Origin of the sequence: Coleofasciculus sp. E1-EBD-02 (genome assembly GCF_040218245.1) — a bacterium.
Lineage (GTDB): Bacteria > Cyanobacteriota > Cyanobacteriia > Cyanobacteriales > Coleofasciculaceae > Coleofasciculus.
In genome coordinates this window covers 1-49516 of record NZ_JAVJQN010000108.1, presented here as the reverse complement: position 1 = coordinate 49516, position 49516 = coordinate 1, and the positions used below count along the sequence as shown (strand labels likewise).

The following is a 49516-nucleotide window of genomic DNA, read 5'->3' as shown; positions in this document are numbered from 1 at the left end:
TGTTCCCTGTTCCCTGTTCCCTGTTCCCTGTTCCCTGTTCCCTGTTCCCTGTTCCCTGTTCCCTGTTCCCTGTTCCCTGTTCCCTGTTCCCTGTTCCCTGTTCCCTGTTCCCTGTTCCCTGTTCCCTGTTCCCTGTCCCCTGTTCCCTGTTCCCTGTTCCCTGTTCCCTGTTCCCTGACAAATGACAAATGACCAATGACCAATGACCAATGACAAATCATGAAAAAAGCACTAATATGCGGCGTGTCCGGTCAAGATGGCGCTTATCTGGCTAAATTACTCCTCAACGAAGGGTATAGCGTCTGTGGTACATCACGGGATGCTCAAATGTCATCCTTTCAAAATCTAGTCCGCCTGGGTATCCGTGACCAAGTGAAACTAGAATCCGCCTCCCTCACTGATTTTCGCAGTGTGCTGCAAGTCCTGATGAAAAATCAACCCGATGAGGTCTATAACTTGGCAGGACAAAGTTCGGTGGGCTTGTCGTTTGAGCAACCCGTAGAAACCCTAGAAAGTATTTCTATTGGTACGTTAAATCTTTTAGAAGCGATTCGGTTTACGGGTGAGCCAATTAAATTTTATAATGCGGGATCGAGTGAATGTTTTGGCGATATTGGCACAGAAGCGGCGGATGAAACGACCCCATTTCGCCCCAGAAGTCCTTATGCGGTGGCAAAATCGGCTGCCTTTTGGCAAGTGGCAAACTATCGCGAAGCTTACGGTTTGTTTGCGTGTTCCGGAATTCTGTTCAATCACGAATCTCCTCTGAGACCCCAACGATTTGTGACCCAAAAGATTGTTGCGGCAGTGTCTCGTATTGCCCAAGGTAGCCAAGAAAAGCTTTATCTGGGCAATGTTGACATTCAACGCGACTGGGGATGGGCACCGGAATACGTTGAGGCAATGTATAAAATATTGCAACAAGAAGAACCCGATGATTATGTAATCGCCACGGGAGAAAGTTACACCTTAGAAGAGTTTGTGGTAGCGGCTTTTGATTCGGTCGGCTTAAATTGGCAAGATTATGTGATTACGGATAGGAGTTTGTTCCGACCAACTGATTTAGCGATCAGTCGTGGTAATCCCGCCAAAGCCAGAGAAAAACTCGGATGGCAAGCTCAGTATAAAATGCCTGATATTGTGCGGATGATGGTTCAAGCCAAGCAAGATTCGGCACAATAAAAGTGCATGGTCATTTGTCTGTCATTGGTTATTTGTCTCAATATCCGTAGAACGCGGACTTAACAAGAAAACCTCCATGCTTCCATCATTGTCTAACTTCTGAGCAAATGACTTATGGGTGAGGATATTGAAGTTTTCTGCCAGGAATGTCTCTAATAGTGGAGAACTTTGGGAAGACACTTGAGTGGCAAACCAAAAGCGCGACTCAATTGGTGGTAAATCACTCACCAACTGTTCCAGATCGGATGTCTCTAAACTGCTTGGAAGGATATGTTGATGAGCTGGGGCGGAACCTTGATAGTAATGGGCTAGTGCCTTGTCATAATACATCGACCAAATAATTACATCACCCGGTTGCTCGTTGGTGTTAATGACTTGGACAACGGCTTTATAATTGGGTCGATCTTGAACGGTATAGTAGCGCACCAATCCACCGACAACGGCTATTGTATAGGCTACCGCAATGGCTATCGCCACGATTCGCCACTGACGCCATACTCTCATCAAACCTGCTGCCAGTAGGATGAAAATGTAAGGGCTGACAAATAACAAATAGCGGGTCACCCAAAGGGACATTGAGATATACGAAAACCCAAATATCAAGCCAAGCGGAATAAATGCCCAGGCTGCAACCCAAAACAGCTTTGATGAATTGTGATGTTTATTTTTGATCAGCGCCGCACCTAATAAGCCCGCTAATAGTCCTGTAAATAGCTTGTAAAACCAGGCGGCGATCGCATTCGACTGCACCGAGAAGGGCCAAACTGTAAAAAACTTCAAGGTGCGGACAACATCAATCAAATGTGGGGTTCGTCTCCCCGCAACGTGTCCTTGCTGGGCGTAGGAGGACGAAGGAGACGCCACTTCAACGACAGACAACACTCCTGGAGCCCACAAAACCACAATCAGCAGTAGCCATTTGCCAAAATCGAACAACACGGCGCGTTGATTACGGAATCTCCATCCCACCAACAGGACATCCGGTATCAGTAACGTCAGATTAAGCGGCACTGTGAATATGGCTAAGAGTCGCAAACCTGCCCACCCAGCCATTGACGCCAAACTGGGACGCTTCCCTGGCTCACTCATCAGGGCGTATGTCAACGCCACGGTACCACCTAACCCCAAACAAGTACTCATGGTATACATGCGTACTTCTTGGGCGTGATTGATGAATAGGGGTGAAAGTGCCAAGATGAGGGCAGCGATTAAGCCTTCTGCTTCTCCTGCTAAACGACGACCTAGCTGATAGATAAGGAAAACACTGGTTATCGCAAAAAGGACAGATAATCCTCGCAGCCAAGCATCATGATTGCTAACCTGTATCCAGATACTCAGCAGCATATAATAGAGGGGACGAACTAGGTTGTTCGGCGGCAATCCCCGTCCTGTTTGAATGTCGGTAACACTGGTGAGTTCGTCAATCCAGAATCCTTCTTCTGCTAGTTGGTAAAGATAAAGGGTTGCGGCGATTAATCCGATTAAGCTAATCGGAAGCCATTGCCGGAAATGAGCCGATCGCCATTTGGCGTTTATCGAGGTAGATGATCCCATATCAGTTCACCCAATTGATGGAGTTTGAGGGAAGAATTATTGATATTCTACAGGCTTGATCAAAACTAAAATAGGTTACGTTTTGGATACACGCCTTAAACCCTCACCAATCACCCATGAAGATTTTGATGCTCTCTTCTACGTTCCCCTATCCCCCAACCCAAGGAGGGACTCAGGTAAGGACGTTTAACTTACTCAAACATCTCACTGGACATGAGATTACCCTACTTACTCAACGCGCTGACGATGTAACTGATGCTGATATTGAAGCATTACGAGAATGGGTGGCTGAGTTGGTCGTTTTTCCCCGTCCCACAACTTCCAGTCTGAAGGGAGGATTGTTGGGCAAGTTACAGCGCTTCGGTCAGTTTTTACAGCAGGGGATTCCTCCCAGTGTCCTCTCGATTTATTCTCCACAATTACAGGATTGGGTTGATCAGTGTGTCAAGAAGAATAACGTTGATGTAATTACCTGCGAACATAGCGTTAACGAAATTTATGTGCGTCCGGAGTTTCGCGAACAACTGCGAACGGTTGTCAATATCCACAGTTCGGTGTATGCTTCCTGTCGCAATCAGTTGCAAACGGGTACAAGCGAGAATCTCTGGCGCGATCGCTTGAATCTGCCTCTGCTTTATCGCTATGAACAGCGCTACTGTGCTAAATTCTCTCATATTGTGGTGACGACGGATGATGATCGCCAACAGATTCAATCCTATAATCCCCCCAGTCAGTTTGCCGTGATTCCCAATGGTGTAGACTTTAGCCAATTCCCTTATCGAACTGTTGATCCAGGTGGACATCGCTTGACGTTCATTGGCGCGATGGATAATTTAGCCAATATTGATGCGGTGACGTTCTTAAGTTTAGAGGTATTTCCCACGATTCAAGAACGGTATCCCGACACAACCTTAACTCTGGTTGGCGCACGTCCCACCTCTGAGGTATTAGCGCTGGGGAATCGCCCCGGAATTACGGTAACCGGGCGGGTTCCTTCTATGGCAGACTACTTACATCAAGCCACGGTATGCGTCGTCTCAATGCGAACGGGGTATGGGATCAAGAACAAAACCCTAGAGGCGATGGCGGCGGGCGTACCTGTGGTGGGAAGCGATCGCGGTTTGGAAGGACTGGAGGTTGATAGTCCTAATGTACCATTAAGAGCATTGAGGGCAAACTCGGTTTCTGAGTATGTTGATGCCGTGACTCGCTTATTTGAAGAGTCTCAACTGAGACAACAATTGTCACAAAATGGACGCCAGTTTATTGAGAAGAATTATACATGGGAACGAGCCGCCCAGCTTTATGAACAAGTCATTTGTGCAAAGTGAACGAACAAATACCTGTAGGGGGTGTTGGGTGTGGGGTGTAGGGGTATGTATATTCAATACGCGACCGCTTACCCTTCTACCCTTTAAAATATCCGCTTCAAGGAATAGCCTGTCAATAATTTGTGATCAAAAATTAACCATAAATTATCTATATAAATAATTTATGATTAAAATCTTAAAATGTTTATATAATAAGATAAAACTGTTTGATGAAATAGATATAATTCACCAGCAAATTTTAATAAATGCCATCTCAATTCATCATTAATCCCGATAAAACCGAATTTATGACCATTTTGGGAGGAATCTAAAGATTTATGAAAATTCTCATCCTCTCTGCCACATTTCCCTATCCACCCACCAGCGGCGGAACTGAGGTTAGAACATTTAACTTGCTTAAGGCTCTGAGTGAGCGTCATCAGATTACTCTGGTGACTCAACGCACTGATGATATTTCCGAGACTGAGGTGGAAAAGTTGCAGGAGTGGGTCGAAGAACTCGTTGTTTTCCCTCAACCCAACAACTCAGAGAACAACAGTGGATTGCGGTCAAAAATGCAGCGCTTGAGTACATTCCTGCAACAAGGAACGCCTCAAAGTGTCTTAAAACAGTACTCCCCGGAGATGCAGGAGTGGGTAAATCAGGCAATAGAGTCAGGAAACTTTGACGTGATCACCTGCGAACATAGCATGAATGAAATTTATGTTCGCCCTCAATGGCGAGAGAAGTTGCGAACCGTCGTCAATATTCATAGTTCCCTCTATCGCAAGCAGCGCCATCAGTTAGACGGCAAACCAGCGGATAAGCAGCTACGAGAGCAATTAAATTTACCCCTACTGCGCCGTTATGAAGAGCGATATTGTGGCAAGTTTACCAATATTGTCGTTGCGACTCCTAAAGATCGGCGTCAGATTGAGGATTATGAACCCGAGGGTAAGATTACCTTAGTTCCCAATGGCGTTGATTTTAAGCAGTTTCCTAAGCGTGTCTCTGATCCGGGAGGACAGCGATTGGTTTTTGTCGGCGTCATGGATAGCCCGACAAACGTTGATGCGGTGCGTTTCTTTAGCTTAGACGTGTTCCCAGAGATTTTACGACGGTATCCAGAGGCAACCCTAGAAATTGTTGGCGCACGCCCTGTACCTGAGGTGTTAGAGTTGCAGGAACGTCCGAGAATTACGGTAGCAGGGCGGGTGAGTTCAATCGTAGACTATTTGCATAAGGCTACGGTTTGTGTGATTCCCCTGCGGACTAGCTACGGGATTAAAAACAAAACCCTAGAAGCCATGGCAGCAGGAGTCCCTGTGGTAGCAAGCGATCGCGGTTTGGAAGGATTGCCTGTGGATGGTGGAGATGTCCCCCTGCGGGCATTACGGGCGAATGATACGGCTGAATACGTGTATGCCGTGAGTCGGTTATTCGAGAAACGTCAGCTTCGCAAACAACTCTCAGAAAATGGGCGATCGCTGGTTGAGCAGAAATATACCTGGAAACGGGCGGGGGAACTATATGAAAAGGTATTAATGGGGAAGTGATATCATGTTCGGTCAAACACCTCTAATAAAAACGCCTGAAACCCCTGTTATTACAGCATTGCAATTATGGGCAATCCTTAGGACATGATATGACATTGGTCATTGGTCATTTGTCATTCGTCCTTCGTCTTTCTTTGTCTGTGGTTGTTTCATTGTGACAGAGTGCGATTCAATGCCTCAAAGATTTGTCTTCTTCAGTGGGGCGGTTGAAACCGCAACTACACAAACAAAACCCGCCTGGCCTTCGGCAAGCTTCGCTAACGCGGGTTTCAAAACGCTTAATCTGTTGTTAGTCCGCGCAGGCGGACTTGGTTTGTCTAGGCGCGAATTCCATTCGCCTGAAGGGACGGAAGGGGGGGTGATATGATGGGCTTTTGTGTTTCTCTAATATTTTCCCCATACCCCATACCCCACACCCCATACCCCACACCCCATACCCCACACTCCACACCCCACACCCCACACCCCATACCCCACACCCCACACCCCATACCCCATACCCCATACCCCACACCCCACACCCCACACCCCACACCCCACACCCCTTCAGGTCTCCCTAGACTTGCATCGCTTCTTGTAACGGAACCTCAGGGGTTGATTTATCCTCATGCAAGCGATCTAAAATCTCAATCACTTCTCGCTCAAAGGATACTTGGGCGCGGTTGGTTCTCCCCCCCACATAAAAGCGATCGCCTTTTTGTAATGCCCAAATTTGCGAGTGGGAGACATAGCTCATAATTACACCCACCATGAGCAAACCAAAGCCGGTATACACAATCGGAATGCCAGGATCAGCTTTAATTTGTAAGCCCGTACTGCCAATTAATTCCTTCAGACGCAACGTTACCCCATTCACCTGGGTACTCATCCCAGAACGCACGGTGGAGACTAATTTACCTTTGGCATCGTACACCAAAACCGTCCCCTGTAAATCTTTTGCCAACAGTGAAGCCCCTTCACTTAAATCCGGTTTTGTCGGTACCCACGTTCCCCAGATGCGCCCATTCCCCTGGATATCCAGTTTCGCCATGGGTAATTGGAAAATCGGACTATTATTTAACTGTACCCGCACCGCCGCGATTCCCCAGTCGGTTTGGTAGAAGGTGACACCTTGATGGCGCAGGGGTTTATTCACATAAATGGTTTCGCGGTCAATTTCTTGTTCCTGATTATCCACAACCGACAAATCGGAATAAAACTGATCAATTCCGCCTTCGGGGGTGTAGTCAATCCAGAAGCGATTAACGTGAATCCCCCAATCTTGAGGAACCTGAGATTTTGCCCAGGGACCGGCATCAATAATGTTTCGGACATGAAAGGTTTTGCCACTAGGAACCATTTCCTGTGCCATAAATCCCGTCATCGCCCCCCAAATTGACCCAGCCAGAATAATCAACATACTGGCGTGAACCACAATTGGACCAATCCGCCCCACGATTCCTTTGCGGGCGTAGAGGCTATCTCCTTCTTGAAATACCCGATAGCGCTTGGCTTGTAGCAGTTGGGATAAGGAATTCAAAGAACCTGTTTCTAGTTCAGCGCTGAGTGCCAGTTTCTGAAACTGACGTGGTTCTTTGTAATAATTCCAGCGACGGGCGGCTTTCAGGGCGGGAAATTGACGAGTAAACGTGCAAGCGGTGAGGCTACTGCCAAACAGAACTAGGATTGACAAAAACCACCATGTCCGGTAAACATGGTCTAATCCTAAGAATAGGAGAACTTTCCAGGTTAAGAAGCCAAATAAGGCGGGATCTTCGGGATAATTAGCTTGATAAAAGGCGAGAGATTGACCCTGTTCGATAATGGTGCCACTGATACTGAAAATAGCGATCGCTAAAAGGAGTGCGATCGCCAGTCGTAAATCGGCTAAGAATGATAGGATATAACGCCGGAACCAACGTCCGACAGGATTAGGCACAGATTGATTATCTAACGTCATTAATTAAAAAATTCCCCCAGGAATCCGAGACAGCAGCGAAAAGACGCCGAATCCGACTAATAAAGCCCCACTAACGGGAGTAATCCAACTTGACCATTGGCGTACTTCTAATAATTTCTTGATCGAAGCGGTAAATGTACCTGCCACAATCAACGGAGTAACATAACCTGCCGTATAGGATAATAGCAGAACGCCTCCTAAAACCCAGTCTTGTGTACTTGCCACCCAAGCCAGTAATGTTGCCAAAACGGGTGTACTGCAAGGAGAGGCGACTAACCCAAAGGTTAAACCAATTAGATAAGAACGTATCCCCTTGGGTAAATCGGGGGAAATCCACTCCATTCCGTCAAAGGATGGTAATTGTAGGGGTAAGGCTTCGAGTAGGTTTAGCCCCATGATAATTGCAATCAGGCTAACAATGATGGGTAACCCGATACCCACTTGCCCATACACTCGTCCCACCGATGCGGCTAAAATCCCCAATCCGGCTAGGGTGGTTGCCAATCCCAGTGCAAACCAAGTCGATTGAGTCGCCGCTTGCAGGCGTCCTTTGGCTTCATAGCCGCCAATGTAGCCAATCGTGATCGGCAGCATAGATAGCATACAAGGAGTGAGGCTAGTCAGCAACCCAGCCGCAAAGATAATCCCAATGCTTAATGCACTCAGATGGGTAAGCTGGTTCCCAACCAGATTATCGGCAAATTGTTCCAGTTGGTACAGTTGAGTTTGTAAGGTGTCAATCATGCGCTGGGTAATTCACCAAATACCTGTTCTGTGAGCATTTTAACGTATGGGATTGTTTGTATTGACACTCCTCAGCCTGAAGGCGTGAGGATTCTTCTTTCATCGAGCGCTCTTAACTATGAAACAGGGGTCCTATTTCATACCAGAGGAGCATCTCTCCAGAAGCGTTTTGCTCCATTGCAGAAGCTAGTTTCGATATGCCCTATCGTACTATTGAAAACAAGAAAGAATGTGTTTTGGGCGTGCTTGTTGCTTAGACTTTCCAGTAGTAACGCACTGATTTTTAAAGGATTGCGGTGGGTTACGCTTGGCTAACGGCATCCTACTCACTCGCTTCACAGGTATAACAAATGACATAAGACAAATGACAATCACCACCGTTAACTTTAATTATCCCCACCTACTTCGTGAGAAACTTTACGATAACGCATTTTGAGAATGAGTCCCAGCGTGATTTGTTTCATCACCCAATACAATACTGTCAACACGATAAAGGTGACAAACATGACCAACAAGGGACGTTTAGCCGTCAAGTCATCCACAATGGTTTGGGCTAAATCCTCCGGTTGTGTGACTAAATCCCAACTATTAAATCGGAGGAATCGTCCTAAATAGATACCAACCGCGCACAGAGCATGAGTAATCAGTTCAGCCGGAATCGTAAATTTACCCATGCCTTGCTTTTGTAAATAGTATCCTAAATTAATTAACGAGATAACGTAAGCTTCAAATCCCAATAAAATAACACTGAGATGTTGCGGAATTAGCACTAACGTAATCACCCAAACGGAATAGTCACGGCGCACCGCATCAATCAGGTGGATGATATCCGTCAATAGATAAGGTGCATTGGGTAAGAACGCCATGAAAACAATGAAACCCACCCACCACAAAAGGTTACGGTTTCCAGATGAGCGACGAAAGAGCCAAACGCTTAAAGCTAAGGGGATAAAGGCGAGAAATAAGTTCCAAGCCATCCAACCGCTATGGCGATGCCACGCTTTCCAGGCATCCCTTAATAGAAATCTGAAAGACATGTTTTTACGGGTATAAGTCTGCTAGAGCAATCGGTTATTTACCAGTATAACTAATGGCTTCAAGACACCGTGAGCTGTTATTAGTGATTCCTTATCAGCGAAATCTTGTCAATTTTCAGTAAGCTAAATTGTAGCCAAGTTGTAGGGTGCGTTAGTGAAGCGTAACGCACCACTTCTCAAGGGTTTGGTGGGTGACGAGAATTTGAGTGTTGGGCGGATGACAGCATTTATAGCGAAGACAGCGCTTACTACAAACGCTTAATTCAGTGACATTTTACTTAAGATAGGAAGAATAAGTTTATAGAAAGCGTGGGGAGATAGTCATGCAGGAACAATTGCAACGGGCGATCGCACCGTATCGGGACGCCGTTGATTATGTGGAAATTCGGGTGGAGCAAAGTGAGCAAACGGCGATATCGTTTCGGGGAGAACAACTGGATGCGGTAGACCGTAGCTTGAGTTTAGCGGGGGGAATTCGCGCTTGTCATCAGGGGGGATGGAGTTTTGTCACGTTTAATGGGTTGGCGGAGTTGGAAGATCGCATTGAAGCGGCGATTTCCCAAGCGCGGTTAGTGGGGAAAGACACCACAAGTTTAGCACCACTGGAACCAATTCAAGATTATGTGGCGGTGGAACTGGGTCGCGATCCTCGTGGTTTATCTCTGTTAGAAAAGCGTCAGTTAATCGCCGAGTATAATCGCCTATTACTAGAGTATGATCCGCGAATTCAAACCACAATGGTGGGATATCGCGATCGCTTCGGGATTAATTATTTTGTCAATTCTACAGGTTCCTGCATTGTCCAAGAACGGCTGGATATATCCGCCCGGTTTGGTGCGATCGCGCGAGGGGATGAAGGGATCGTGCGTCAAGGCTTTGAGTCGGTTCACTCCCGTTCCGATTACGATGCGTTGGTGGGGATTGAAGAACGGGTGTTGGGGGCGGCGAAACGGGCGGTGACTCAGCTTGAAGCGAAGTCGGTGAAGGGCGGACAGCACACGGTTGTCTTAGATCCCTATTTGGCAGGTGTGTTTATGCACGAAGCCTTTGGACATTTATCGGAAGCCGATTTTGTCTATGAAAATCCCCGGATGCAAGAATTACTTACCCTAGGGAAACCGATGGCGATTCCCCAACTGAATGTGATTGATGATGCCACTCTACCGGGTTTACCAGGTACTCTACACTACGATGATGAAGGAGTACCCGCCCAGCGCAAGTATTTAATTAAAGATGGCATTCTCAGCCAACGGTTGCATTCACGGGAAACCGCAGGCAAGATGCAAGAAGCGCTAACGGGTAACGCCAGGGCGATTAATGCCACTTATCCGCCCATTGTACGGATGACGAATACAGCGATTGAACCCGGAGATTGTTCTTTCGAGGATATGATTGGCGATATTGACGAAGGGGTGTATGCGGTGCGGATGTTGGGCGGACAAACAAATGGTGAAATGTTCACCTTTGCCGCAGGGGAAGGGTATATGATTCGCAATGGTAAGATTGCAGAACCTGTCAGCGATGTCACTCTCACCGGGAACGTGTTTCAAACCCTGAAAGATATTGACGCGATCGGCAATGATACACTCTACGTCAGTGGCGGGTGTGGTAAAGGTGGACAAATGCCCTTAGCCGTCAGCGTTGGTGGTCCCCATGTTCGGATTAAGGATGTCGTGGTTGGGGGGCGTTAGGAGAGGAGAGCTGGGGGAGATGGGGAAGCTGGGGAAGATGGGGGAGCAGAAGGTAGGAGTTTCGGGAGATTCTGGTAGGGGCGGGTTTAGCCACAATTGTAGGGGCGGGTTTAGCCACTAACTTAGCTTGTCACCGATAACTGATCAACGAAACCCGCCCAAGCTTGAACAGACCCTAACTAATTGCAAGCAATCTAGTTAGGGATTCTCCCCTGCTGTTACCACGAAGAGCCGCTGTTCTCGGTGAATACCAGGAACTTCTGCCTTGGCATTCCTCCTCGCCATTTCTGAATCGGAGTTAAGACTAAAAAAGCCTTATGAACGCACTAAGATTTTCACCCAGTAGATGCGTTATTGTAACAAATAGTCTCTACTGGAACCCTATAATCTTAAGTTTTCTAGGTTCTACCTGTAGGTCGTGCCGAACAAATAAATGCCGCCGTACCCGTTAGTATTATAGCAAAATTATTAATGTTTCGCTAACCCCATCTAAATCTTGTGATTTTAGATGGGGACTGCGCTCAACCGTTGTTCAAAAAAGGGATTCTGGGGGGTTGTTAAATTTTCCTGACATTCAGAGAATTTTATTGTCTCCTGTGTCAGGATTAATTGATATATGCCTCTTAGCTGAGTTTTAAGTAGCTGGCTTCGGCTTCTAGCTGACGAACCAAAGCGTCATTGCCATTGGCTCTAGCGACTTCTATACGATGCTGCAAGTTCTTTTGCAAGCTTTGGCGATGGGTAGTTGCGGCTTCTTTGGCTTGTTTTTGTAGTTGTTTGTTCATGGTGAACAGTCCTTTGGCTTTACTTCTGGTATTGACTCTACTTTAAAAATACCACGAATAAAATCAAAAAAGATCACCTGAACGTAGTATTTGATACAGAAATTAGTGAAGTTTTGATGTGGATAACCGTAAACAGAGGGTAGAAGGCAGAAGCTGAGGGGGTGATAAGGGACTTGAAGGTACTACTGGGTGTAGGGTGTAGGGAAAAATTGACGCTTCGACTCCGCTCAGCGTCAACCTAACCGCTCAATTTGGGCAACCCACTCTCCCCACCGTTGCGGAAGTTCATCAAGACAGGCTAATTCAAGCATAAAGCCTCGGTAACGACGGAGTGCGATCGCGTGAGCTTCGGGATAATCCGCGCAGCAATCAGAAATCACGGTAACCAAGAATCCCAACTGAGAAGCGGAAGCGGCGGTTAACAGAACACAAACCGATGTCACCAATCCCGCCGTCAGGATGTATTTCTTCCCTTTGGAGCGCAGATAATCCAGCAACGGAGGATGATGAAACCCATCTTGCGTTTGCTTTTCCATAACCATTTCTCCAGATTGCGCCGTCGCCACAGTTAACACATCGGCTCCCGGCGTTCCCCTGACACAAACCGCACGTCCCCGCAACCGATATCGCGGTAACCAATCTGAACCATCTGGGTGAAAAACTTCCCGCAGATGCACCACCTCGAGTCCCTCTTGACGACAGAAGTGGAGCAGACGAGCAATATTGGATTGGAAATCTGGAAACGCTTGTTCGAGTTCCGGATTCCAGAAATCCTGTTGCACATCGATTAACAGTAGAGCAAATTGCTGCCAGTCTAGATTAACCATTTTTGATTTCTTCCGCTTTATCTATCATGGCGTGTGTGTAGGGGCGGGTTTCACTATTATCGTTTTTTGCCTCACCCAGATGCGACTAAACCCGTCCTGACTGCATACAAGAATTAACTCTCTATGGTCATCGCGGGATTAATCCACTAACCTGCTACAAGGGATGGAATGAGCTTTACCAATGCTAAATCGCTCTAGCAAGGACGAGATCAGCAACCGAGCAGCGAACGGTGGACCAATCACCAGATAACGTTTCGCCAGCCGACGTGGTTCCAAAGTGACCCGGTAGAATGTCTCTAATGCTAGTCTCTGCACCCACAACGGCGCTCGCTGAAACTCACCACAAACATAGCTAAAGCTAATGCCAATACCAATCCACCAAGCATTTGGACAAGCGTGACGAATCTGCTTAATCAACTTCTCTTGTTTTGGGAAACCGAGAGCCACATACACGATGTCCGGTTGAGCCGAGCGAATCAACTGAACCATGGCTTCAATCTGCTGAGAATCTTGTTCAAAACCAAAGGGGGGATAGTAGGTTCCTGCAACAATTAATCCTGGGTAACGTTGCTTGAGTATTTCAGCCGCTTTTTGGGCAGTGTCTGGGTTTCCACCCAGCAAGAAAACAGAGCGCCCCGACTGAGCTGCTTGTTCAGTCAAACTATAAATCAAGTTGCATCCACAGACGCGCTCAGGTAATGGTGTACCCCGAAGCCAACTTGCTAACACCAGAGAAATCCCATCTGCTGTGAACAGATTACTATTCTCAATCAGCTTTTTTACGTCTGGGTTCGTTGTAATTTGGCGTAATATATCCAGATTGACGGTGACACACCAGCCGCCATGTCCTGAGTTAATTTCAGCCATAATCAGTTTGGCACAGTCGATCTCACTGGCGGCGAGTAAGGGGACACCGAAGATGTTTACTGTACCTAACTGTGTTAAGGATTTTCCGGTGATTGATGTTTGATTTTGCATATCTATTGGCTCTTCTAAAGCTTAGTTGAACTTTACAAATTTACCCGTTTTGACTACTCAAGAATAGGATAGAGAGTTGATCGTAAATAAATGAGCTAACTTTTCGGCGTTTTGCTGAATATTGTGCTGCTGAGCCACTCGTTGACGTCCCATTTCTCCCATCTGCTCTAGCTGGGAAACGGGTGTCTGTAAGACTATCCGCATAGCAGTAACTAAGGCTTCAACCGATCCGGCGGGAATTAACCATCCTGATAGGTTCGGTTCTACCAATTCAGGGATACCTGCAACGTAAGTACTGATAACAGGACGCCCCAAAGCTAGGCTCTCCATAATGACCACAGGCAATCCTTCTGCAAAACTAGGCAAGACCATTGCCCGATCTGCTAAAATTTGTTGCTGCACTTGCGCCTCCGTCGCCCAGCCTGTAATTTCAACCGTTTCCTCCAGCCTTGAGTTAGCGATCGCCGTTTCAATCTGTTCTCTGAAAGAACCATCACCGACCAAGACGAGTTTAAACATGAATCCCTCAGCGAACAATCGACCAGCCGCTTCTATTAACATTAATTGACCCTTCTGTTCGCTGAGACGCTCGATTGTCTGCACTCCGACAATAGGAACAGGTAGAATAGCTATTCCCTTTGGCTTTAGGACTCGCCTGATTTCAGATAGCGCCTTGCGATCGTCCTTAATATGTTCAAGAACGTGAGATGCAAAGACAATATCAAATTCTGCATTTTTGAATGGAAGACTTGTCAAGTCAACTTTATAATCAACCTTATTCATCGAAAGATCTGCCGTAATATACTCGCCCACTAACGGTTTAAAGTATTCTTGAAAGAAATACTCAGGAGCAAAGTGCAGCATTCGCATTTTGCCAAAGTTTATATCTTTTTTAAGTTGATCAATAACTAATTTCTGTAGTCGATGTCTTTCAAAAGAGTCACAACTGGGACAGCGAGAATGTTTTATAATTTCACTCTCAGCCAATACAAAATTAGCAAACGACCCTTGGTATCCACAAATTGGACAGGTGTATTTTTCTTTGCTTAAGTGGCTAAATTGAAAACCTGTTGATTTAATCCAACGCTTAAGTTGTACTAAGTATTTCATAAACCAATATCTCTCTGGGTAAAAATGGAATATGTTACCTGGTTGTTCTGGTCGTTGCAGAAAATAGTTAAAAATATGCGGTTTTACAAGTTTTCTGGTTCCAGCTAGAGCTTTCTACAATGTGAATTGATAGAATTAGGTATGCCTATCACAAATTCCACACATATATCTTGCTTGATCAAGAACTATCATAATTTAGGTCAAAACATTAGTTATTTAGGAAATATTAATTTCTTTGTCTAGGGAAAATTAAACTATATACTTTGCTGGTATAATATATATTTATATTGCTTTTTTTGTAGATTTTGTTTTTTTGTTTAAAAGAAATATAGAGTGCTTGTGCTGAACGAAGTTATCAACAAAAATGCAGTTAACCCTTGCATCTACCTATATCTAAAGTCTCTTTCTAGGTAGTACTATGAAATCCCTTGATTTTCTGAGCTTACCTTTGCTCACCGGTGAGATACATGAGATCGCTGACTGGTTAACCTCTCTAATCCAGCGAGATGCCCAACTCCCGGTAGTGGTTTCTCATATCAACGCCAACAACCATTACCTCCTATGCCACTCCCCAGAACTTCGTCGCCAGTTGCCAGACAATGCCAAGCTCTTGTTTGATGGTATCGGGATGAAGCTAGCTGCATATTTACTGGGTCTAGGCTGGCTACCTGACTTAAATGGTACTGACCTTTTCCCATTAGTCATGACCCGCCTAGTGAACGATGGAGTTCCCCTGTACTTGTTAGGTGCGGATGACTCTGTGATTACCCATACAGTTCAACGCCTACGTAACCAGTGGACTCAAGCCTCTATTGTGGGATACCGTTCAGGGTATTTTACCCAAGCAGAGGAAGACAAGATTGTGCAAACGATTAATGCCAGTGGTGCCAAAGTATTACTGGTGGGACGCGGTTTCCCGTTGCAGGAAGAGTTTTCTATACGCCAAAGAACTCGGTTAAACGTTTCACTTATTTGGAATGTGGGTGGCTTATTTGACTTTATCTCGGGTTGCAAACCCCGCGCTCCCCTGTGGATACGCCAGATGCGCTTGGAATGGCTGTTTCGTCTGGTACGAGAGCCAAAACGCTTGTGGTGTCGGACGTTTGCCGTTGGTCCCTGGTTTGCCAGTCAGATCCTAGCCCAAGACTACAAGCTAGCAAAGAGGACGCTGCAACATGGCTAGAACCGTACCATTGCTGATTACTGTTGATGTCGAGATAGCCCCGGATCACAATCTGGATCAGCAAGGGCAAATCCTAGACAAGCTGCGTGCTGACTTAGGTGATATTCCGGTGACTTGGTTTTGTACAGCGGTTGCGGCTGAACAATTTAGCGCCCCCCTTCAACGTCTAGTTCCAGCCGGACATGAGATTGGTTGTCATGGGCTTGATCACAGTCCGGCTGATGACTACCGTTACATGAATTCTGCAAAGGCGAATCGGGCGATTCAGGAAGCTAGCCAGCGAATCACCATGGCTGTGGGACAAAAGCCACGATGCTTTCGGGGACCTCGGATGACAACCTCATGTCATACTCAATCGGCGCTGATTACTCAAGGATACCAAGGGGATTTTTCGGTTTGCGCTCAGCGTCTGGATTTGTTGACTTGTGGGGGAGCTGATCTGCTTTGGCTATTTGCGCCGCGTGGTGCTTATCATCCGGCTCCAGACAACCCGTTTCGTCGTGGGAAATTACCTCTTTGGGTGGTTAATCTAAGTAGCCTTGGCGTTCCTTTTTTATCTGGGATTCTCTACCTAGCGGGCTTGGGTTTTATGCAAGCATTTTTTCTAGCACTTCTAGCTGAAGCACGTCGCACGGGTAAACCGATTGTTTATCTGTTTCATAGTTACGAGTTTACGCATCTAATTCATTCAAATCAGCAACCCCTGCATCAACGTGCCTACATCAGCAATCGAGAAAGCCGATATGAAATGAATCTAGCACTGCTCAACTATATGTGTGCCTTGCCTGAAGTACAGCCGATGACAGCAAGTATGTTTTTGGAGAAGCAACAATGAATAGTCAAACCGTAAAAGCTGAACTATACACGGGTTTAACCAATACACTCGCCCATCTTTTCCGCACACCTGCTTACATTATCTTATTTGTATCAGATGTCTGTTGGATGCGCTGTCAGCACTGTTGGTTCAACGAGGAATGGAAATCTCAAGAACTGACGAGCGCGGCTTTAACCTTTGATGAATACGAAAAGCTAGCAGATTCAATTAACTCTATCAGTTTTCTCAGCCTGACCGGAGGCGAAGCGTTTCACCGGGACGATATTGTGGAGTTAGCGACGATGTTTCGCTGTAAAACTAAGTTAGCACGCTATCAAATTCCTACCTCTGGTTATAAGACAGAGCGAATTGTTTCGGCAAGTGAACGTTTACTTCAAGCTAACCCAAACACACCATTTCGGGTGGATGTTTCCTTAGATGGTGTCGGCGACGTTCACAACCAGATTCGTCGTATCAAAGATGGCTACGAATACGCTTGCAACACCATTATTGAGTTAAATAAGCTGAAGCAGCACTACAGCCATTTTGATGTCGGTGTAATCACGACTATTTCTCATACGAATCAGGACACCGTTGCCGAAATTGCCGCCGCCGTAGAGAAAGTGCATCCTGATGGCGAGTGGATGGTTAATATTACTCGTGGAACACCGAGAGATCCACAGGCGAGTAATGTGCAGCTTTCGGCGTATAATCAAGCCCACCAAATTATTGATCAGCGTATTGCAGCAGGACGTTACCGAGGACATGGTGGTCACTTGAGCGCTAAGTGGCTGAGTGCTAAAAATGCTATCCGTCGCCAGATTATTTCTGATATTATGGAGGGTAAACGTGAGGGAGGTCGCTGTGCGGCTGGTTCACTGGGAGGTGTCATTTATAGCGATGGTTCGGTCAAGGTTTGCGAGATGCTTGATAAACCTTTAGGTAATCTTCGGGATTTTAATTATGATCTAGCGGCGTTATGGAATGGTGAAGCCGCACGGCTTGTGCGTCGGTTTATTCAGGAAACAAATTGTCAATGTACACAGGAGTGTTTTCTGTCGGTAAGTATGTTAATTCAGCCCGATACTTGGTCGGGAATAATTCGTGAGCGGATGAGACTGGGTTAGAGTTAAGGAAAAGTTGGGAGAGTTGTTGCCCAAGTATGAAACGGGTACTTCAACTTGTATCAATGTATGAATAGTCCGATAATCAGGGTGTGCATTTACTGCTTTCATTACGACTCAAGTATCAAATCAGGCGAACGCAGGCGCAAATATTCATTTCATTATTGGTCGGGAATCTATTGATTATGAAATTAGTTTCTGTGATTATTCCAGTCTATAGCGTAGAAAACTACATTTTGGCGACAATTAAATCCGTACTCAACCAAACCTATAAACATTTTGAGGTTCTGATTGTTGATGATGGCTCCCCCGACCGAAGTATAGAGATTTGTCAAAAATATAAAGATTCAAGGCTGAAAATAATCAGGCAGACAAATCTAGGGGTATCTGCCGCTAGGAATCTCGGCATTAGAGATTCCAAAGGTGAGTTTTTAGCTTTTCTGGATGGAGATGATCTATGGCTACCCGAAAAGCTGGAAAAACATATTGAGCATTTAGAAAATTCACCTCATGTTGGGATTAGCTTTAGTCGCTTTACTTTTATCAATGAAGCAGGAAAGTCTTTGGGTATTTCTAGACTATCTAAGCTTAAGGGTATTACACCAGCACGAATTCTCTGTGGCAATCCAGTTGGTAATCCTTCCTGTACAGTGATTAGGCGAGAGGTTTATGAAACCCTTAAATGCTCTAGTCCTATTCCAGAATCCAATATTAATTGCTTTTTTGATCAAAACTTTTGTCACTTTGAAGACGTTGAATTATGGCTTCGCATCGCGATTAAAACAAAGTGGCAAATTGAAGGTATTCCTGAAACACTGACCTTATATCGAGTTAATCCCAAGGGAGCTTCAGCAAACGTGTATCAGCAGTTACAAGGCTTGTCTATGGTTCTGGATAAAACATCCTCTTATGCTCCTGATTTGATAGCAAAATATGGAAAGGTGACCCAAGCTTACACATGGAGAAAATTGGCAAAGTGGGCAGTACATCAACGATCGGTTTTAACAGCTATAGAAATGATGCACAAAGCTATATCTACCTACTGGAAGATTATTCTTGAAGAACCACTTCGTACAGTTTCAACTCTATTCGCTATCGGTTTACTCTATTTTCTCCCACAGTCACTCTACGACCAAATTGAAGCTTTGGCGCTAAGGATGACAGGTTCTATCCAAAGAATGACTAATAATCTAGGTACAAGTAACATCTTGAGGATTTGAGTCAATGAAAGAATACTTAAAACACCTTCTTATCCATACACCGTTTGAAATACCTGCCCAAAACATACAATTTATACTCGACTATAGGCGAGGGCGTAAACATCCTGAACTTGATGAAATTCATTCTGGAAAATTAAATTTTGCTCAATTTTATCGTGCTTTACACTACCCACTTCAAGCCTTCAATTTTATTGCTTGCTGGGACTAATTATCATTAGCTTGCTTTTAAGCTTATCAATGGGGATAAGCTGGTGATGTTACGGACTTAATCAGTAATTTAAGGTAATGATTAACCAGGAACGAATAATGATGGAAAAACGCGAGAGTATGCACAAACAACTGGATCACTATTATAGCTGGATTCTCAGAGATAAACGCCAATCTGTTATGACCCGGTGTTGGTGCGTCACGGTTTGGACAGCGATGGTGGTATTGGTGACATTATCTCAGGTTAACCTGAGTTCCTGGCGCTTCATAATTATCATGAATTTGCCTGTTTTTATGTTCTGGATAATTGATGGATTTCAAAATAGTTTCACGACTCTCAATGAGCAACACGCTATGAGCATTGAACAAGCGCTTGTTTCCGATAGACTAGAAGGGTTTGAGTTGGGTGAACATCTACTGATATCTAGTCATAACCATACGCCATTTTTCTTTAAGGTCAGAACTTTTCTGGAATCCATTTTCCTACAGGAAACTTTGTTTGTGTTTTACTTGATGCTATTTTTAGACTCTGTAGTACTGGTAATGCTTCACTTGGTATGAAGATACCTCAACAAACCTTGTGAACACCAAATTGGGTTATAGCAATCGCCATAGCGGTTAGGACGCATCATTTGTTCCAGACGCGCCATGGCGCGTCTGGAACAACAGTTCGTTTGTCCTAATCGATGTGTCTACTGCTATATCTTCATTATTTTGGCTCTAACAGAGGGCGTTAATTGTTCCCTACACCCCATACCCCCGTACCGCTAAAATTTCTTGCCATTCCTGATCGGATAACGGCTGTACAACAAACTCCACACCAAAACAATCGGCGGCGGCTTGGGTTAGTGCTTCGATCACTGTTTGCCTTAAATCATCCCCTCGCTGAGTCAGAGGTAAATTTACAGGAGATGATTCGCCAAACACCTGAGCAAATAACTGAGCATCTGGCTCTAAACGCATCGAACCATGTTGTAATATAGCGTCGCCGCGTCGTAACTGAGCGCTGCCAATCAGTTTATACCCTTCAGTTGTGACCAAATCGGCACCCGTAGCCATGGCAAAACAATTGGGATTGTGGCGATAATCTCGTCCCGCCTTACCATAGTGCAAATCGACGCCGAGCGATCGCCACCCCTGAATCAAAAATTCACAAATCTGCTGATATGCCTCAAGGCGCTTATTACTGAGTCCTGAGGTTACCACCATATACGTTAAATCACCTTGGTGCAACACAGCGCGTCCTCCCGTGGGACGCCTGACTAAGGGAATTGGTTTTCCCTTCCAAGTCAGGGTTTGCCAAGCCGGAGACCAACGACGTTGATGATATCCTAGGGAAATTGTCGCAGATTCCCAGGTGTAAAACCGCAGCACTGGAGAATTCCTAGTACAGGATGGCGGCAAAATCTCCCCTGCACCTCCGTCTCCCTGCACCTCTAGGGCGGGTTTAGTCAAGTTATCAGACATCGACAGAACGTTATCGGTAAAACCCGCCCCTACAAACTTTTCCAGAAGCCATTGGTCAATTGCCATCTGAAGCTGTCCAGGAAGACACAGAGGAGGGATTAAACGCCAAGGTGATTGGTTCGTCAGGATTGGTTTCATTGCTTCATCGAATCTTTAAAAAGGCTGTCATACACTAGACAAAACTTTACATTTAAATTTTGCCATTTTTCTTTCTTTTTAAGCTATTTGAGCAAAACCGTAATACGTTTTCATACGATACATTCTTAGGGTTAATTCATTTATTTTAGTGATAAACCTGTTTATTATTATTTCACTTCTGAAGTAAATACTCCACTGTAATACAAAAGAAATGATGTATGACAATTTTCCTCTATTGATAAAGGAAAAAAGTTTTGATAAAACTCTGAGTTATTTACCCACAACAACCCATTTACAGTGCTATTAATTGAATAGAAATGAATCAGGAGAAGTAGAAAGACTGAACAGGGTGTGATGAAACAGTCTTATATCCGTTAATTCGTCTAATTCGTCAAAACATGGTGTCGTAATGACCGTTAAATCAACCCAGCCGAATGTTTCTTTTAGCTTGTTTACCGCATCTAAACAAGTCCAATTCATTAAAACATTAAAACGGATTCGGTTTAGCGGTCATCTGATACTAACGAGTCCCGACAACCAAAAATGGTTGTTTTTTCTATGCGACGGTCATCTGATGTATGCCACGGGTGGCACTCATCCAGTGAGACGGTACCTGAGAAACATAGCCGCCCACAGTCCTCAGTTAACGTTAGATCGACTAACCATACAGCGTGATTTAAGCCAATTCAATCAAGCGAATTGTCAAATTTCTTGGCAATATTACCTGTTGAGTTTATGGGTAAAGCAACAGAAGATCACGCATGAACAGACGAAGAACCTGATTCAATCAGTGATTACGGAAGTTTTGTTTGATATCGCCCACGCCCAGCAAACCACTTACCAAATTAAACAAGATAATACGTTATCCACCCAACTTCCGGTCATTGATGTAGAAAAGGCGATCGCACAGACTGATAAGTTATGGCAGGCTTGGCATCACGATGTAGTGGCGGACTATTCTCCCAACCTGGCTCCGGTGATTAGACAACCCAAAGCCTTGGAAGCCCGCACGTCAGAGGCGGTTTACCACCTGCTGAGCAAACTTTTAGACGGGAAACATACGTTGCGGGATGTGGCAGTGCAGATGAAGCGGGATGTCTTGCAAGTGACTCGTTCTCTGTTGCCTTATATTCGCTGGGGATTAGTGGAGTTGATTTCTATCCCTGATTTACCGAGTCCCGTCAAGCAAGAGAGTTCAGAAAATCCATCCACTACCACACAATCCACCCAGCCACTGATTGCTTGTGTGGATGACAGTCCCTTAGTGTGCCACACCATGGAAAAACTACTCAGCGCCAGTGGTTATCGATCGCTAGTGATTGACGATGGCTTACGTGCGATCGCGCTTTTAATTGCTCGTAAACCCGATTTAATCTTTCTCGATTTGGTGATGCCGAATACTAATGGCTATGAGATTTGCGCCAAATTACGCAAATTGCAAGCATTCCAAACTACGCCGATTGTGATTTTGACCGGAAAAGATGGCATTGTTGATCGCGTTCGAGCCAAATTAGTGGGCGCATCCGATTTCTTGAATAAACCCATTGATGCGGGAATTGTACTTAATGTTATTAGCCAGCATCTTAAGCAGAATGTTGTTACTCATTAGTCAGTGGTTTTAGGTGAAACCACTGACTAACAACGAAAACTCAATCAAAACCATCCATTCTTATTTTACGCGAGGTAAATATCATGGGAACTGTCCTAGTTGTTGAAGATTCTGCCACCGATATGCAAATTATCATTAATTGTCTACAGCAAGGAGGTATCAATGTATTGACGGCTGACAGTGGTGAAGCCGCCATAGAAAAACTGAATAACCACAAACCTGATGTTATTGTTCTCGACGTTGTACTTCCGGGTCTCAGCGGGTTTGAAGTCTGTCGCGATTTAAAAGCTGCTGCTGATACCCGCAAAATTCCGATTGTGATTTGCTCGACCAAAAACGGCGAAATGGATAAGTTTTGGGGCATGAAACAAGGCGCTGATGCTTATCTCGCTAAACCCGTTGATCAAGATGAGTTGCTGCGTACCGTCAAACAATTGACGCTGCGATAGGCTTAATGTCCATTCGGTCTAGATTAGTCATTACTGGATTGATTTCAAATCAACCTTGAGATGTATCGAAACCCAATCCCAAATCTAATGATTAATCTAGACTGACCCAATCCCATTCATTTTTTCATGAGGTCAATACCATGGGGACTGCTTTAGTTGTTGAAGATTGCTTAACTGATTTGCAAATCATCACGCGCTACTTACAGGAAGAAGGAATTAAGGTGCTAACGGCTGACAGTGGTGAAGAAGCACTTGCCAAACTTAGCAGCCAAAAACCTGATGTAATTGTGCTGGATGTTGTTTTACCCGGTCGGAGTGGATTCGAGGTTTGCCGGGATATTAAAGATGCGGCTAGTACCAAAAGCATCCCTGTGGTTATTTGCTCAACCAAAAGTGGCGAAATGGATAAATTTTGGGGGATGAAACAAGGTGCGGATGCCTACATTGGTAAACCGATTGATCAGGCAGAACTTTTACGCACAGTGAAACAGTTGATTAGAACCTGATCAACGAGAGAAAGTAGGAGTATCTCATTTTAGCAACAGGGGTGCATCCGCAAAACCTACGCCAAGCGTAACTATCTTTCTCGTCTGGAGAAGTACGTAAGCCAGATACTCACACTACCTAAGTTGTAGAGAATGTCAATGTCCAACGTTTTACTCAGCACAAATCCTTCCTTACCCACTACCCCAACCCAAGCACAATTGTCGGGTTCTTCTACCCAGGCAAATGAACAGTTTTTACGGTTTCATTTGTTACCCGATACCACGGCTTTATTACCCATTCATCAACTCACTGAAGTATTAACCATTCCTAGAGGTCAAATTGTCCCAATTTTTCAAATGCCAGCTTGGGTAATGGGGGCTTACAATTGGCGGGGTGAAGTCTTATGGATGGTTGATTTAGGTCACTTAGTGGGACTGACACCCTGGTATCAACAAGCCGCTAGTGGTTCAGCGTATACGGCAATTGTGCTGCAAGCCAAAACCAAATCGTCAACCTCCACCCAAGCCAACAGCGAAATGTTAGGACTGGTGGTAAACCGAGTCGAAGATATTGAATGGTGTAATGCCGATTGGATTCAATCTCCTCCCTCCGCTAGTGTGACTCCAGAACTGGTGCCATTCTTGCGCGGCTACTGGTTGAAAAATAATGGTGAAATGCTCGTGATTATTGATGGAAACGCGATTATTGCATCGATGCCCAAGCAATCTGTTTAAGGGGTAAGGTAACAAATGTGTAATGTCGAGGAATTTTCGCTTATCCCATTTTGTAGAGATGTACAATTTTAGTCTGTAGGGGCGGGTTTCACTATTCCCTTAGCTTTTTCACCCCGATGCGACTAAACCCACCCTGATCAAGTGTTTAGTTTTCCCTGTTTTCGATCTAACTCATCAAGTTCAAATCAGGGTGTTCTACCTTTCCACGATTAATTCATTGTTGTTTCAGTTTACTGAACTTACACGACCGATTATTGAATAGGACTGCCTAGCATTTAGTGGCAGTTAGATTTTCCGCCAAAAGGCTTATCAGATTTCATATCCTATCGTAGAAGCCCTGCCAATGGAAATAGGCACGGTGGCAAACCGTAGGACATGGACTCTTGTAAGTCCAGTTTTGAGCAATTTGCCAACTCCTCCGTATTTTGTATTAAAGAGGTTCGATTCATGACTAGACTTTCTCCCAAACCGAATTCCCATCACGATACCAATGGTCGCGGTTCCTACTCGCAGAATCTCCCCGCTGAGGCTAAAAACTATTCGAGTGACTATCCGCCATCGATGCCCTATCGAACGCCTGGGACAGCTGATCAACCTCTACCCAAATTGTCTTCACTTGAGGCAATGGGAAAAGCGCCAGAACCGCGATCAAACCGTCGCGGGTTGCTGTCTAGTCTGCGAAGTAAAGCGATTGGTTTAGCCCTAGCGATTGGAACATTACCCGTGTTAGCCGTGGGTGCGACTGCCTACTTCACAGCCAGTGGCGGGATGTATGACCAAGTGGTGAGTAACGAACAAACGAACACGATTGACTTGGAAGATAAATTAGAGCTGTTCATTGCAGAACGCTACAGTGACGTTCAAGTCATGGCAGAACTTCCGGTGTTGAATAATGCTGAACTTGCTAAGGTTACACCCCGGGAAGAAAAGGAACGTCTGCTCAATGCCTATGAGAAACTGTACGACAGTTACGACAGTATTGGTGTGTTTGACCTTCAGGGTAACGTTCTTGCCCAATCAGACTCTGGAGAAATTCTCGAAAATCACTCTGACCGAGACTATTTTCAAGAAGTATTGAGAACGGATCAGATCTACATCACGGAACCACGGCTCTCTGAAACGACTAACAGGTACGCTGTGTATATAACCGCACCGATTAAGGATTCAGTCACAGGTAAAACCATTGGCATTATCCGCACCCGTGAGCCGATGGAACGAGTGAATGGAATTTTCGGTGTAACCAAAGACCGACAACAAGAATTTCACCTGATTGATTCGTCAGGCAGGGTGGTGGCTGCAGAAGATCCTGATGATGTGGGTCAAACATTCGAGGAAAAGTTTCCCACGATGTATAGTAAAGTTCAACAAAACGAGGAAGACATCCTGACCATTGTCAGCGCCCGAACTGGACGGGAAGACGTTATTACTTACTCTCCCACAGAAGAACTGGCTGAGGACTATAACCTAAACTGGTCTCTAATTATTGTCCGTCCCACGGATGTGGCGTTTGCACCGCAACGGAACATGCTCTGGACATTGGGATTAGGGACAGGGGGTGCTGCCTTAATGGTTGGTGCGATCGCGACGTTCGTGGCTGGGAACGCTACTCGACCGATTGTGGATGCAGCCGGTGCGGTGTCAAAAATTGGTCAAGGTGACTTGGATACTCGCTTGCAGGTTAAAGGGGATGACGAACTGGCGACTCTGGGTGCAAACATTAACGATATGGCGGGTCAGTTAGAGGTATTTATTGAAGAACAAGAACTCGCTGCCGAACAAGCCCGTTTACTGGCAGATATTACAGGTTCTCGCACCTTGAAATCCCAGGAAATCCGGGATCTGTTTCAGAAAGCGGTTGAGGAAACCCGTAAAATCCTTAAGGCTGAACGAGTGATGATCTTCCAATTTAACCCCGATGGTAGCAGCTATGTGGCGGCTGAATCGGTCGCCATGGGTTGGCCCCGTAGCCTGAATGACAAGATGGAAGAACTCACTCTGTCTGAGGAACGACGCCAGACGTATAAAGAAGCCCGTGTTGTCGCTACCAATCATGTCTTTGAAGCGGATCTTGTCCCTGAACAACAGAAGTTAATGGCACGTTTGGGTGTCAAAGCCAACTTAGAAGTGCCGATTCTCCATGAAGGTCAACCTTTTGCTTTGATCATGGCGCACCAATGTTCGGTTCCTCGTGAATGGCAAACCGCAGAAGTCAACTTCTTCAAACAGTTAGGGGGTCAGATTGGACTGGTAATTGACCGAGTAATGCTTCTAGAAACTACCGACAAACTGGCGCAAGAACAACGGGAGTTGAAAGAAGGCTTACAAAAACGCGCTTTAGAACTCCTGAAGGAAGTAGACCCGATTAGTAAAGGTGACTTAACCATTCGGGCGCGAGTAACGGCTGATGAAATTGGTACAGTTGCTGACTCGTACAACGCTACCGTCGGAAACTTACGCAAGATTGTCGAACAGGTGCAAGACGCGGCAACCCAGGTGGCGACAACCACAAGCACCAACGAAGTTGCTGTTCAATCCCTATCCCACGAAGCCTTGCGCCAAGCCGAGCAAATTTCCAACGCCCTTAGCCGCGCCCAAGAAATGGCAGAAACGGTACGCATGGTTGCCTCCCACGCGGAACAAGCAGAATTTGCGGTGCGTGAAGCCTCTCAGACAGTGGCAGAAGGGGACGACAACATGAACCGGACGGTTGAAGGGATTCTAGCCATTCGCGAAACTGTAGCAGAAACAGCGAAAAAAGTCAAACACTTAGGGGAATCGTCACAAAAGATTTCCACGGTTGTTAACCTGATTAGCACCTTTGCCGCTCAAACCAACCTGCTAGCGCTAAACGCTTCCATTGAGGCAGCCCGCGCTGGAGAAGAAGGACGAGGGTTCGCGGTGGTTGCGGACGAAGTACGTGCCTTGGCGCGGCAATCGGCAGAAGCGACAGCAGAAATTGAAAAACTGGTGGCGGCGATTCAAGGGGAAACGAATGAAGTGGTTGCAGCCATGGAAGCAGGTACAGAACAGGTGGTTACGGGGACAAAATTAGTGGATGAAACTCGTGCTTCTCTGAACAAAATTGCCACAGCTTCTAACCAGATTAACCAATTGGTTGAAGCGATTGCCGAAGCCACGGTTGTCCAATCTAAAGCCTCTGAAGATGTGACCCAAACGATGACGGATGTGGCTCAAATTGCTGCCCGAACCTCAGAAGAAGCTGGGTTTGTTTCGTCTTCCTTTGAACAACTGCGGAAAGTTGCACAAGCCCTACAAGCTGACGTGGGTCAGTTTAAGTTGAAGTAACTATCAGTCATTGGTCATTGGTCATTGGTCATTGGTCATTTGTTCATTCATGTTATTAACAGTTTGGACTCATCGTGTAGGGGCGACATTGGTGTCAACTTAAGCGTTAAAAGCTGGGGGAACTGGGGTTGTAGAGACGTTCCGGTGGAACGTCTGGAAACTGGGGAAGCCGAGGTGTTGCCTATTGCCTAGCACGTAGCGCTATAAATTGGGCGCAAGCCTTGCGCCCCTACAGGAGAAACATGACGAATGACAAAGGACAAATGACGAATGACAAATGACGAATGACGAATGACATAAGACAAAGGACGAATGACAAATGGCACTCAACCCCGATATTCGCGATCAAGCCTATCAATTCTTTATTGAAGAAGCACCGGAACTCTTACAAAATATTGAAGCAGGGCTGCTTAACCTGCGCCAGGATCGTAGCACGGCAAATGTACATGGAATTATGCGAGCGGCTCATTCCTTAAAAGGAGGTTCAGCGAGTGTAGAATTGGAGGCAATTAAGACTATTTCTCATCGCCTGGAAAATATTTTCAAGGCACTCTACAACGAAACGGTTGAAATTGATACAGACTTAGAGAGTCAATTGCTACAAGCTTATGACTGTTTGCGTCTGCCGTTGATGGAGCAAATTGCCACCAATCAGTTTGATCAAGAGCAAGCCTTAGCGATTGCTGAACCGATTTTTGCTCAAATTGAAACCCGGTTAGGCGATGCGTTAACTCAAGCAGATAATTTTATCCCCAGTTCATCAGAATTAGGGGTGGATATGGCATTATCCATCTTTGAAGTGGATGTGGAACAAGGATTGGAATTACTGTCTCAGGTGGTGGCAGATCCAGAACATCATCCAGTAGCCGGAGAATTACGGGCGCAAGCGGATGTATTTGCAGGGTTTGCCGAACTTTTAAATCTACCCGGATTTGGCGCGATCGCGAACACGGCAATTACGGCGCTAAATGCCCACCCAGACAAGGCGTTAGAGATTACTCAACTTGCCCTTGCTGATTTTGATGCAGGTAGACTGGCGGTGTTAAATGGCGATCGCAGCCAAGGCGGTACACCATCGCCTGAGTTGATGGCGTTAGCAGGTATGGCTGATGAGATCCCTCCTGTAAGGGATAAAGAAGCAGGGGAAGCAGGGGAAGCTGGGGAAGCAGGGGAAGCAGGGGAAGCAGAATTTAAATTTAAAGCTTATCCGGGTAGTATTGAGACCCCTCCCCCAGCCCTCAGAGGGGAGGGGAGTCAGACTTTGAATACTGATGCTGAACCGCTTTTAGCCGATTTAGAAGAGGGGGTTCCCTCGTTGGAGGATGTTTTTGGGGAGGTAGAAGCCGACACCAGCCAGGAAGCAGAGGCAGAAACAGAAACAGAAACAGAACCAGAGGAGGAATTAACAGCAGCGTCGGCATCGAGTCTAAGTATACCTGCACCAGAAACTCTGGAAGACGCGATCGCATCCATTGGACAAGTGTATGAGGAATTGCCGGAAGTAGAAGATTTGCCTGCACCTGCGGCGAGTGATGACGCAACTCCCGCCGTTACCTCTCATAGTCTGGTTCCCTCAAAACGGGGTTCGAGTGAACTCTCTGCTACTCATCCATCTGCCCAACCCACATCCGAGAACCAAGAACATCAATCGGTATCGCCGAAACGTTCTAAATCTAAACAAGAAGCAGCGACGCCTCACCTATCAGTGCGGGTTGACTCGGAACGCTTAGAACGCATGAATAACCTGGTGGGTGAGTTAGCGATTAACCGGAATGGGTTATCCCTACAACACCAGCAACTCCAACGATCTGTGCGAGAGTTATTAGAACGATTTAGCCGCGTGCAAAGCATGGTGAATCATTTGCGGGAACTCTCAGACAAGATGCTGATTTCACCGGAACGCTATAACCCCCAGATCAACATCGCCCTGCTGAATCAACTGACGGAATTTGTCAGCCGCACCGAAGAGTTTGATTCCCTGGAATTGGATAACTATAGTATCCTCAATTCTCGACTGCAACAACTGATTGAAGATATGGTGCAGGTGGAAGAATCGGTGGATGATGTCGCCCTATTTGCCAAGCAATCGGATCAAACCTTGGAACAGCAACGGCAAATGCTGACCAGTTTACGGGATGAGTTGATGTGGGCACGGATGTTGCCCTTGGGTGAGGTTCTCAACCGTTATCCGCGTGTGATCCGAGATTTGTCTACTCGGTATGAAAAATCGGTTAATTTGAAACTGAATGGGACGAATGTTCTGGTAGATAAAGCGGCGTTAGAAAAACTCTATGATCCGCTAATGCATTTACTTCGCAATGCTTTTGACCATGGGATTGAATTGCCAGAGGTGAGGCGTCAGCAGGGGAAACCTGAAGTCGGGCAAATTGAAATTCGCGCCTATCACCAAGGTAGTCAAACCATTATAGAGGTCAAAGATGATGGTCAAGGATTGAATATTAAACGGATTGGTCAACAGGCGGTTGATATGGGATTGGTGTCACCGCAACAACTAACGACATTAACGCCGAATCGATTATTTGAATTCCTGTTTGAACCGGGATTTTCTACAGCGGAACAGGTGAGTGAACTGTCGGGGCGAGGGGTAGGATTGGATGTAGTGCGATCGCAGATGCGTTCCTTAAAAGGGACGATTTCGGTTCATTCATCCCCTGGCGTGGGGACAACGTTTACCTTACGTCTGCCTTTAACCCTAACCATTGGTAAATTACTCGTCTGTTTCGTTGGTTCCACTGCGTTAGCTTTACCCTCAGACAGTGTAGAAGAAATTGTCATTCCCAAAGGCAATCAGGTGAGAACCACCGGAGAACAGCGATTTTTACGCTGGCGCGGTCAAATTGTCCCCACCTATCGGTTAACGGATTTATTGGACTATGCTTGTCCCTTACCCGAAACCTGTCCCAGTCAGGCGTTAGTTTCGGTTCCATCACCGACAGATTGGTCGTTACCGATGCTGGTTTTGCGTCAAGATCAATATGTTCTCGCCCTAGAAATTGATCGCCTGGTGACAGAACAGGAATTAGTAATTAAACCCTTTGGCAGTGCGATCGCGCCTCCTAGTTTTACTTACGGTTGTACTATCTTAGGGGACGGCAGTTTAATCCCCGTGATTGACGGCGCTGTGTTAATGGATCAGCTTTTGGGTCAAAGTAGTCAGTCGATCGCGATCACATCCAGCAACCGCACTCTTGTGAGCATGAGCGAGTCTCGTACTGCTCACACGAATGACAAAGCGCAAACCGCGAAAGCCCCCACTGTATTAGTAGTAGATGACGCCGTAGCATTACGGCGAACCCTCGCCCTCACCTTAGAACGATCCGGCTGTCGGGTATTGCAAGCCAGAGATGGACGAGAAGCGCTGGAACAATTACGTCAAACTTCAGCGATTGATTTAGTCGTTTGTGACATTGAAATGCCCAACATGAACGGGTTTGAATTTCTGGGTCAACGTCGTCAAGATCCCCAAATCTCAAAGGTTCCGGTGGTGATGTTAACCTCCCGCAGTAACGATAAACATCGCTGGTTAGCACGGCATTTAGGCGCAAATGCGTATTTCACCAAACCCTATCTGGAACAAGAATTTTTGGGTGCGATCGAACAAATTTTGACTCAGGATAAGTCAAAACAGCCACAATTGCAACCCTCTTAATCTTGATGGGGTAAACGGGGAAGCTGAGGGAGCCAAATCTCTGTGTAATCAGTGTAACTAACCTCTCACTTCCCCACCCCAATTTCGCCAATGAATCTGTGAAATCAGTGTTTTGACAAAGGACAAATGACAAATGACAACATTAGTTACTCAATTTCAACCCAACGATACTGATTTATCTCAATCTAGACAGGTTATTCCATCTATAAAATTCATTGTTTTCAGCATGGGGAATCTGCATCTAGCCTTACGCATTGAGTCAGTTTATAAAGTCGTGGATCACACGCCAATCTACAGTAGTGGACTGAATCATGTCGGCGTGGCTCATTTAGGCGATCGCGAAGTTACAGTTGTAGACTTGTATTGGCGATTTTTCAAGCAAAGCCCGATTCAGGAATCCAGCACGGGCGGGTATTTAATTGTGGTTAGAAACACCACAGGGGACTTATATGGAATTCCGGTAACGGACACACCAATGTTAATGGAAATACCCTTATCAGCCATTCGCCTACTGCCTGAATCTTATCGTCGAGCCGATACTCTAGAAGTTGCCAGTCATGTCGCCGTCATTCCCCAGGATAAAGAAGCGATTACTGTATTTTTACTGGATGTGGATTTACTGATGCCAATCTTCCAGGAAATTGGCACATTAACGAATAAAGTATGAAACAATTTTGAACCTGCATTCGTGTACAAAGCCAAGCTATTCCGGTTCCCTTCCCTTGATAAGGGGAGGGTTAGGGAAGGGTCGGTCTCAAGGTATTGGAGGAAACATTATCTTCCTGAAAAAAGTAGGCGGCGGCTACATCTTCATCCATCGAATGCTGATTGAACACTTTGCTGGGAAACTAATACTCTTATCCAGTCAGCTTTAGCTGACTTTCGCTTTTAGCCTTGGGTTTAAACCCAAGGCTGTTTAACGTTTAATCTGCTTTAGCCGCTTGAGAATTATCGGCTTTAATTTTGCCGCTAAGGGCGGGTTTTGTTGTTCAGTTATTGGTAACAAGTAGCTTGAGTGGCTAAACCCGCCCCTACAATTGTGACTAATGTGGCTAAACCTGCCTCTACCATCAGGGTTTTGTGAATAGGTGATTCGTGATAAACTTACCCTATAGCGAATCCAGCTTGACTACCCCTTTGTAATCCAGTCCGCTTAGGCTGGCTACCCTTCGGGAAGGTTTCGCCTAGGTGGGTGTAGCGGCGACTTCCTCCTCGCCAGATCAATTTATTAATTAAAAATATGGTGCAGAATTCCAATCTTTCCCTTGTGCAAATTCAAGACATTTATCCTTGCTTAAATTCTCACATCACGCTTTATATGTTGGAGAATTTTGGGGCAACAGTTAAACTGTTGAGTACCCATCCGCCTCAAGACCTAATTGTGCAAATCTGGACGAATGCTTTAACGAAATTCAATAGTGAAGGGGATTGGCATGGCATCAATTTAACCTATACTCCCGAAGAATCCCAGCAATTCTCTGTCTTCCAAGGCTCATTTATGCCAACGGCTCCAGGAGATTTTCAATTTACCTATCGATTTCGCCGGAAAAATGACGAAAATACATGGCAATGGGCAGGACAATTTCAGGAAAATGGTTACCTTAAAGTAGAACTGCCGTCTCCAGACAGGCAATGGACACAAGGACCTAATTTTATCGAAGTTTTCCCTAATATCTATGTCGGCAATTTTATCGCCGCGTCCCAAGCGGCATCTCTAGGTATCGATGCTGTGCTGAATTTAGGGGAGGAATTGACATTAGCTTTTCCTGAATCCTCTCCTATTGCCTATAGAAAAATGGGGACTTTAGATGGCGCATCGAATCCGATTGCTGATCAAATTTTGCTAGCAGCCGTTCACTGGATTGATGAACAAGTGAACCAAGGTAAAAAGAAAATATTAATCAACTGTCGCGCTGGGATTGGTCGCAGTGGTTCCGTAGGGGTTGCCTATTGTTTCTCGAAAAATCCCCAGTGGACTTATCAACAAACTTTAGACTACATTTGGAGTAAAAAACCCAATATTTATCCCCACTCTCAATTGCAAGACAGCTTAGAACGCCTCTTTCCTCGGTCAACGTCGAGGTAAGCTAGAAATTAATTCATATATTCGCGAATCTTCAACCAATTTTGGTCATGAAGACGTTGCCAAGCCTTGCGAAGATGTTTCGGTTGGAAGCGTTTGCGTTTCCGTTCACTCCATTGATACACCTGTTCAATCATCACATCAACATCCGTAGCGGCTTCAGGATTCTCTTGAGTAACCCAGTGAATCGTCGCTAGCATTTCTAATCCATAAGGCGTTTCAAAACCTTGAATTAAATTACTCACTCGCTGGAGACAGTCATTCGCCTCCGGGTCTTGTGCTAAAAAAGTATGAGCGGCTTCTTTCCCCCTAGGCAATACCTGAATTTGAGCATTATTACTGCGATCGCCATAACCCCGAATAAAATGCCCTTCAATCCGTTGCAAAACATGATTCAGATTATTGGCGTAGGGACCATAGTGATGTTTAACATACCGCAGTTTCAAGGGTTCGCCCGCTACTTGTAAGAAATAGGCAAGTTTCTGGATTTCCAGTTTCGTGAGTTGATAACCCGGAATACTATAGAGTTCCAGTAAGCGAATAAATAAAGCACGGGCGCGAGTCATTTTAGGTATCGATGTAGCCACTGGCATTGTATTGGCTATTGGTGCGCCTTGCGGCTCAAAGATAACCACCTGCACGTCTGGCAATTCAGCTAAGGCTGATTCAATCAGTGGCTTAACATTGTGCCAATCTAATCCGCCATTCCCACATCCAAGAGGTGGAATTGCAATAGAATGAATATTTAACCGCTTAATCTCAGCCACTAACGCTTTCAGTCCAGCTTGAATATCCTCTAGTTTTGATTGTCCTTTCCAATGACGTTTAGTGGGAAAATTAATAATATATCGGGGAAACAATTGATCGGTGGGTACAGTAAACATTCGTCCTGGCTTTACTTCCTGGGCATTGCAAGCCTTTTTGTAAGCACGGAAGTTGTCGGGAAATGCTTGTTTAAATTGCAAGGCTATCCCTTTACCCATAACACCGACGCAGTTGACGGTGTTGACGAGGGCTTCCGTGTTCTCTTCGAGTAGGTTGCCTTGCTTAAACTTAATCACAGTTCTTAATTGACGATTTAAATCCGAGTTGTACGATTATTTTAACGTTAATAGTACCAATCACGGTAAACATTAACGGGAGGCTGATAGTTAAACTTTTGTAATAGTTGCCGTACCTGTACTTGGATTGTAGAATTGAACACGCCAATCTCTTCGATTAGCTTCCACGGACAGAATCGATGCACCAAAAACTCAGCTTGTCGTCTGCGCTTTCTATCTCCATCGTCTGGCGTATCTGCCCAGTAGTTCTCTTTCATAATCTGCCAATCAATCCGATTTAAATAAGCCAGATCATCATAAAAATCGGAGTATGCCATAATCCCATGACCATCGGTAAATACAAACCCTGATAGATTTGTCGCGATCGCCTCGACAGAGGAAACCAAATAAAGGACACCACGTTGTCCTTGAGTATAACCCGGCACATTCCCTCTGTGAATCGTATAGAGCATCGGGGAACGGGGGGCAAAGTAAAATGGCACATAATCATGCAAAACGCCACCAGCGCCACAGGGAACCGTAGTAGTTGCACGGCGATCTTGGATAGTTTGATAAGCAATATTGATGTAATTGATGCTATCTTGGCGCAGCCGATTATAAGCGAATAATCCAGCCCGTTCCAATATAGACGTTAAATTTTTGATGTCGGTAATATGATAAATAGGGATTGGCACTGGTGTTGTTAAGTCGAGTTTACGTCTACTCAGTCAATTTTCCAGTCTTTCTGCTGCTGAATGCCCAATCCCAACAAACCTTTAATACCAATCCTACCTCGATGATGGTAAAGTGCGATCGCACAATTTTCTGGTATACTTTTTACAATGGGAAAATATGTCCGCCTATAGCCTATCTATGAAGCCTTTCAGACCAGCTCACGATTCAGTTAATCCATCCATTTCAGTTACGGCAAATTCCTGCTCAATTGCCTTGAGTTCGCCCTGAATCCCTGGGTCATTTGCCATCATTACCAGTTGCTGTTCAACCGTTTTCTCCTGGCTGTCACGATGGTTAAGGGTGCGAAATAGTCTCAAATTGTGAATAATTCTTTCCATTAACCACAGTTGCTCTTCATCCGATAAGCAACTGACCATTTTTTCAATCTGGTGTAGGCTGGGAGAGTTCATGATCTAAGATTCTACGGATTGAGTGGCTCTAAGGTCTAGCTTATCATTTGGATCTGCGGAAAAGGTTCAGGCGATCGCATAATCTGCCTGTTGATTTTATTTCCTCTGAATTTGACAATTTAACCCAAATATGAGTTAACTCGTAGGGGCGGGTTTGACTGTTATCTTGTGGCGATAAACTTCTCAATTCAATAAACCCGCCCCGCACCCAACCGTTAACTGGTAGAATCCAGGTGGTGTGAGTTTTAGGTGAGTTGGTCGAGTTCCGTTAATTCTCTTCGACGTAACTTGTTGAAGGCTAAGGTTCCTTGACTACGAACGATGGCGCGATCACACGTTTGTCCGTTAGACCTAAATCAGGACACGATTCTATCGTGTCCCTACCCAATCAATTCTTCCGTAGGGGTACGGCATTGCCGTATCCTGGGTTTAAGGTGACGCTTCGCACCCACGCCCAGGCAATCCTAACAAACCTTTAATACCAATCCTGCCCAGATTACGGTAAAGTCATTAAGAAGTCGGCATATCAAAACTGTTCATGAGCGGATATTCCAACGCATCTACTCCCGAATCCAACGGTGCTACCGACGTTCGCGCCACCGAGAAGGCGAAGCAGGTGGCGGCGGAAAATATGGATCATCGGACGGTAGACCGCCAACAGCTAACGCCGATGATGCAGCATTTTGCGGAACTCAAAGACCAGTATCCGAATGCGGTACTGCTGTATCGAGTTGGCGACTTCTATGAAACGTTCTTCCAAGATGCGCGGCGAGTGGCTGAAGAATTGGAATTAGTCCTCACCAGTAAGGAGGCGGGGAAGGGTGTGGGACGAGTTCCGATGACAGGTGTCCCTCATCACTCGATTGAACGCCATGCGACTCAGTTAGTGGAAAAAGGCTATGCGATTGTAATTTGTGATCAAGTAGAAGATGCATCTATCGCCGCTAAAGAAGGGCGTCAGGTGAAACGGGAAGTGACTCGCATTCTTACCCCCGGTACGTTAACCGAAGCCGGGATGCTAAATGCTAAACGCAATAACTTCCTGGCGGCGGTGGTGATGGCGGGGAATCATTGGGGATTAGCCTATGCGGATATTTCCACGGGGGAATTTTTCACCACCCAAGCCACGGATTTAGAGTTACTGGTACAGGAACTGTTGCGCTTGCACCCCTCAGAAGTGCTGATTCCCACCAACGCCCCGGATTTGGGGAGTATGTTGCGTCCAGGGGAAAAATCGCAGTCGTTACCCGATTGGTTACCCAACTCCTTTTGTTACAGTCTGCGTTCCCAAACCCCCTTCAGTTCCTCAGAAGCTAGACAACGACTCCTAGAACGATTTAAAGTGCGATCGCTAGAAGGGATGGGTTGTGAACATTTGCCTCTGGGAGTTAGGGCGGCGGGGGGATTGCTGGAATATTTGGAAGACACGCAAAAGGAAAATTATGTCGCCCTGCAACATTTACGCACGTATACGTTAGCTGATTATCTGATTCTCGATCACCAAAGCCGCCGCAATTTAGAAATTACCACCACGGTGCGGGATAATACGTTTCATGGTTCCCTTCTCTGGGCATTGGATCAAACCAGTACCTCCATGGGCGGACGGGCATTACGCCGTTGGTTATTGCAACCTCTGTTAGATATTAAAGGAATTCGGGCGCGACAGGATACGATTCAGGAGTTGACGGAAAATACCGGATTGCGGGAAGATTTACGTCAGTTATTACGGGGAATTTATGATTTAGAGCGATTAACGGGGCGGGCAAGTTCCGGAACGGCGAATGCACGGGATTTGGTGGCGTTAGCGGATTCGCTGTTAAAATTACCCGACTTGGCAGAACTGGCGGCGTATGGGGGTTCTCCCTATCTGAAAGCATTGCAAACCTTTCCTCCTGAATTAGAACAGTTGGGACAAAGCATTCGCGCCCATCTGGTGGAATCGCCACCGTTACAGATAAAGGAAGGCAATTTAATTCGTCCTGGGGTGAATGACCAACTGGATGAAATGCGTCGTATGGCGGAAGAGGATCAGCAATGGATTGCTAACTTAGAAGTCACCGAACGCGATCGCACAGGAATTGCCAATTTAAAAGTAGGATACAACAAAACCTTCGGCTATTACATCAGTATTGCTCGCTCTAAAGCCGACCACGTTCCCGATGAGTACATCCGCAAACAAACCCTAACCAACGAAGAACGCTACATTACTCCTGACTTAAAAGAACGCGAAACCCGGATTCTCACCGCACGGGATGATTTAAATCGCTTGGAATACGAGATTTTTGTCGGATTACGCACCCAAGTGGGGAATTATGCCCAATTAATTCGCAATCTGTCTCGTGCGGTGGCGGCGATTGATGTTTTGTCGGGTTTAGCGGAAGTAGCGGTACGCCAGGGGTATTCTCGTCCCACAATGGTAGAGGGGCGAGAAATTACGATTATTGATGGACGCCATCCTGTAGTAGAAAAGTCTCTGCCAATCGGGTTTTTTGTCCCTAATTCGGCGTATTTGGGATGGGAGGAGTCAACGTCATCATCTGGGGAAAAGACAAAGACAGAGAATCATCAACGTCCCGATTTAATTATCCTCACTGGACCCAATGCCAGTGGCAAAAGTTGCTATTTACGCCAAGTGGGATTAATTCAGATTATGGCGCAGACAGGGAGTTTTGTGCCAGCGACATCGGCGACATTGGGAATCTGCGATCGCATTTTTACTCGGGTTGGCGCGGTTGATGATTTAGCCACGGGTCAATCCACGTTTATGGTGGAGATGAATGAAACAGCAAATATCTTAAATCATGCTACGAATAAGTCCCTGGTTTTATTAGATGAAATTGGCAGAGGTACAGCAACCTTTGATGGGTTATCTATTGCTTGGGCGGTGGCGGAATATCTATCTCTGGAAATTCAGGCACGGACTATTTTTGCTACGCATTATCATGAATTGAACGAATTGGCATCTATTTTAGAGAATGTTGCCAATTATCAGGTTACGGTGAAAGAATTGCCCGATGAAATTATCTTTTTACACCAAGTTCAACCCGGCGGGGCGGATAAATCCTATGGGATTGAAGCAGGGCGTCTGGCTGGTTTACCGCCGGCGGTGATTCAACGGGCAAAGCAGGTGATGGGACAAATTGAAAAGCATAGTAAAATTGCCATGGGATTGCGGAAAGGTATTGGTAAAAAAGCCAAAGATACTGAAACGATTACGCCAGACACATCGGTACAGCAGTTAGATATTTTTGCTGAGTGATAGCCCGATTCTAGAGTCACACCCTTTTGAGGAGGCGATTGAAATCGCTGCTACACAAACAAAGTCCGCCTGCGCGGACTAGGTTATAATGCCAAATCTTTGTCACCGTTTCCCTACGGAGTAGATTAATATCCCTCCAATGAAACAGCAAGTTTTGAACAAATGAAACGAATCGTACAGTAAGGGTTCTGATGAAGCTTAATCCGTATAAATTGTTAAACATTTTTTGACATCTTCCTATATGCTGATTTTTATAAAAACTCCAGTTATTTTAGTTTTCCTTTATACTCTAGGCTTATAAAAAAACTCCTACTTTCGATAGAAGTTTATGCCCTTCCCCAGGCAGATGAGACGGTCAATAGAAGCGGTTAAATTGTTAGGTGGACAACGTGATTCAGAGGCAACTCGGTTCTTGGGCTAACAGTACTCGTATACCTTAAGCTATTACGGATCGGGAAATAGTCTTGCCAAATAATTCAAATAAGTAAATATAGTTTTGGTAGCAAAACTATCGTCCATAGATGATTTTAAAAGAGGTTTTCATGAAAAAGCAACATCAGAGTAAGCTAAAAAATACCGGACTATTAGGAGCGATATTCGGCGGTGTTTTAATTAGCTTACCAGCAACAATTTTAGAAGCATCAGCCGCACCTTTTTCTACCTTAGCTCAAGTCAATCCTTGTCCGGGAATCTACTACGAAGAACCCTATAATAGCACGCGCATGGTTCCGCAAGGGTGTCCGCCGAATGCGGCAGAACGGATGGGTCGAGGCGGTCAAATGCCTAGTAGACAGATGACTCCTGTACCCCCTCCAGCCGGAGTGTCTCAACCTCCTCTACCAGCAGAACGTAGTGATGCAGTTGCCCGAATCCAACCCACAAACGGTACTGTTGATGTGCGGCTGAAAAATAACACTGATGCTGTTGTTTCTTATCAAGCCGTCGGACATACTGATCGTCGATATATGTCAGGTGGAGAAGAAATTGTTCTGCAAAACTTGCCCACGCCGATTACGATAACCGCCGTTCGTCAGGATGATGGCTTAATTCAGATGATGCCCATGTCTACTGATGAAACTGGGCAATTGGAGGTTACGTTTGAACAAGAAACAACCTTAGACAGTAACCAAGGGGTATTGAGAATTCAAGAAGATGGTCAAGTCTTTGTGAATTAGAGACGTTGACGTTATGGCAATTTTCGTAGAGACGTTCTGGTAGAACGTCTCTATTGTTTGGCAATTTACTCTAAAAGCTTACCAAGAAAAGTTAAGGTGGATAGGACGCGATCGCACCAAGTTTCCTATTAACCTGAATATCGCCAAGCTATGCGTTTATAGCACTAAAGTGCTAACTACGAACCTGAATATTGCCAAGCTATGCGTTTATGGCACTAAAGTGCTAACTACGAACCTGAATATTGCCAAGCTATGCGTTTATGGCACTAAAGTGCTAACTACGAACCTGAATATTGCCAAGCTATGCGTTTATAGCACTAAAGTGCTAACTACGAACCCGAATATCGCCAAGCTATGCGTTTATAGCACTAAAGTGCTAACTACGAGCCTGTGTTATAATGGCGTCGAGTATTGAGTTTATTTAAAATCTTTACACTATAAATTTTTGTGTCAATATTTGAAGCAAAAAACGCTCAAAACTTAAACTAACTTAACTAAAAAATGCCTTTAGCAAGCACTTTAAGAAAAGGAGTCAAGCGGTGAAGCGCGTGAATCAAGCGTGGATCAGGGCTTGCCGGATTGTAGCCGCAACCTGTCCCATGTTATCGTTAATGGTTATTACCCCGAATGTAGCGTGGTCGAGCATGGTGCAACTCGATACCAGTCCCCAGGAGACAACCATTACTACTGTCGCCCAGAATACATCTCCAACTGGGAGTTTAGACTATACCCGACAATTTAACCAAGAACTTCAACAAATTGGACAGATATCCCCGCAAGCCTTTAAGCAGCGATATGCGAGTCAAGCTGAGTATTTGCCTCAAATTAGTTGGGATGTGACGACGGCGAAGTTTTGGGATGAATTTAATTTATCACCAGAGGATATTTCTCGGCGGTATCGGGATTATACGTTCCCAATTCAACCTCGCGATGACTTTCGCCTGAATGGGGAAGAACTGGCGGTGTTTCAACGTAATGGCTTTGTCGTCAGTGAACGGATGAGCGCTCCTAGCTTTGCTGCTGTATTTTATAACATTTATAGTCGGGATTTGCCTGTTTTTGTCTCTAGTGATGCGTTACTTCATGCATGGCATCGGTCTTATGATGCTATGTTAGAGGAATTAGAAGCCGAGTATTTGGCGCGATCGCTGGATGAAATCTTAGCGGGTATGGCGCAGAGGCTGCCTCAAGTACGGCAGGAGTATGGTAATGGTGTATTAGAGGAGAGTCTCCTTGATGCCGATTATTTTATCGCCGTTGCGCGATCGCTACTTTCCGGGAATCGAGTCAGAACCTATTTTAATCAGAATAGTCGTGTCGCTGAAACCCTTGATGCCATTGAATCTGGGCAGCTTCAGGAGTTTAACCTATTTGGACGCGATCGCAGCGTTGATTTTTCCCAGTTTAAACCCCGTGGACATTATGAGAAATCCGAGGCGCTGAAACGGTATTTTCGGGCAATGATTTGGTGTGGCAGAATTGATCTGAGAATTGCGGGAAATCCAGAGGAATCTTCGCCACGGGAACTCGGTATTGCGATTATCCTGAATCATCTCCTCAACCAATCCGGGAAATTCTCCCAATGGCAACAGTTTGACCAAATGTTGCAAACCTTTGTCGGTCAAACGGATTCGATGACGTTTGCTGAATTGAATGATTTCTTGGCACAAAATAAAATTAAATCTCCCACAGATATTCAGACATTATCCACCCTGGAACAACTGCAAACTGATATTTTAGCCACGCCATTAGGGTTGCAAAGCATTCGAGGAGATTCCTATCAATCCTCCCCAGATTCCCAGCAAATCCAACTTCCCCGCAGTTTTACGCTTCTCGGTCAAAAATTTGTCTTAGATAGCTGGGTGCTGAGTAAAGTGGTTTACGATGACATTCTCTGGAATGGCAAGAAAGTGCCACGGCGCATTCCCAGTAGCTTAGATGTGGCGTTTGCCGCGTTAGGAAATAATCAGATTGTCCCCGAATTAGTGGATCGGATGACGAATAGACAGGGGCGTCAATTTCGAGATGGACTCAATTATCAACATCACTTAGCTGCTGTCAAAACCGTTGTGGATCAGCAAAATCCCCCCATCTGGGAACAAAACATCTACCTAAATTGGTTAGCCACCTTACGGGAACTTTCGACACCAACCACCGAGGCGAAATACCCAGAAGCGATGCGGACAAAAGCCTGGGCAATGAAAACCTTAAATACCCAATTAGCCTCTTGGACGCAGTTACGCCACGACACGATTTTATATGCCAAACAATCCTACACCGGTGGAACTCGTTGCTTTTACCCCGCCGGATTTGTTGAACCCAGACCGGAATTTTGGGAACGGTTTGAGAGGATGGTACAGTTAGCCGCCAAACAGATTAATCGAACCAGTTTTCCCGAATCATCTCGCCAGATTCAGGAACGACAAGTCGAATTTTTAGAGAACTTTGCGGAAAAATTAGCCATCTTGAAAGACATTGCCACTAAGGAATTGGCACAGCAGGAACTTAGCCAAGCTGAGACTCAATTCCTGAGAGATATTGTGGAAATCGATGGCGGTTCAGGGGGTCCTTACTACAGGGGTTGGTATCCGTCTTTGTTCTACGAAGAACCGAAGGATTCTAATAGTTGGGATGCGATTGTTGCCGATGTACATACCGATGTTCCCGATCCCGTTTTTGGTGATCCAGGGGCGGTACTGCACCAAGGGGTAGGGAATGTAGATTTGCTGATGATTGCGGTGGATAATGGTGAAGATAAAATGGTGTATGCTGGACCTGTTTTAAGCCATTATGAATTTGAAATGCCGGGAGTTGTTCGCAAATCGGATAGTGAATGGCAGAATGATATTAAGGAGGGGAATGTTCCTCCGCGTCCCGAGTGGACGGAGGGTTATCTGGTGTCGGGGACACCGGAAATACAACCTCATTTTTATAGGGATAATTAGGACTACATTAGCCGTGTAGGGGCGACCCGCCTGCATTAATCAAAAACACCAATCTATTCAATTGGATCGGGTCGCCCTTTACTCACGTTAGTCGGGTCGCCCTTTCCTCAATTTGGTGGGTTACGGCGGATAGTTCATTTAACGGTTATGTGCCATCATTGAGTTCCCGCCTAACCCACCCTACAAATACTTCCCCATCCTGTAACTTGCCTACATCTTTGGTATGCGATCGCGGTAGAAAATTAGGTGGGTGTTGTTGTCCGTTTTGAGGTGAATCAAATTTAGGTTGGGATTAGGAATCGTGAAGTTTAAGGCGCACATCATTTATTTAATTTCCTGATTGAATCGTGAAGTCAACATTAGCCGTGTAGGGGCGACCCGCCTGCATTAATCAACAACACCAATCTATTCAATTGGATCGGGTCGCCCTTTCCTCAAGTTAGTCGGGTTGTCCTCCAATTTGGTGGGTTACGGCGGATAGTTCATTTAACAGTTACGTGCCATCATTTAGTTCCCGCCTAACCCACCCTACAAATACTTCCCCATCCTGTAACTTCCCTACATCTTTGGTATGCGATCGCGGTGGAAAATCGGGTGGGTGTTTTTGTCCGTTTTGAGGTGAATCAAATTTAGGTTGGGATTCGGGCGGGTTTTGTTGTTTGGTTTGAGGTGGGTTTCCTGATTTTGTCCCTAAACCCGCCCCTACATATTATTAGGCATTTTCACGTTTAACCCTCTCCCCATCTTCCCCATCTCCCTCATCTTTACCATCTTCCCCCTGGGTGTTTGCAGTCAAAGCATCCGGGAAAGCGATCGCTTTCGTTGGGAACTGTATAGGAGAATCTATTGTGCTTTCCGATATCATGGTATCCCTAACCCCCAGCATTTACCCCCAGGTAACCCTACCCAACACCACTCCCATGGCTAGTGAACCCCTCGACTACCCCTTTCTCTTACTCACCCATCTAGTCTGTGCCGATCGCCAAATTCATCGGGAAGAGTCGAAACTCTTGCATGAGTTGGCAGATCAAACTCAGGTGGGACAACAGACAATCCACGAAATGGAGAAAATTCTCGCCCAAGAGAAAGCTCTCCTCCCTGTCGAGAACATCGCCCAGCAAATCCCCCCCGAACAGCAACAGGAAGCGATGCAGCAACTCCTGGCGATCGCTTATGTCGATGGACTTTTTTCCCCCTTAGAACGGCAAATGATTGCACAGGTGGCGCAGATTTGGCGCTGGGATGCGACAGAGGTGGAACAGATGATCACTCAAGCCCAAACCCTGCAAGCCACTCGCCAAAAAGATAGGCAGTCTCAAACCGAGAAACTCTCACTCAGCGCGATTTTACTCATGGGTGCAGAGTCTATCTTATCCCGAACTTTAATCGCTAAACTTGCCACTTTCGCCCCCGAAACTCTGGGACGCCGCATTGTTCAATTGCAACGGCAAATCCTTTTAGCCAGACCCGATTACGAAGAAGCGGTACAACAAAATAGCATTATCGCCAGGGAAGATTATCGCTTCACTGAAACCGCACTCACGGATACTGAGTCTACGTTAATCGGCTTAAATCAAACCCTAAAACTCACCCTAGAAAACCTCCAGAAAACCATTCATCAGCAGCCGACGAACCCAACCACACAAGAACTGATCAATCAATTCAACCAAACCCAACAAACCCTAGCCGCCGAGATTGGAGAAGAACTGGACATTGTACGCGAATCCCTCTGGGCAAAACAACGCGCCTTACACCATTTTAGTCTGGCGGTTATGGGAAAAACCAAAGTTGGTAAAAGTACCCTCCATGCGATTATTATTGGGGAAGGCTGGGAAGCGATTGGTCGTGGGGGACAGCGGACGACTCGCTTTAATCGAGTGTATGATTGGAAAAACATTCGCATTATTGATACCCCCGGAATTGGCGCACCGGGGGGGAAAAGTGAAGAGGAAATTGTCGAAAGTGTGATTGAAGAATCGGATCTGATTTGCTATGTCGTCACCAATGACAGCATCCAAGAAACCGAGTTTCAATTTTTGCAGCAGTTAAAAGCCAAGGCAAAACCCTTAATTATTCTACTCAACCTGAAATATAACCTGCGTGATCCGCGTCGCTTAGACTATTTCTTAAAAAACCCCGATAAACTCTTTACCCTAGAAGGAAATAGTGGGATTGGCGGACATATCGATCGCATCCGTCGCTATGCCCAAAACCATTATGCCAACGACTATTTTGATATTATTCCCGTCATGCTGCTGGCGGCGCAAATGGCAAGCGAACCCGAACACCAAGCTAATCAGGAGAAACTACTCAAAGCCAGTCGCATTCAGGACTTTTTAGACTCCATCCGCGAATCCCTAGTTAAGCATGGCGCGATTCGGCGATCGCAAACGCTTCTGGGTTCCACTGTAGGGACAATTGAACGCCCCTACCATTGGATGAGTCAGAAACGTCAAAGCTATCAACAATTGAGTGCCACTCTCACCCGTCAACGGGAAACCTTGCAGGCAAAAATTCAAACAGCGGGTAAGGATCATCTGGAATTACTCCAGTATCAAATTGCCAGCATTTTTCAAGATATTTTCAATAGCTTACCCGATTTTGCTGAATCCAATTGGAACTTCAGTCAGGAAAGCTTAAGACAAAATTGGGAGTATAAACTGCAAGCGCTGCAAATTGATGATCGCCTGCAACATGCCTATCAAACGACGGTGCAAAACTTTAATCGTGATGTAGAAATTGCCTTATCTGAACTGGGAACCGATTTACAATTAATGGCTTATAATGGTGGGGATGATTTACGATTTTTCCCAAGTCCTGCTGATCTGTACAGTGATAATGCGGCAGAAATTGGCGGGAGTTTCTTGAGACTTTCCCAAACCTTGGTGACTCATTTTAGTCCCTCGGTGAACAAGACGGTGATGATGGGGGCAGTGGTGCTGAATAGCATTTTAGGCATTTTTACAACCCGCGAACAAAAACGCAACTTTGCCGTTCAACGGTTGTCTAAGTTATTAACGCCACAAATCCGAGCTAGTCAACGCAAAATTGAGGAACAAGCGGCTAATATTTTTCGCGAGTATTACCGCCATGCAGCCGGGAGTATTATGCGGTATATCGAGGGGCTGATTCAAGAGTTTGAGCTAATTTCAAAACAGTTTAATCAGCCTCAGCAACAACTCAACAAGACAATTAATTGGCTTAATCTGGCGTATAGTAAGCGGATTGTTGATTGGTGTCAAGGAAACTATGAACCCTTGACTGAAGCAGGAATTAATAAAACCGTTACCCAAGTGAAACGGGAGTTTGGCAAACAGATTGATATTCAAACCAAATTTCAAGTCCGTTCTCATCTAGACAGCCAGGAAATTAATCGAATTCTGCAAGAAGATGTGTCAATGCATCGGCTTCAGTAGATGAGGGAGCAATGTAGAGACGTAGCATGCTACGTCTGGGAGCAGGGGGAGCAGGGGGAGCAGGGGAAGCTGGGGGAGCAGGGGGAGCAGAGGGAGCAGGGGGAGATGAGGGAGATGAGGAAGTTAACTCAAAACTCTACCTTACCTGTTCCCTGTTCCCTGTTCCCTGTTCCCTCTTCTTAGACAAATGACATAAGACATAAGACATAAGACAAATGACGAATCAATTTAAATCAGCGGTTGTCGCGTCTAAGTTAACGACAGCTTGTATAAAATTTGACAAATACCTGGCGAAACTAAATCGCACGCCTCTCACTGAAATTCGTCAAAAACTACGACAGGAACTTAATACCTATCGCCATCAGGGAATGTTGAGTGTTGTCGTAGTTGGACAATATGGCGCGGGAAAATCTACGCTGATTTCGGCGTTGACAGGGCGACGAGATATTGCCATTCATTCCGATATTACAACGGATCAGATTACTCGTTATAATTGGCAGGGAATTGAACTCATCGATACCCCTGGACTGTTTACAGAACGACAGGATCATGATGAAATAACCTATAGTGCGATCGCGAAGGCGGATTTGTTGATTTTCTGTCTCACCTCGATGCTGTTTGACGCGATAACGGTGGAAAATTTTAAGCAGTTAGCCTACCGCCAAGGCTATCGCTGGAAAATGATGCTGGTGATTAATAAAATGTCCGAGGAAGCGGGTGAGGAACGGGAAAAAATCGCGAACTACCGCCGCAGTTTAGCTGAAGCTTTACATCCCTATAACCTGGATGAGTTTCCCTTATGTTTTATCGATGCCAAAGACTACTGTGAAGGAATCGATTCTGGGGATAAATTTCTCAGAGAGGTGAGTCGTTTTTCCACATTCATTGATACCTTGGATACCTTTGTCGAACAACGAGGGTATTTAACCCGCTTTGATACCCCGATTCGCATCGCTTTAAACTGTGTAGATGACGCGCAGTTGCATATCAGTCGTACTACCCCCCAAGACACCATATTCTTAGAACTACTTACCCGCCTAACTCGCAGTCTACACCAAGAACGCGATCGCCTGCGGACTAAAATTCAGGGCATAATTCTGCGCCTATCTGCTGCGATTACTCAAGAAGGCGATATACTGCAAGTAGCCTTGGGTAGTCAACTGAACTTTGAACAATTGACTCAGCGGACTGAACTGAATATCCAAAACCATTATGAACAAGTCGGCGAAAAAATAACCAATACCCTAAACCAGGCGATGATATCCCTACACCAAAATATCTCGACAATACTAAAAGGAAATCTGGTGCAAATTTTACTGGAATCGTGGGAACAGGCTAAACAGGATAATCACAATTCTGGTAACTCTAAAAAGGCACAACGCATCCATCATCAATTGCATTGGCTGAAAACCTTTAGGGATACCGTTAAGGCAATGTCAGAAAACTATCCCAAAAATTTAGCCGACTTTCAAGTTAAACCTTGGCAGTCGGTAGAAGCGATAACTACAATTATCCATATTTCCCACTTCTTAAGTTCGGCAACGATCATTTTCTCAGAGAAACCTGAACCGGATACTGGGAAATACCCAGCAGATAGAGAAAAGCAAATGAACGATATTATCCGTTATATTACCAGTCAATTTCAGGCAATTGCTAAACATCTAGAGCATCAAATTAATGCTCAAGTCTGGACTGTAGAACAACAAACCTATCGAAAACTTGAGCAAAAGATTGGCGTCAGACGTCAGCAGGAACTAGACGCGATCGCGGGTTCTAACAAAGACGTAAAAGAATTAGCTGAAATTCGTCGTGACTTTGAGCGAATTTTGCAGTATATTAGCAAAGCGACCGCCAATTCATCGGTTTTTCCGGGAACAGGTGATGAGAAAGGTAAAAGGGGAGAAGGATAGAAGGCTTATCATGGAGTTGAAAACATTTTCTATTTATGCCAAAAACCCAGAAAAGGGTCAACAGGTCAAGAGCCAAGTTGAGAAACAAGGATTTAAATATTCGGAGACTTTTCCGGATTTTATGATTACCGTAGGAGGAGACGGAACTTATCTAGAAGCGGAACGAATAAAACCCGGAATTCCCAAGTTACTGGTTAAAGACAGTCTGGTTTGCTTCAAGTGTCATGATGAACCCCTGGATGAGATGTTGGCAATGATTCAGGCGGGGAAAAGTCAGTTTAAGGAGATTATTAAACTCGAAGCGATTCATGACAAGGGTCGATTATTAGCCGTGAATGATATTATCCTGAGAAACAAAAACCCTATTCGTGCTATCCGATTTAAGGTAAGTTTGAATCAAGACGAAGTTGATCCCAATCTGATTGGGGATGGTGTAGTTGTCGCTACTCCTTTTGGCGCCACCGGCTATTATCGTTCTGTAACTCGCAGCACATTTAGTCAGGGGATAGGTGTGGCGTTTAATAATCCGACTCAGGAAAAACAACCCTTGCTGTTAGATGAAACTGATGAACTGAGTCTAGAAATCACGCGGGAAGTGGGACAGTTAGTAGCGGACAATAATCCTACGATAGTGAACGTTAATCCCGGAGATAAAATTATGATTCGTAAAGCCTCAGAGGTGGGACTATTGGTGTCTCATAATGATTAATAACGTTGAATTAATTTTTATACAATAATTTACCTCATTTTTACGTAAAGAAATTGGGGCAATTATCGCGGTTGGTTGTAGGGGCGAGTCGCTGCTCATCGTAGGCGGTGTTAGAATTAACCTGTCTCGACTCGCCCTTGTCTAAATGTAGGCGGTGTCGCGGTGTCAGATAATTATTGATACCGGATGCAGGGCGACCCGATAAGATTAATTAGTTACGAAAAATCTTGACAACCGTAGGGGCGGGTTTAGGGAATCAATTTAGCTATTTAGAACTAACTGAATAACGAAACCCGCCCTGCCTCACCAATAATACCAAATCCGCGTTTATAACCTGCTTTTGCCACGGTGATTAAAGCTGATTTTGGGTTACCAAAGAAGAAACGGTTTTGACCTGTATTCTTAGAAAAGCGAGATGGCTGACCGATTTGTCAGGCAACATCCGGTGATAAATGTTAATGTCGCATGGTTAACATGCAAAATTGTCATTTGTGTGCGGATTATGTATCCTAAGTAACGAGATGAATTGGGTAGTCCCCATAGATTATAGGGATGAAGGATGAGATATGAGAGCGTCAACGACCCACGCTTCATCCCTTTGGGGATAGAAGCGGGGCGTGAAAACGCCCATAGTTGACCAGCCTAAGTCTTAAATGACTACGTTATTGAGGGCATCACACCTATGAATGCGTTGAGCCAGTTTATAGCTCTGTG

39 protein-coding genes and 2 pseudogenes are annotated in these 49516 nt (G+C 45.4%); 28 read left to right on the top strand and 13 right to left on the bottom strand.

What is annotated here, in order from left to right; all coding sequences use genetic code 11:
• A pseudogene (locus tag RIC07_RS17510) lies at positions 1 to 192 on the top strand (hypothetical protein); the annotation flags it as partial.
• 24 nt (positions 193 to 216) lie between these two features.
• Positions 217 to 1182 (top strand): GDP-mannose 4,6-dehydratase, encoded by a 966-nt coding sequence (locus RIC07_RS17505; RefSeq protein ID WP_446395647.1) that lies wholly within the window; start codon positions 217 to 219, stop codon positions 1180 to 1182.
• A 21-nt stretch (positions 1183 to 1203) separates the two neighbouring features.
• Here RIC07_RS17505 and RIC07_RS17500 read toward each other — a convergent pair whose 3' ends face one another.
• Positions 1204 to 2736, bottom strand: coding sequence for a glycosyltransferase family 39 protein (locus tag RIC07_RS17500; protein ID WP_446395645.1), 1533 nt, complete (start codon positions 2734 to 2736; stop codon positions 1204 to 1206).
• A 116-nt stretch (positions 2737 to 2852) separates the two neighbouring features.
• Here RIC07_RS17500 and RIC07_RS17495 point away from each other — a divergent pair, with 116 nt between their 5' ends.
• Positions 2853 to 4067: a glycosyltransferase family 4 protein gene (locus RIC07_RS17495; protein ID WP_446395644.1), complete on the top strand. Its 1215-nt coding sequence runs from the start codon at positions 2853 to 2855 to the stop codon at positions 4065 to 4067.
• Positions 4068 to 4384: 317 nt separating this feature from the next.
• The gene (locus tag RIC07_RS17490; protein ID WP_446395643.1) at positions 4385 to 5602 is read left to right on the top strand and encodes a glycosyltransferase family 4 protein; all 1218 of its coding nucleotides are present in this window, start codon (positions 4385 to 4387) and stop codon (positions 5600 to 5602) included.
• A gap of 317 nt (positions 5603 to 5919) precedes the next feature.
• Here the strand turns inward: RIC07_RS17490 and RIC07_RS17485 are convergent, their stop codons facing one another.
• The 4 genes from RIC07_RS17485 to RIC07_RS17470 form a co-directional block, all read right to left on the bottom strand.
• Positions 5920 to 6144: a hypothetical protein gene (locus tag RIC07_RS17485; RefSeq protein WP_446395642.1), complete on the bottom strand. Its 225-nt coding sequence runs from the start codon at positions 6142 to 6144 to the stop codon at positions 5920 to 5922.
• Positions 6145 to 6158: 14 nt separating this feature from the next.
• Positions 6159 to 7541, bottom strand: a complete 1383-nt coding sequence (locus tag RIC07_RS17480; RefSeq protein WP_446395641.1) for a cytochrome c biogenesis protein — start codon at positions 7539 to 7541, stop codon at positions 6159 to 6161.
• A gap of 3 nt (positions 7542 to 7544) precedes the next feature.
• Positions 7545 to 8285, bottom strand: a complete 741-nt coding sequence (locus RIC07_RS17475) for a cytochrome c biogenesis protein CcdA (protein WP_446351605.1) — start codon at positions 8283 to 8285, stop codon at positions 7545 to 7547.
• A 386-nt stretch (positions 8286 to 8671) separates the two neighbouring features.
• Positions 8672 to 9322 (bottom strand): DUF1361 domain-containing protein, encoded by a 651-nt coding sequence (locus tag RIC07_RS17470; protein ID WP_446395640.1) that lies wholly within the window; start codon positions 9320 to 9322, stop codon positions 8672 to 8674.
• Between the two features lie 323 nt (positions 9323 to 9645).
• Between RIC07_RS17470 and RIC07_RS17465 the strand changes: the two genes are divergently transcribed.
• The gene (locus RIC07_RS17465) at positions 9646 to 11013 is read left to right on the top strand and encodes a TldD/PmbA family protein (RefSeq protein ID WP_446395639.1); all 1368 of its coding nucleotides are present in this window, start codon (positions 9646 to 9648) and stop codon (positions 11011 to 11013) included.
• A 623-nt stretch (positions 11014 to 11636) separates the two neighbouring features.
• Here RIC07_RS17465 and pirA read toward each other — a convergent pair.
• The 4 genes and pseudogenes from pirA to RIC07_RS17445 form a co-directional block, all read right to left on the bottom strand.
• Positions 11637 to 11798 carry an arginine synthesis PII-interacting regulator PirA gene (gene pirA / locus RIC07_RS17460; RefSeq protein WP_446395638.1) on the bottom strand — a complete coding sequence of 54 codons (162 nt, stop codon included), beginning with the start codon at positions 11796 to 11798 and terminating at the stop codon, positions 11637 to 11639.
• A gap of 233 nt (positions 11799 to 12031) precedes the next feature.
• Positions 12032 to 12625 (bottom strand): cysteine hydrolase family protein, encoded by a 594-nt coding sequence (locus RIC07_RS17455; RefSeq protein ID WP_446395637.1) that lies wholly within the window; start codon positions 12623 to 12625, stop codon positions 12032 to 12034.
• Between the two features lie 138 nt (positions 12626 to 12763).
• Entirely contained in the window at positions 12764 to 13603 is an 840-nt protein-coding gene (locus RIC07_RS17450) for a WecB/TagA/CpsF family glycosyltransferase (protein WP_446395636.1), read from the bottom strand.
• A 57-nt stretch (positions 13604 to 13660) separates the two neighbouring features.
• Positions 13661 to 14398, bottom strand: a pseudogene (locus RIC07_RS17445) (glycosyltransferase); the annotation flags it as partial.
• Between the two features lie 733 nt (positions 14399 to 15131).
• On the opposite strand from RIC07_RS17445, the gene RIC07_RS17440 reads away from it, so the two are divergent.
• From RIC07_RS17440 to RIC07_RS17415, 6 genes are all read left to right on the top strand, one after another.
• On the top strand, positions 15132 to 15896 hold the full coding sequence (locus RIC07_RS17440; protein WP_446395635.1) for a WecB/TagA/CpsF family glycosyltransferase: 765 nt from the start codon (positions 15132 to 15134) through the stop codon (positions 15894 to 15896).
• The gene (locus tag RIC07_RS17435; protein ID WP_446395634.1) at positions 15889 to 16731 is read left to right on the top strand and encodes a polysaccharide deacetylase family protein; all 843 of its coding nucleotides are present in this window, start codon (positions 15889 to 15891) and stop codon (positions 16729 to 16731) included. Before RIC07_RS17440 ends, RIC07_RS17435 begins: the two co-directional genes overlap by 8 nt.
• Positions 16728 to 17837: a radical SAM protein gene (locus RIC07_RS17430; RefSeq protein ID WP_446395633.1), complete on the top strand. Its 1110-nt coding sequence runs from the start codon at positions 16728 to 16730 to the stop codon at positions 17835 to 17837. The genes RIC07_RS17435 and RIC07_RS17430 overlap by 4 nt, the downstream gene beginning before the upstream one ends.
• 182 nt (positions 17838 to 18019) lie before the next feature.
• The gene (locus RIC07_RS17425; protein ID WP_446395632.1) at positions 18020 to 19054 is read left to right on the top strand and encodes a glycosyltransferase family 2 protein; all 1035 of its coding nucleotides are present in this window, start codon (positions 18020 to 18022) and stop codon (positions 19052 to 19054) included.
• A 4-nt stretch (positions 19055 to 19058) separates the two neighbouring features.
• On the top strand, positions 19059 to 19262 hold the full coding sequence (locus tag RIC07_RS17420) for a hypothetical protein (protein ID WP_446395631.1): 204 nt from the start codon (positions 19059 to 19061) through the stop codon (positions 19260 to 19262).
• A gap of 98 nt (positions 19263 to 19360) precedes the next feature.
• Entirely contained in the window at positions 19361 to 19822 is a 462-nt protein-coding gene (locus RIC07_RS17415) for a hypothetical protein (protein ID WP_446395630.1), read from the top strand.
• A 183-nt stretch (positions 19823 to 20005) separates the two neighbouring features.
• Here RIC07_RS17415 and RIC07_RS17410 read toward each other — a convergent pair whose 3' ends face one another.
• The gene (locus tag RIC07_RS17410; protein WP_446395629.1) at positions 20006 to 20866 is read right to left on the bottom strand and encodes a lipoyl protein ligase domain-containing protein; all 861 of its coding nucleotides are present in this window, start codon (positions 20864 to 20866) and stop codon (positions 20006 to 20008) included.
• A gap of 409 nt (positions 20867 to 21275) precedes the next feature.
• Between RIC07_RS17410 and RIC07_RS17405 the strand changes: the two genes are divergently transcribed.
• The 8 genes from RIC07_RS17405 (at position 21276) to RIC07_RS17370 (ending at position 33206) form a co-directional block, all read left to right on the top strand.
• Entirely contained in the window at positions 21276 to 22475 is a 1200-nt protein-coding gene (locus RIC07_RS17405) for a response regulator (RefSeq protein ID WP_446395628.1), read from the top strand.
• Between the two features lie 83 nt (positions 22476 to 22558).
• Entirely contained in the window at positions 22559 to 22924 is a 366-nt protein-coding gene (locus tag RIC07_RS17400) for a response regulator transcription factor (protein WP_446395627.1), read from the top strand.
• A gap of 140 nt (positions 22925 to 23064) precedes the next feature.
• The gene (locus RIC07_RS17395; RefSeq protein WP_446395626.1) at positions 23065 to 23430 is read left to right on the top strand and encodes a response regulator transcription factor; all 366 of its coding nucleotides are present in this window, start codon (positions 23065 to 23067) and stop codon (positions 23428 to 23430) included.
• 138 nt (positions 23431 to 23568) lie between these two features.
• On the top strand, positions 23569 to 24144 hold the full coding sequence (locus tag RIC07_RS17390) for a chemotaxis protein CheW (protein WP_446395625.1): 576 nt from the start codon (positions 23569 to 23571) through the stop codon (positions 24142 to 24144).
• 447 nt (positions 24145 to 24591) lie between these two features.
• Complete coding sequence (locus RIC07_RS17385; RefSeq protein ID WP_446395624.1) at positions 24592 to 27450, top strand: methyl-accepting chemotaxis protein; 2859 nt, start codon at positions 24592 to 24594, stop codon at positions 27448 to 27450.
• Positions 27451 to 27769: 319 nt separating this feature from the next.
• Positions 27770 to 31120, top strand: a complete 3351-nt coding sequence (locus tag RIC07_RS17380; RefSeq protein WP_446395623.1) for a response regulator — start codon at positions 27770 to 27772, stop codon at positions 31118 to 31120.
• A 133-nt stretch (positions 31121 to 31253) separates the two neighbouring features.
• On the top strand, positions 31254 to 31787 hold the full coding sequence (locus tag RIC07_RS17375) for a chemotaxis protein CheW (RefSeq protein ID WP_446395622.1): 534 nt from the start codon (positions 31254 to 31256) through the stop codon (positions 31785 to 31787).
• Between the two features lie 573 nt (positions 31788 to 32360).
• A complete protein-coding gene (locus tag RIC07_RS17370) occupies positions 32361 to 33206 on the top strand; it encodes a dual specificity protein phosphatase family protein (RefSeq protein ID WP_446395621.1) in 846 nt (281 codons plus the stop codon).
• An 8-nt stretch (positions 33207 to 33214) separates the two neighbouring features.
• On the opposite strand, the gene darG is transcribed toward RIC07_RS17370, so the two are convergent.
• Positions 33215 to 34264, bottom strand: coding sequence for a type II toxin-antitoxin system antitoxin DNA ADP-ribosyl glycohydrolase DarG (gene darG, locus RIC07_RS17365; protein WP_446395620.1), 1050 nt, complete (start codon positions 34262 to 34264; stop codon positions 33215 to 33217).
• A gap of 47 nt (positions 34265 to 34311) precedes the next feature.
• Positions 34312 to 34938, bottom strand: a complete 627-nt coding sequence (gene darT / locus RIC07_RS17360) for a type II toxin-antitoxin system toxin DNA ADP-ribosyl transferase DarT (protein ID WP_446395619.1) — start codon at positions 34936 to 34938, stop codon at positions 34312 to 34314.
• On the opposite strand from darT, the gene RIC07_RS17355 reads away from it, so the two are divergent.
• A complete protein-coding gene (locus RIC07_RS17355) occupies positions 34932 to 35120 on the top strand; it encodes a hypothetical protein (RefSeq protein ID WP_446395618.1) in 189 nt (62 codons plus the stop codon). The two genes, darT and RIC07_RS17355, sit on opposite strands and share 7 nt — an antisense overlap.
• 16 nt (positions 35121 to 35136) lie before the next feature.
• Here the strand turns inward: RIC07_RS17355 and RIC07_RS17350 are convergent, their stop codons facing one another.
• The gene (locus tag RIC07_RS17350) at positions 35137 to 35388 is read right to left on the bottom strand and encodes a hypothetical protein (protein WP_446395617.1); all 252 of its coding nucleotides are present in this window, start codon (positions 35386 to 35388) and stop codon (positions 35137 to 35139) included.
• Between the two features lie 631 nt (positions 35389 to 36019).
• Here RIC07_RS17350 and mutS point away from each other — a divergent pair.
• The 8 genes from mutS (at position 36020) to RIC07_RS17310 (ending at position 48802) form a co-directional block, all read left to right on the top strand.
• Positions 36020 to 38647: a DNA mismatch repair protein MutS gene (gene mutS / locus RIC07_RS17345; RefSeq protein WP_446395646.1), complete on the top strand. Its 2628-nt coding sequence runs from the start codon at positions 36020 to 36022 to the stop codon at positions 38645 to 38647.
• 542 nt (positions 38648 to 39189) lie between these two features.
• Positions 39190 to 39822 carry a hypothetical protein gene (locus tag RIC07_RS17340; RefSeq protein WP_446395616.1) on the top strand — a complete coding sequence of 211 codons (633 nt, stop codon included), beginning with the start codon at positions 39190 to 39192 and terminating at the stop codon, positions 39820 to 39822.
• Between the two features lie 169 nt (positions 39823 to 39991).
• A complete protein-coding gene (locus RIC07_RS17335; RefSeq protein ID WP_446395615.1) occupies positions 39992 to 40237 on the top strand; it encodes a hypothetical protein in 246 nt (81 codons plus the stop codon).
• Between the two features lie 124 nt (positions 40238 to 40361).
• Positions 40362 to 42767, top strand: a complete 2406-nt coding sequence (locus tag RIC07_RS17330) for a DUF3160 domain-containing protein (RefSeq protein WP_446395614.1) — start codon at positions 40362 to 40364, stop codon at positions 42765 to 42767.
• A gap of 848 nt (positions 42768 to 43615) precedes the next feature.
• Positions 43616 to 46183: a GTPase gene (locus RIC07_RS17325; protein ID WP_446395613.1), complete on the top strand. Its 2568-nt coding sequence runs from the start codon at positions 43616 to 43618 to the stop codon at positions 46181 to 46183.
• A 26-nt stretch (positions 46184 to 46209) separates the two neighbouring features.
• Complete coding sequence (locus tag RIC07_RS17320) at positions 46210 to 46374, top strand: hypothetical protein (protein WP_446395612.1); 165 nt, start codon at positions 46210 to 46212, stop codon at positions 46372 to 46374.
• Between the two features lie 24 nt (positions 46375 to 46398).
• Positions 46399 to 48093 carry a GTPase gene (locus RIC07_RS17315; RefSeq protein WP_446395611.1) on the top strand — a complete coding sequence of 565 codons (1695 nt, stop codon included), beginning with the start codon at positions 46399 to 46401 and terminating at the stop codon, positions 48091 to 48093.
• Positions 48094 to 48103: 10 nt separating this feature from the next.
• The gene (locus RIC07_RS17310) at positions 48104 to 48802 is read left to right on the top strand and encodes a hypothetical protein (RefSeq protein WP_446395610.1); all 699 of its coding nucleotides are present in this window, start codon (positions 48104 to 48106) and stop codon (positions 48800 to 48802) included.
• The last annotated feature ends 714 nt before the right edge of the window (positions 48803 to 49516 follow it).

Coding starts and splice junctions, on each gene's coding strand:
- RIC07_RS17500 (WP_446395645.1), bottom strand. CDS start 2,736: ATGGGATCATCTACCTCGATAAACGCCAAATGGCGATCGGCTCATTTC.
- RIC07_RS17495 (WP_446395644.1), top strand. CDS start 2,853: ATGAAGATTTTGATGCTCTCTTCTACGTTCCCCTATCCCCCAACCCAA.
- RIC07_RS17490 (WP_446395643.1), top strand. CDS start 4,385: ATGAAAATTCTCATCCTCTCTGCCACATTTCCCTATCCACCCACCAGC.
- RIC07_RS17480 (WP_446395641.1), bottom strand. CDS start 7,541: ATGACGTTAGATAATCAATCTGTGCCTAATCCTGTCGGACGTTGGTTC.
- RIC07_RS17475 (WP_446351605.1), bottom strand. CDS start 8,285: ATGATTGACACCTTACAAACTCAACTGTACCAACTGGAACAATTTGCC.
- RIC07_RS17470 (WP_446395640.1), bottom strand. CDS start 9,322: ATGTCTTTCAGATTTCTATTAAGGGATGCCTGGAAAGCGTGGCATCGC.
- RIC07_RS17465 (WP_446395639.1), top strand. CDS start 9,646: ATGCAGGAACAATTGCAACGGGCGATCGCACCGTATCGGGACGCCGTT.
- pirA (WP_446395638.1), bottom strand. CDS start 11,798: ATGAACAAACAACTACAAAAACAAGCCAAAGAAGCCGCAACTACCCAT.
- RIC07_RS17455 (WP_446395637.1), bottom strand. CDS start 12,625: ATGGTTAATCTAGACTGGCAGCAATTTGCTCTACTGTTAATCGATGTG.
- RIC07_RS17450 (WP_446395636.1), bottom strand. CDS start 13,603: ATGCAAAATCAAACATCAATCACCGGAAAATCCTTAACACAGTTAGGT.
- RIC07_RS17440 (WP_446395635.1), top strand. CDS start 15,132: ATGAAATCCCTTGATTTTCTGAGCTTACCTTTGCTCACCGGTGAGATA.
- RIC07_RS17435 (WP_446395634.1), top strand. CDS start 15,889: ATGGCTAGAACCGTACCATTGCTGATTACTGTTGATGTCGAGATAGCC.
- RIC07_RS17430 (WP_446395633.1), top strand. CDS start 16,728: ATGAATAGTCAAACCGTAAAAGCTGAACTATACACGGGTTTAACCAAT.
- RIC07_RS17425 (WP_446395632.1), top strand. CDS start 18,020: ATGAAATTAGTTTCTGTGATTATTCCAGTCTATAGCGTAGAAAACTAC.
- RIC07_RS17420 (WP_446395631.1), top strand. CDS start 19,059: ATGAAAGAATACTTAAAACACCTTCTTATCCATACACCGTTTGAAATA.
- RIC07_RS17415 (WP_446395630.1), top strand. CDS start 19,361: ATGATGGAAAAACGCGAGAGTATGCACAAACAACTGGATCACTATTAT.
- RIC07_RS17410 (WP_446395629.1), bottom strand. CDS start 20,866: ATGAAACCAATCCTGACGAACCAATCACCTTGGCGTTTAATCCCTCCT.
- RIC07_RS17405 (WP_446395628.1), top strand. CDS start 21,276: ATGACCGTTAAATCAACCCAGCCGAATGTTTCTTTTAGCTTGTTTACC.
- RIC07_RS17400 (WP_446395627.1), top strand. CDS start 22,559: ATGGGAACTGTCCTAGTTGTTGAAGATTCTGCCACCGATATGCAAATT.
- RIC07_RS17395 (WP_446395626.1), top strand. CDS start 23,065: ATGGGGACTGCTTTAGTTGTTGAAGATTGCTTAACTGATTTGCAAATC.
- RIC07_RS17390 (WP_446395625.1), top strand. CDS start 23,569: ATGTCCAACGTTTTACTCAGCACAAATCCTTCCTTACCCACTACCCCA.
- RIC07_RS17385 (WP_446395624.1), top strand. CDS start 24,592: ATGACTAGACTTTCTCCCAAACCGAATTCCCATCACGATACCAATGGT.
- RIC07_RS17380 (WP_446395623.1), top strand. CDS start 27,770: ATGGCACTCAACCCCGATATTCGCGATCAAGCCTATCAATTCTTTATT.
- RIC07_RS17375 (WP_446395622.1), top strand. CDS start 31,254: ATGACAACATTAGTTACTCAATTTCAACCCAACGATACTGATTTATCT.
- RIC07_RS17370 (WP_446395621.1), top strand. CDS start 32,361: ATGGTGCAGAATTCCAATCTTTCCCTTGTGCAAATTCAAGACATTTAT.
- RIC07_RS17350 (WP_446395617.1), bottom strand. CDS start 35,388: ATGAACTCTCCCAGCCTACACCAGATTGAAAAAATGGTCAGTTGCTTA.
- mutS (WP_446395646.1), top strand. CDS start 36,020: ATGGATCATCGGACGGTAGACCGCCAACAGCTAACGCCGATGATGCAG.
- RIC07_RS17340 (WP_446395616.1), top strand. CDS start 39,190: ATGAAAAAGCAACATCAGAGTAAGCTAAAAAATACCGGACTATTAGGA.
- RIC07_RS17320 (WP_446395612.1), top strand. CDS start 46,210: ATGCTACGTCTGGGAGCAGGGGGAGCAGGGGGAGCAGGGGAAGCTGGG.
- RIC07_RS17315 (WP_446395611.1), top strand. CDS start 46,399: ATGACGAATCAATTTAAATCAGCGGTTGTCGCGTCTAAGTTAACGACA.
- RIC07_RS17310 (WP_446395610.1), top strand. CDS start 48,104: ATGGAGTTGAAAACATTTTCTATTTATGCCAAAAACCCAGAAAAGGGT.